This window comes from Butyricicoccus faecihominis, assembly GCF_014648015.1.
GTDB classification, from domain to species: Bacteria; Bacillota; Clostridia; order Oscillospirales; family Butyricicoccaceae; genus Agathobaculum; species Agathobaculum butyriciproducens.
On the sequence record NZ_BMQH01000011.1, the window covers coordinates 1 to 56,263 of the forward strand.

General features: G+C 54.5%; 61 protein-coding genes and 1 tRNA gene (1 of these 62 cut by a window edge). 28 read left to right on the forward strand and 34 right to left on the reverse strand.

The annotated features are described in order from the left end of the window. Positions 1-449: 449 nt before the first annotated feature. Positions 450-1,364, forward strand: coding sequence for a homoserine O-acetyltransferase MetA (gene metA, locus IEY11_RS11170; protein ID WP_188886560.1), 915 nt, complete (start codon positions 450-452; stop codon positions 1,362-1,364). A 77-nt stretch (positions 1,365-1,441) separates the two neighbouring features. Here the strand turns inward: metA and IEY11_RS11175 are convergent, their stop codons facing one another. The 5 genes from IEY11_RS11175 to IEY11_RS11195 form a co-directional block, all read right to left on the reverse strand. Beyond that, positions 1,442-2,098, reverse strand: a complete 657-nt coding sequence (locus IEY11_RS11175; protein ID WP_188886561.1) for a redox-sensing transcriptional repressor Rex — start codon at positions 2,096-2,098, stop codon at positions 1,442-1,444. A gap of 39 nt (positions 2,099-2,137) precedes the next feature. Then, the gene (locus tag IEY11_RS11180) at positions 2,138-3,295 is read right to left on the reverse strand and encodes an isocitrate/isopropylmalate family dehydrogenase (RefSeq protein WP_188886562.1); all 1,158 of its coding nucleotides are present in this window, start codon (positions 3,293-3,295) and stop codon (positions 2,138-2,140) included. A gap of 106 nt (positions 3,296-3,401) precedes the next feature. Continuing rightward, complete coding sequence (locus IEY11_RS11185; RefSeq protein WP_188886563.1) at positions 3,402-5,324, reverse strand: aconitate hydratase; 1,923 nt, start codon at positions 5,322-5,324, stop codon at positions 3,402-3,404. Positions 5,325-5,644: 320 nt separating this feature from the next. Continuing rightward, on the reverse strand, positions 5,645-6,490 hold the full coding sequence (locus IEY11_RS11190; RefSeq protein WP_110436071.1) for a type III pantothenate kinase: 846 nt from the start codon (positions 6,488-6,490) through the stop codon (positions 5,645-5,647). Between the two features lie 26 nt (positions 6,491-6,516). After that, the gene (locus IEY11_RS11195; RefSeq protein ID WP_188886564.1) at positions 6,517-7,023 is read right to left on the reverse strand and encodes a metallophosphoesterase family protein; all 507 of its coding nucleotides are present in this window, start codon (positions 7,021-7,023) and stop codon (positions 6,517-6,519) included. Between the two features lie 175 nt (positions 7,024-7,198). On the opposite strand from IEY11_RS11195, the gene IEY11_RS11200 reads away from it, so the two are divergent. The 3 genes from IEY11_RS11200 to IEY11_RS11210 are packed head-to-tail and all read left to right on the forward strand — an operon-like array spanning position 7,199 to position 8,096. After that, positions 7,199-7,465, forward strand: coding sequence for a hypothetical protein (locus IEY11_RS11200; protein ID WP_188886565.1), 267 nt, complete (start codon positions 7,199-7,201; stop codon positions 7,463-7,465). Between the two features lie 12 nt (positions 7,466-7,477). Next, entirely contained in the window at positions 7,478-7,843 is a 366-nt protein-coding gene (locus tag IEY11_RS11205; RefSeq protein WP_188886566.1) for a hypothetical protein, read from the forward strand. A gap of 13 nt (positions 7,844-7,856) precedes the next feature. Continuing rightward, positions 7,857-8,096, forward strand: a complete 240-nt coding sequence (locus tag IEY11_RS11210; protein ID WP_188886567.1) for a hypothetical protein — start codon at positions 7,857-7,859, stop codon at positions 8,094-8,096. Positions 8,097-8,352: 256 nt separating this feature from the next. On the opposite strand, the gene IEY11_RS11215 is transcribed toward IEY11_RS11210, so the two are convergent. Beyond that, positions 8,353-8,850, reverse strand: coding sequence for a GreA/GreB family elongation factor (locus IEY11_RS11215; RefSeq protein WP_117488359.1), 498 nt, complete (start codon positions 8,848-8,850; stop codon positions 8,353-8,355). A gap of 306 nt (positions 8,851-9,156) precedes the next feature. On the opposite strand from IEY11_RS11215, the gene IEY11_RS11220 reads away from it, so the two are divergent. The 3 genes from IEY11_RS11220 to IEY11_RS11225 all read left to right on the forward strand — a co-directional run bounded on the left by IEY11_RS11220 (position 9,157) and on the right by IEY11_RS11225 (position 11,582). Continuing rightward, positions 9,157-10,800, forward strand: coding sequence for a SulP family inorganic anion transporter (locus tag IEY11_RS11220; RefSeq protein ID WP_118729695.1), 1,644 nt, complete (start codon positions 9,157-9,159; stop codon positions 10,798-10,800). 200 nt (positions 10,801-11,000) lie between these two features. Beyond that, entirely contained in the window at positions 11,001-11,123 is a 123-nt protein-coding gene (locus IEY11_RS15080; protein WP_279220784.1) for a hypothetical protein, read from the forward strand. A 385-nt stretch (positions 11,124-11,508) separates the two neighbouring features. After that, a tRNA-Gly gene (locus IEY11_RS11225) sits at positions 11,509-11,582 on the forward strand. Between the two features lie 154 nt (positions 11,583-11,736). Here the strand turns inward: IEY11_RS11225 and IEY11_RS11230 are convergent. Continuing rightward, a complete protein-coding gene (locus tag IEY11_RS11230; RefSeq protein ID WP_118480997.1) occupies positions 11,737-12,369 on the reverse strand; it encodes an inorganic diphosphatase in 633 nt (210 codons plus the stop codon). Positions 12,370-12,561: 192 nt separating this feature from the next. Between IEY11_RS11230 and ppk1 the strand changes: the two genes are divergently transcribed. Further along, complete coding sequence (ppk1, locus tag IEY11_RS11235; RefSeq protein WP_188886568.1) at positions 12,562-14,691, forward strand: polyphosphate kinase 1; 2,130 nt, start codon at positions 12,562-12,564, stop codon at positions 14,689-14,691. A gap of 306 nt (positions 14,692-14,997) precedes the next feature. Here the strand turns inward: ppk1 and IEY11_RS11240 are convergent, their stop codons facing one another. Continuing rightward, entirely contained in the window at positions 14,998-15,519 is a 522-nt protein-coding gene (locus tag IEY11_RS11240; protein WP_188886569.1) for a CarD family transcriptional regulator, read from the reverse strand. Between the two features lie 471 nt (positions 15,520-15,990). Beyond that, complete coding sequence (locus IEY11_RS11250; RefSeq protein ID WP_188886571.1) at positions 15,991-16,998, reverse strand: ABC transporter substrate-binding protein; 1,008 nt, start codon at positions 16,996-16,998, stop codon at positions 15,991-15,993. A gap of 309 nt (positions 16,999-17,307) precedes the next feature. Here IEY11_RS11250 and IEY11_RS11255 point away from each other — a divergent pair, with 309 nt between their 5' ends. Next, complete coding sequence (locus IEY11_RS11255; protein ID WP_110436061.1) at positions 17,308-17,703, forward strand: CBS domain-containing protein; 396 nt, start codon at positions 17,308-17,310, stop codon at positions 17,701-17,703. 1 nt (position 17,704) lies between these two features. On the opposite strand, the gene IEY11_RS11260 is transcribed toward IEY11_RS11255, so the two are convergent. From IEY11_RS11260 to pyk, 3 genes are all read right to left on the reverse strand, one after another. Next, a complete protein-coding gene (locus tag IEY11_RS11260) occupies positions 17,705-18,952 on the reverse strand; it encodes a M16 family metallopeptidase (RefSeq protein ID WP_188886572.1) in 1,248 nt (415 codons plus the stop codon). 123 nt (positions 18,953-19,075) lie between these two features. After that, positions 19,076-20,254 carry an LCP family protein gene (locus tag IEY11_RS11265; protein ID WP_188886573.1) on the reverse strand — a complete coding sequence of 393 codons (1,179 nt, stop codon included), beginning with the start codon at positions 20,252-20,254 and terminating at the stop codon, positions 19,076-19,078. Positions 20,255-20,258: 4 nt separating this feature from the next. Next, positions 20,259-21,710: a pyruvate kinase gene (gene pyk / locus IEY11_RS11270; RefSeq protein WP_118729690.1), complete on the reverse strand. Its 1,452-nt coding sequence runs from the start codon at positions 21,708-21,710 to the stop codon at positions 20,259-20,261. Between the two features lie 283 nt (positions 21,711-21,993). Between pyk and IEY11_RS11275 the strand changes: the two genes are divergently transcribed. From IEY11_RS11275 to IEY11_RS11290, 4 genes are all read left to right on the forward strand, one after another. After that, positions 21,994-22,914: a nucleotidyltransferase family protein gene (locus tag IEY11_RS11275; RefSeq protein WP_188886574.1), complete on the forward strand. Its 921-nt coding sequence runs from the start codon at positions 21,994-21,996 to the stop codon at positions 22,912-22,914. A gap of 15 nt (positions 22,915-22,929) precedes the next feature. Next, on the forward strand, positions 22,930-23,439 hold the full coding sequence (locus tag IEY11_RS11280; RefSeq protein WP_117488347.1) for a hypothetical protein: 510 nt from the start codon (positions 22,930-22,932) through the stop codon (positions 23,437-23,439). Between the two features lie 137 nt (positions 23,440-23,576). After that, positions 23,577-23,813 carry a preprotein translocase subunit SecG gene (gene secG / locus IEY11_RS11285; protein ID WP_110436055.1) on the forward strand — a complete coding sequence of 79 codons (237 nt, stop codon included), beginning with the start codon at positions 23,577-23,579 and terminating at the stop codon, positions 23,811-23,813. A gap of 1 nt (position 23,814) precedes the next feature. Further along, entirely contained in the window at positions 23,815-24,036 is a 222-nt protein-coding gene (locus IEY11_RS11290; RefSeq protein WP_118286113.1) for a hypothetical protein, read from the forward strand. Positions 24,037-24,133: 97 nt separating this feature from the next. On the opposite strand, the gene IEY11_RS15250 is transcribed toward IEY11_RS11290, so the two are convergent. The 5 genes from IEY11_RS15250 to IEY11_RS11315 all read right to left on the reverse strand — a co-directional run bounded on the left by IEY11_RS15250 (position 24,134) and on the right by IEY11_RS11315 (position 27,291). Then, on the reverse strand, positions 24,134-24,973 hold the full coding sequence (locus tag IEY11_RS15250; RefSeq protein ID WP_188886575.1) for a GIY-YIG nuclease family protein: 840 nt from the start codon (positions 24,971-24,973) through the stop codon (positions 24,134-24,136). Continuing rightward, complete coding sequence (locus tag IEY11_RS11300; RefSeq protein WP_188886576.1) at positions 24,970-25,386, reverse strand: flavodoxin; 417 nt, start codon at positions 25,384-25,386, stop codon at positions 24,970-24,972. Before IEY11_RS11300 ends, IEY11_RS15250 begins: the two co-directional genes overlap by 4 nt. Positions 25,387-25,399: 13 nt before the next feature. After that, a complete protein-coding gene (pth, locus tag IEY11_RS11305) occupies positions 25,400-26,038 on the reverse strand; it encodes an aminoacyl-tRNA hydrolase (RefSeq protein ID WP_188886577.1) in 639 nt (212 codons plus the stop codon). 23 nt (positions 26,039-26,061) lie between these two features. Further along, positions 26,062-26,550: a deoxycytidylate deaminase gene (locus IEY11_RS11310; RefSeq protein WP_118729684.1), complete on the reverse strand. Its 489-nt coding sequence runs from the start codon at positions 26,548-26,550 to the stop codon at positions 26,062-26,064. An 84-nt stretch (positions 26,551-26,634) separates the two neighbouring features. Further along, entirely contained in the window at positions 26,635-27,291 is a 657-nt protein-coding gene (locus IEY11_RS11315) for an ABC transporter ATP-binding protein (protein WP_199677291.1), read from the reverse strand. A gap of 158 nt (positions 27,292-27,449) precedes the next feature. On the opposite strand from IEY11_RS11315, the gene IEY11_RS11320 reads away from it, so the two are divergent. After that, entirely contained in the window at positions 27,450-28,073 is a 624-nt protein-coding gene (locus IEY11_RS11320; RefSeq protein WP_188886578.1) for a cysteine peptidase family C39 domain-containing protein, read from the forward strand. A gap of 265 nt (positions 28,074-28,338) precedes the next feature. Here the strand turns inward: IEY11_RS11320 and IEY11_RS11325 are convergent, their stop codons facing one another. The 6 genes from IEY11_RS11325 to IEY11_RS11355 form a co-directional block, all read right to left on the reverse strand. Further along, complete coding sequence (locus IEY11_RS11325) at positions 28,339-28,518, reverse strand: hypothetical protein (protein WP_118761777.1); 180 nt, start codon at positions 28,516-28,518, stop codon at positions 28,339-28,341. 16 nt (positions 28,519-28,534) lie between these two features. Then, positions 28,535-29,077: a stage V sporulation T C-terminal domain-containing protein gene (locus IEY11_RS11330; protein ID WP_118761776.1), complete on the reverse strand. Its 543-nt coding sequence runs from the start codon at positions 29,075-29,077 to the stop codon at positions 28,535-28,537. 113 nt (positions 29,078-29,190) lie between these two features. Further along, complete coding sequence (locus IEY11_RS11335) at positions 29,191-29,511, reverse strand: hypothetical protein (RefSeq protein ID WP_188886579.1); 321 nt, start codon at positions 29,509-29,511, stop codon at positions 29,191-29,193. Positions 29,512-29,999: 488 nt separating this feature from the next. Beyond that, complete coding sequence (locus IEY11_RS11345; RefSeq protein WP_188886581.1) at positions 30,000-30,836, reverse strand: DegV family protein; 837 nt, start codon at positions 30,834-30,836, stop codon at positions 30,000-30,002. Positions 30,837-31,068: 232 nt separating this feature from the next. Next, the gene (locus tag IEY11_RS11350) at positions 31,069-31,839 is read right to left on the reverse strand and encodes a TraX family protein (RefSeq protein WP_188886582.1); all 771 of its coding nucleotides are present in this window, start codon (positions 31,837-31,839) and stop codon (positions 31,069-31,071) included. A 428-nt stretch (positions 31,840-32,267) separates the two neighbouring features. Further along, positions 32,268-32,513 (reverse strand): hypothetical protein, encoded by a 246-nt coding sequence (locus tag IEY11_RS11355; protein ID WP_188886583.1) that lies wholly within the window; start codon positions 32,511-32,513, stop codon positions 32,268-32,270. A gap of 944 nt (positions 32,514-33,457) precedes the next feature. On the opposite strand from IEY11_RS11355, the gene IEY11_RS11360 reads away from it, so the two are divergent. The 10 genes from IEY11_RS11360 (at position 33,458) to IEY11_RS11405 (ending at position 41,590) form a co-directional block, all read left to right on the forward strand. Continuing rightward, entirely contained in the window at positions 33,458-33,886 is a 429-nt protein-coding gene (locus IEY11_RS11360) for a DEAD/DEAH box helicase (RefSeq protein WP_188886584.1), read from the forward strand. Beyond that, entirely contained in the window at positions 33,865-34,623 is a 759-nt protein-coding gene (locus tag IEY11_RS11365) for a helicase-related protein (RefSeq protein WP_330600809.1), read from the forward strand. Before IEY11_RS11360 ends, IEY11_RS11365 begins: the two co-directional genes overlap by 22 nt. Before the next feature lie 293 nt (positions 34,624-34,916). Next, positions 34,917-35,678 carry a hypothetical protein gene (locus IEY11_RS11370; RefSeq protein WP_147358094.1) on the forward strand — a complete coding sequence of 254 codons (762 nt, stop codon included), beginning with the start codon at positions 34,917-34,919 and terminating at the stop codon, positions 35,676-35,678. A gap of 160 nt (positions 35,679-35,838) precedes the next feature. Continuing rightward, on the forward strand, positions 35,839-36,408 hold the full coding sequence (locus IEY11_RS11375) for a hypothetical protein (RefSeq protein ID WP_118729672.1): 570 nt from the start codon (positions 35,839-35,841) through the stop codon (positions 36,406-36,408). A 154-nt stretch (positions 36,409-36,562) separates the two neighbouring features. Beyond that, positions 36,563-37,477, forward strand: coding sequence for a LysR family transcriptional regulator (locus IEY11_RS11380; protein WP_188886586.1), 915 nt, complete (start codon positions 36,563-36,565; stop codon positions 37,475-37,477). Between the two features lie 284 nt (positions 37,478-37,761). Continuing rightward, complete coding sequence (locus tag IEY11_RS11385) at positions 37,762-38,928, forward strand: hypothetical protein (protein WP_188886587.1); 1,167 nt, start codon at positions 37,762-37,764, stop codon at positions 38,926-38,928. A gap of 46 nt (positions 38,929-38,974) precedes the next feature. Continuing rightward, positions 38,975-40,162 (forward strand): M20/M25/M40 family metallo-hydrolase, encoded by a 1,188-nt coding sequence (locus tag IEY11_RS11390; protein WP_188886588.1) that lies wholly within the window; start codon positions 38,975-38,977, stop codon positions 40,160-40,162. Positions 40,163-40,197: 35 nt separating this feature from the next. Further along, on the forward strand, positions 40,198-40,842 hold the full coding sequence (locus tag IEY11_RS11395; protein WP_118480957.1) for a nucleoside recognition domain-containing protein: 645 nt from the start codon (positions 40,198-40,200) through the stop codon (positions 40,840-40,842). Between the two features lie 13 nt (positions 40,843-40,855). After that, positions 40,856-41,374, forward strand: coding sequence for a nucleoside recognition domain-containing protein (locus IEY11_RS11400; RefSeq protein WP_118361021.1), 519 nt, complete (start codon positions 40,856-40,858; stop codon positions 41,372-41,374). A gap of 15 nt (positions 41,375-41,389) precedes the next feature. Then, complete coding sequence (locus IEY11_RS11405) at positions 41,390-41,590, forward strand: hypothetical protein (RefSeq protein ID WP_188886589.1); 201 nt, start codon at positions 41,390-41,392, stop codon at positions 41,588-41,590. Positions 41,591-41,843: 253 nt separating this feature from the next. On the opposite strand, the gene codB is transcribed toward IEY11_RS11405, so the two are convergent. From codB to IEY11_RS11420, 3 genes are all read right to left on the reverse strand, one after another. Then, positions 41,844-43,079: a cytosine permease gene (gene codB / locus IEY11_RS11410; protein ID WP_117489785.1), complete on the reverse strand. Its 1,236-nt coding sequence runs from the start codon at positions 43,077-43,079 to the stop codon at positions 41,844-41,846. 25 nt (positions 43,080-43,104) lie between these two features. Then, positions 43,105-44,202, reverse strand: a complete 1,098-nt coding sequence (locus IEY11_RS11415; protein WP_227109084.1) for a hypothetical protein — start codon at positions 44,200-44,202, stop codon at positions 43,105-43,107. A gap of 220 nt (positions 44,203-44,422) precedes the next feature. After that, positions 44,423-45,430, reverse strand: a complete 1,008-nt coding sequence (locus tag IEY11_RS11420) for an ATPase P (RefSeq protein ID WP_194461871.1) — start codon at positions 45,428-45,430, stop codon at positions 44,423-44,425. A gap of 396 nt (positions 45,431-45,826) precedes the next feature. On the opposite strand from IEY11_RS11420, the gene IEY11_RS11425 reads away from it, so the two are divergent. The 4 genes from IEY11_RS11425 to IEY11_RS11440 all read left to right on the forward strand — a co-directional run bounded on the left by IEY11_RS11425 (position 45,827) and on the right by IEY11_RS11440 (position 49,493). Then, entirely contained in the window at positions 45,827-46,774 is a 948-nt protein-coding gene (locus IEY11_RS11425) for an ABC transporter permease (protein ID WP_117489781.1), read from the forward strand. After that, positions 46,768-47,547, forward strand: a complete 780-nt coding sequence (locus IEY11_RS11430; protein WP_188886591.1) for an ABC transporter ATP-binding protein — start codon at positions 46,768-46,770, stop codon at positions 47,545-47,547. Before IEY11_RS11425 ends, IEY11_RS11430 begins: the two co-directional genes overlap by 7 nt. 71 nt (positions 47,548-47,618) lie before the next feature. After that, positions 47,619-48,806, forward strand: a complete 1,188-nt coding sequence (locus tag IEY11_RS11435; RefSeq protein ID WP_188886592.1) for an ABC transporter substrate-binding protein — start codon at positions 47,619-47,621, stop codon at positions 48,804-48,806. Positions 48,807-48,833: 27 nt separating this feature from the next. Further along, positions 48,834-49,493, forward strand: coding sequence for a DUF1847 domain-containing protein (locus tag IEY11_RS11440; RefSeq protein WP_118285918.1), 660 nt, complete (start codon positions 48,834-48,836; stop codon positions 49,491-49,493). A 181-nt stretch (positions 49,494-49,674) separates the two neighbouring features. Here the strand turns inward: IEY11_RS11440 and IEY11_RS11445 are convergent, their stop codons facing one another. From IEY11_RS11445 to folD, 8 genes are all read right to left on the reverse strand, one after another. Beyond that, positions 49,675-50,580 (reverse strand): DMT family transporter, encoded by a 906-nt coding sequence (locus tag IEY11_RS11445; protein ID WP_118361037.1) that lies wholly within the window; start codon positions 50,578-50,580, stop codon positions 49,675-49,677. Positions 50,581-50,761: 181 nt separating this feature from the next. Beyond that, a complete protein-coding gene (gene obgE, locus IEY11_RS11450; protein ID WP_188886593.1) occupies positions 50,762-52,036 on the reverse strand; it encodes a GTPase ObgE in 1,275 nt (424 codons plus the stop codon). A 347-nt stretch (positions 52,037-52,383) separates the two neighbouring features. Next, positions 52,384-52,662 (reverse strand): 50S ribosomal protein L27, encoded by a 279-nt coding sequence (gene rpmA / locus IEY11_RS11455; RefSeq protein WP_110436006.1) that lies wholly within the window; start codon positions 52,660-52,662, stop codon positions 52,384-52,386. Then, entirely contained in the window at positions 52,649-52,984 is a 336-nt protein-coding gene (locus tag IEY11_RS11460) for a ribosomal-processing cysteine protease Prp (RefSeq protein ID WP_110436005.1), read from the reverse strand. Before IEY11_RS11460 ends, rpmA begins: the two co-directional genes overlap by 14 nt. A gap of 4 nt (positions 52,985-52,988) precedes the next feature. Further along, positions 52,989-53,300, reverse strand: a complete 312-nt coding sequence (rplU, locus tag IEY11_RS11465; protein ID WP_117489775.1) for a 50S ribosomal protein L21 — start codon at positions 53,298-53,300, stop codon at positions 52,989-52,991. A 161-nt stretch (positions 53,301-53,461) separates the two neighbouring features. After that, entirely contained in the window at positions 53,462-54,352 is an 891-nt protein-coding gene (locus IEY11_RS11470) for a hypothetical protein (protein ID WP_188886594.1), read from the reverse strand. A 28-nt stretch (positions 54,353-54,380) separates the two neighbouring features. Next, positions 54,381-55,058 (reverse strand): ribose-5-phosphate isomerase RpiA, encoded by a 678-nt coding sequence (gene rpiA, locus IEY11_RS11475; protein WP_110436003.1) that lies wholly within the window; start codon positions 55,056-55,058, stop codon positions 54,381-54,383. Between the two features lie 442 nt (positions 55,059-55,500). Beyond that, positions 55,501-56,263, reverse strand: the 3' portion of a protein-coding gene (gene folD, locus IEY11_RS11480) for a bifunctional methylenetetrahydrofolate dehydrogenase/methenyltetrahydrofolate cyclohydrolase FolD (protein ID WP_188886595.1). Its footprint extends 92 nt past the window's final position; the window shows 763 of its 855 coding nt (coding positions 93-855); its start codon lies beyond the right edge, outside the window; the stop codon is at positions 55,501-55,503.

The following is a 56,263-nucleotide window of genomic DNA, read 5'->3' on the forward strand; positions in this document are numbered from 1 at the left end:
GAACAAAAGTTTAAGCACATCGTTGTTTAATTTACAAGGTACAATCTGCTGTTTTCAAAGAGTTTTCACAACTTTTCGTTGTTCTTAACCGCTCATCAACAGCTTATTTAGTATATCAAAACCAGAAGCATTTGTCAAGAACTTTTTTCGATTTATTTTTCAATCAATCTTCGTTCATCGACTCGATTCTATTTTGACCGCTGTCGAAACAGCCTATTCAGGATACCAAACTTTTCACCATTTGTCAAGAACTTTTTTCAAATCCTTTTTTCGTATGCTGAACCGCTGTTTGAAAACAGCTTATTCAGGATACCATTATTCCCCCTGTTTTGTCAACAGTTATTTTTCATTTTTCTGCATTTTATGCAAACCCTTGAGATACTGCCGTAAATCTGCTATACTGAATATATTATATATAAAGATTTGTAAAGAAAAAAGGAGGTGTCGGCTTGCCTATCAAGATAGCCGACAGTCTGCCGGCACGCGCCGTATTGGAGAGCGAAAACATTTTCGTTATGACCGAACACCGTGCCGCGACACAGGACATTCGTCCTCTTCGCATCGGTTTACTCAACCTGATGCCATTGAAAATCATTACTGAAACCCAGATCCTGCGCTGTTTATCCAACACGCCGATCCAGATCGAGGTCGATCTGATCCAGACCGAAACGTACCATTCCAAAAATACGCCGGAGGATCATCTTCTCACCTTCTACAAGACGTTCGACGATATCCGCGACCAGAAATATGACGGTTTTATCATCACCGGTGCGCCGGTAGAGACCATGTCGTTTGAGGAAGTCGAATACTGGAAGGAACTGACCGAGATCATGGACTGGACTAAAACGCACGTTCATTCCACGCTGCACATCTGCTGGGGGGCGCAGGCCGGTCTGTATTATCACTACGGTATTCCGAAGTACATGCTGCCCGAAAAAATGTCCGGTATTTTCAAGCACCATGTTCTGCTGCCGAAGGAGCCGCTGCTGCGCGGCTTTGATGATATCTTCTGCGCACCGCACTCGCGCCACACCGAGGTGCGTGCCGCCGACATCCGCAAAAACGATCGTCTGACCATTCTCGCAGAGTCGCACGAAGCCGGTGTGCACATCGTAGAGGCAATGAACGGCCGTCAGATCTTTGTGCTGGGCCACGGCGAGTACGACGCCGACACGCTCAAAAAGGAGTATGAGCGTGATCTGGCTAAAGGCATGAACCCGGAGGTGCCGCGCCATTACTTCCGCAACGATGATCCCAATGAGGACGTACTGGTGACCTGGAAGGCACATGCCAACCTGTTTTACACCAACTGGGTCAACTATTATGTGTACCAGACAACACCGTATTATCTGGACAAAATGTAATACCAAAGCCGCTCATCCATTGGATAGCGGCTTTTTTCGCACAAAAAAGGGAGTATCAAAAGATACTCCCTTTCGTTTTACAGGTTCTGCGCTCTTTCCTCGTCTGCTGCGCCGACCAGATGGCACAGTGTCATCAGGCTGTCCGACAGATGCACGTTTTCGACCGGAACGCCCAGTCCCTCCAAATGAAGGTCCTCGCCGGTGAAATTCCACAGACCGCGGATACCGCGCTCTACCAGACCGTGTGCGATACGCGGAGCATCTCCGCGCGGAATGGTGAGCACCGCCACATCCGGCTTGTTGCGCTCAATAAACTCCGCAAGCGTATCCGCGCTGCGTACCTCATGGCCGCCAAAGCGCTGACCGATGAGCTGCGGATTTGCGTCAAACGCACACAGCAGCTCAAAGCCGCTGGCAGAAAAGTTAAAGTTATTAAGCAGTGCACGACCGAGGTTGCCGGCACCCAGCAGAATCGCCGTGCGGCCGGTCCGCAGACCCATGATCGCACCCAGCTCCTCCTGCAGTTTGTCGATATTATAGCCGTAGCCCTGCTGACCAAAGCCGCCGAAGCAGTTAAAGTCCTGACGAATCTGCGAAGCGGTCAGTCCCATGCGCTCTGCCAGTGCTTTGGAGGAGATACGCTGCTCCCCTTCAGCCTTCAGCTCACAAATATTCCGATAATAGCGAGGCAATCGCTGAATTACCGCTTTGGAAACCTCTTGCTTGTGTTCCACAGACCCTCTCCCTCTCTCAAATTCTATTTCTCGTGTAAATTACAGCTTAGCGATGGTATCCAGCACATAATCGGTAAATTCCTGTGCGGTTGCACCGGTATCACGACCGGTAACAACAACCTTGTGCTCCTCTACCATGCAGATATCAAGTGCGCGGTCGAGCTTCTTCGCCAGTTCGATTTCACCGATGTGCTCAAGCAGCATAACAGCTGCACGCAGTACGGAGGACGGATCCGCGTACTTTGCGCGGCCTTCCTGTACCATACGCGGCGCAGAGCCATGAATTGCCTCGAACATCGCATAGCGCTTGCCGATATTGGCAGAGCCTGCCGTGCCAACACCGCCCTGGATCTCAGCGGCCTCGTCGGTGATGATGTCGCCGTACAGGTTCGGCAGTACAACGACCTTAAAGTCGCGGCGGCGCTTGTCGTCGAGCAGCTTTGCTGTCATGATGTCGATGTACCAGTCATCAAACTGTACTTCCGGATACTCCTTGGCTACCTTCTGGCAGGTATCGAGGAACTTGCCGTCGGTGGTCTTGATGATATTCGCCTTGGTGACGCAGGAAACGCGGTTCTTGCCGGTCTTGCGTGCATAGTCGAAGGCCAGACGAGCGATACGCTCGCAGCCCTGCGAGGTAGCTACGGTAAAGTCGATGAACAGATCGTCGTCGATCTGCACGCCCTGCGAACCGACAGCGTAGCCGCCCTCGGTGTTCTCGCGGTAGAACGTCCAGTCGATACCCAGCTCCGGCACCTTTACCGGGCGCACGTTGGCAAACAGGTCGAGACCCTTGCGCATTGCAACGTTTGCGGACTCTACGTTCGGCCACGGATCGCCCTTGCGCGGGGTCGTGGTGGGGCCCTTCAGGATAACGTGGCACTTCTTCAGCTCTTCCATAACGTCGGGCGGGATAGCGCAGCCGAGCTCGGCACGGCGCTCGATGGTCAGACCATCGATCACGCGGAACTCTACCTTACCGGCCCTTACCTTGTCCGCCAGCAGAACCTCCAGCGCGTGCTGGGCCATGCCGGTGATCATCGGGCCGATGCCGTCGCCGCCGCACACGCCGATGATCAGCTTGTCCAGCTTGGAGTAATCAATAAAATCGTCCTGCGCCTTCATATCCATGATACGCTTGCGCTGGCTCTCTACAACTGCCTCAAATTTATCCAGAACAGACTGGTCGATAGACATGGTTTTGTCCTCCTACACCATTGATATTATTTTAACAAAAGAAAATATGGCTGTCAAGTCCGACCAGAGAACCCGCTTGGCTCTCCGGTCGGCATAACGTCTTGACTCACTTGCTCTGCTGACGTGCGTACAGCAGCGTGCCGCCTGCAAGCAGTGCGTGACGCTGGCGCTCGGAAACCTCACAGTCGGCCTTGAAGGTCTTGCCGCCGCAAACAACGGTGACCTGCTCGCCGTTCTTCACTTCCTCGAGCACGTTCGGCAGAGAGATTTCATCCAGCAGATTGACTGCATCGTAGTCCGCCGGATCGGCAAAGGTCAGCGGGATGATGCCGGAGTTGACCAGATTTGCCTTGTGAATTCGTGCGAAGGACTTGCACAGTACAGCCTTTACGCCCAGATACAGCGGAACGAGCGCCGCGTGCTCACGGGACGAGCCCTGACCGTAGTTTGCGCCGCCGACAATTACGCCGCCGCCCTGCTCCTTGCAGCGGGACGGGAACTCCGGATCGACGTTGATGAAGCAGTAGTTGGAGTAGTACGGCACGTTCGAGCGGTACGGCAGCAGCTTTGCGCCGGCCGGCAGGATGTGGTCGGTGGTGATGTTGTCCTCGGTCTTGAGAACGACCTTGCCGGTGTAGGATGCCTCGAGCGCCTTGCCCAGCGGGAACGGCTTGATGTTCGGGCCGCGAACGACCTCAACCTCAGCTGGATTCTCGGCCGGCTTTACGATCATGTTGTCGTTGATGGTGAAATGCTCGGGCATTTCGATCTCCGGCATCTCACCAAGGGTGCGCGGATCGGTCAGCACACCGGTCAGTGCAGACGCTGCTGCAACCTCCGGAGATACGAGGAAGATCTGTGCATCCTGGGTGCCGGAACGGCCCTCAAAGTTGCGGTTGAAGGTACGCAGCGATACGCCGCCAGACTCCGGCGACTGGCCCATGCCGATGCAGGGACCGCAGGCGCATTCAAGGATACGCGCACCGGCCGAAATGATATCCGCCAGAGCGCCGTTCTGCGCCAGCATATTGAATACCTGCTTGGAACCGGGGCTGATAGTCAGAGAAACCTCCGGGCTTACGGTCTTGCCCTTGAGGATGGAGGCAACCTTCATCATGTCGTAGTAAGAGGAGTTGGTGCACGAACCGATGCAGCACTGGTTTACCTTGATCTCGCCGATCTCGGATACCTTCTTGACGTTATCCGGCATGTGCGGCATAGCAGCCAGCGGCTCAAGCGCGGACAGGTCTACGGTGTACTCCTCGTCGTACTCTGCGTCCGGGTCGGAGGACAGCGGTACCCATACGTCGCCGCGGCCCTGTGCCTCGAGGAACTTCTTGGTTGCCTCGTCGGACGGGAAGATCGAGGTGGTAGCGCCCAGCTCAGCGCCCATGTTGGTGATGGTGGCACGCTCCGGTACGGACAGGGTCTTTACGCCCTCGCCTGCGTACTCTACGATCTTGCCGACACCGCCCTTGACGGTCATCTGGCGCAGTACGTCCAGAATAACGTCCTTCGCAGATACCCACGGAGACAGCTTGCCGGTCAGATTGACGCGGACCATCTTCGGCATCGGAATGTAGTATGCCCCGCCGCCCATTGCAACTGCAACGTCCAGACCGCCGGCACCGAACGCCAGCATGCCGATGCCGCCGCCGGTCGGCGTATGGCTGTCCGAACCGATCAGAGTCTTGCCCGGTGCGCCGAAGCGCTCCAGATGTACCTGATGGCAGATGCCGTTGCCTGCCTTCGAGTAGTAGATACCGTGCTTCTTAGCGACAGAACCGATATATTTGTGGTCGTCCGCATTCTCGAAGCCGGACTGCAGGGTATTGTGGTCAATGTAAGCGACCGAACGCTCGGTCTTGACCTGATCGACGCCCATCGCCTCAAACTGGAGATAAGCCATCGTGCCGGTGGCATCCTGCGTCAGCGTCTGGTCGATCTTGAGACCGATTTCCTGACCCAGTACCATTTCGCCGTCTACCAAGTGCGCTTTCAAAATCTTCTGCGCGATTGTCATACCCATGTGTGTTTCCTTCGCTCCTTTATGTCCCGACGCGAAAGACTTTCGCTTTCGCGCCCCATTCTCGTCAGAATGGGTGGTTGCGGCTTCCACAGCCTTCTCCACGGTGTAACCCACACCGTGCCCAAAAACAAAAATAGAAGTGGTGTTCGCATACACGAAACCACTTCTATTTTACAACATTCTATCGGTTTTGCAAAGCACTTTTCACCGCAGTGATTTGAAAAAGTTCAAGCCTTTTTCTGCGTTTTTTCAGCAGAATTACTGTTTTCGGCAGAAAGTCACTTGTGTTTGCTGAAAAAGCGGTTCCACGGCAGCTTAACTTATTTGTTCTCCTGCCATGCACCTTCCTCAGTCACTTCGATGACGCTGTTATTCATATCCAGCTTGCGGTTTTCAAACGCCTCGCGGTTGTTCTCGTAGATGAGACGCAAGCCCTCGAGCGTCAGGTTCGGGTCCACATCGTCGATGAGGTCGCAGTATTCCGCCATCATGCGGCCCATGCCGCCGGTAGCGACTACTCTTGCCTTGCCGCCCAGTTCCTTCTGGATATCCGTGATGATGCCGGTCAGCGCGCCGACATAGCCGCGCACCGCACCGGACTGCATGGACTGCACAGTGGTCTTGCCGATGGCATTCTCCGGCCGCTCAATGTCCACGCGCGGCAGCTTGGATGCCTTGAGGAACAGCGCCTCCATCGCCACCTTCAGACCCGGGAAAATCGCGCCGCCCTGATACGCGCCGTTCTCGTCGATGGCATCAAAGGTGGTCGCCGTGCCGATATCCACGATGATGAGCGGCTTGCCGTACTTGCGAACCGCAGAAACCGCGTTGACCAGGCGGTCCGCGCCGACCTCGCGCGGGTTGGCATAGCAGTTTTCAATGCCGATATCCGCATCGCGGCCTGCAATGACCGGCTGCACAAACAGATACTTGCGGATGGCGTTGATGAGCGTGTACATCACCGGCGGCACGACCGACGCGATAACGACCGCCGTCGTATCCGCACAGGCGATATCGTGGAAGTGATAATACTGCGCGATCAGCATACCCAGCTCATCCGAGGTGCGCTCAGAATTGGTGGAAATGCGGAACGAGCCGCGCAGCTTGTCTCCGTCATATAAACCGAACACCATGTTGGTGTTGCCTACGTCGATTGCTAAAAGCATAATGTTCTCCTAATTTTCTATTTCTCTTACAGACTCTCTTTTCGCAGCAGACTGCCGTCCTCATCGACCAGCTCGAGCAGCGTAGCCCGTCCGTTCTCGATGGTCAGCCGTGCATAGCTGGCCGGACCGCCGCGCGGCAGACTGATACTGCCCGGATTGCATACCCACACGCCGTTCTCCCGCTCGAGCATCATGCGGTGCGTATGCCCGAAAAAGGCAAGCGCGCAGTGCTCCTCGTAAGCCCGCTGGGACACAATGCCGCTCGACAGCATGCCGACACGCTCACGGTGGCCGTGCGTGATATAAATCCGCACGCCGCCCGGTGTCACAACCGCATTCAGCGGCACTTCGGGATCAAAATCGTTGTTGCCCCGCACACGGCAGATCGGCATAGCCGGGAACACACGCTCGATCTCCCGGGCATCCTCGGCGTGATCGCCTAAGTGAATGACCGCCTCCGGTTCTTCCCTGTCTACCGCAAAGGCCATTGCCATGTTATAGCCGTGGGAATCTGCAAATATCAGCACTTTCATGTTGTTCCCTCTCTCTGCACCGCCGCACATATAGCTGTATTTTACACCGAGTATCCCGCGATGTAAAGTAATTTTCTTGCGATCAGCCACAATTTATTTCCCGGTGCACACACTTCTCCTCCCGGCGGCATATACTGTCATGAAACAACTTCTTATGAGAGAGGACGGGACGCGAATGAATCAGAACGAACTGCTCCGCAGACTTGCGGCACAGGCCGGTGGAGATGCAGCACTCGAACGGCTTTCCGGTGCGCTCGGCACCGCAGACGGCAGGCGTGCGGTCGAGCAGCTGTCCGCACAGCATGCCGATGAGCTGGAACAGGCCGCAAAAGCCGCTCAAAGAGGTGACATGCGCAGCGCAGCACAGGCAGCGCAAAAACTCATGCAGACACCCGAGGGTGCGCGGCTTGCCGCTCAGCTGCGGCACATTTTCGGCAAATAAGGAGGCTTTTGCATGGAAAACGATATGCTTTCCTCGCTGCTGAGCGACCCGGAAGCACTGCAGAACGCGATGAAAACCGTGTCCGACCTGCTCGGCGGTCAGCCGTCCGCACAGGCAGAGCCGCAGAGCACCTACGACCCTGCTTCCGAGATGATGCAGAAAGCGCTTCCGGTCATCGGCGCGATCGCGCAGAGCGGACAGAATGCCGTAAAACCGGAAAAACGCGCACTGCTCGGTGCGCTCAAGCCGTTCGTTGCCGAGGAGGTCTCCGGCCAGTTCGACCGTGCCCTCCGTCTGGTCAGCATGGCTCGGATGGCGCGCGCGGCACTCGGACAGGTGAACCTCTCTGCAGACGATACCGCGCCGCGAGCCTTATAGGAGGTGCTGACCCATGTATAACCGCTATCTTGCCGCCGCAGAGCAGACCGCACCGGAAACAAACGAATCGCCGCAGAGCAGCACCTTTTCCGGTCTCGGACGCACGCTGAATGCGCGTCTGCAGGGTGTCCGGCTGGACATGGATACTATGATCGCCCTGCTCATCGTGTGGTTCCTGCTGATGGACGATGACGGCGTGGTGGATTGGGAACAGTTTCTGCTCACCGCCGCCCTGCTCCTGTTTGGGCTGTGAGTACATGAAAAAACTGCCGCACGGTTGATGTGCAGCAGTTTTTTATTGCATTCGCGTGCTATAATTGAGAATGAGCGCTATCCTTGCGCAGCTCTGTCCGCGCTGCCGCGATTTCTTGCAATACGGCAAGTATTGCAAGAAACCGCGCCTCAGCAGTACGCAGAATTTATTCGCAAACCGCTCTTGTTCCATTATGCGGTATTGCCTTAATCCGCGCCTTCGGTGCGCACATTCATTTTCCATTCTCCATTTTCAATTACAAAATAGGTCCCGACCCATCATCCTTCTCCTTGGTGATGGACTTGATCACAACAGTATAGCTGTCGCCCTCTTCGGTGGTGACATCCACCCGGTCACCGACCTTTTTGCCGAGCACCGCCTTGCCAAGCGGTGCCTTGCAGCTGATTCTGCCGTTCAGCGGATCACACCGCACGGTCGTTACCACCTGAATGGTATCCGTGTCATCATCGTCCTCAAACAGCAGCTCCACCTTATCGAACAGACCGACCTCATCCGCGCCCGCCTTATCCTCAATCACATGCGCGGATTTAATCATGCGCTCCAGATAGCGGATGCGGCTGCGGTTGCGGTTCTGCGCCTGCTTGGCGGCTTTGTATTCAAAATTTTCACTCAGGTCACCGAACGCACGTGTGCGCTTGACCTCCTCGATCAGCTCGGGCATCAGCTCCAGCTTGCGGTGGTCCAGCTCCTTCTGCATCATTTCAATGTCCTGTGCGGTCAGATCGTCATGCATAGCTTTTCATTTCCTTTCATGCTTCCATGCTCATGCCTTAGATTATATGCTGTTTGGCGGAATTTTGCAACGCCTGTCCTCCCGTCAAATTTCCGCATGGTTAAATTTGCGTGATAACCGCGCAGAATGTTCAACAATTTGCACAATTTTCTATTTTCCGCCATTTTTATTTGCTGTATCGTTTTCCATATGATATACTGTTGCTATACGCCTGTACACCACAAAGCAGGGTGCTGACGTTTTCCGTTGGCCGCCCTGCTTTTTTGCTGTGTACGGGAGAATCACAAAAAGGGGAATGAAAACATCATGGGAACTGCATTTTTGCGGCAGCTTCAGCAGGAATTCAAGGGCTACAACGGGCAAAAGCTGGCCAAGGACCTGATGGCTGGTCTGACCGTTGCGGCAGTGGCGCTGCCTCTGGCACTGGCGTTCGGTGTATCGGCCGGTGCAACAGCGGCCTGCGGCCTGGTTACGGCGATTGTTGCCGGTCTTATCATTTCGGCGCTGACCGGCGGCTATTATCAGATTTCCGGTCCGACCGGTGCTATGGCAGCCATTCTCGGCTCGCTGATCGCGACCTACGGCATGCAGGGCATGTTCGTGGCAACCTTTCTCGCCGGTGCGCTGCTCATCCTTGCGGCGGTGCTGCACCTCGGCAACCTGACCGCCTTCGTACCCGCGCCGGTTATCACCGGTTTTACCTCGGGTATTGCGGTCATTATCGCGATGGGTCAGATCGACAACTTCTTCGGCACGCACTCGGAAGGGGCCAGTGCGATTGCGAAGATCATCTCGTATAAGGATCTCGGCTTTCATCCGGATATTGCTACCACGCTGATCGCGCTTTTTGTCGTTCTGCTGATGGTGTTCTTCCCGAAAAAGTGGAACGCGGTCGTACCGGCTTCGCTCATCGGCATTATCATCGCAACTGCGGCAACGATGATTCTGAAGCTCGATATCGCAACCGTCGGCGAGATTCCGAAAACGCTCATGCTGCCGGATCGTCTGTCTCCGGCACAGATTGACTGGAACACGGTTCCTGCTCTGCTGGCGCCGGCATTCTCCATCGCGGTGCTGAACATGCTCGAAAGCCTGCTGTGCGGTGCGTCTGCCGGCCGCGCGACCGGCGTCAAGCTCAACAACGATCAGGAGCTGTTCGCACAGGGCGTCGGCAACATGGTGCTGCCGATGTTCGGCGGCATTCCGGCAACTGCCGCTCTGGCGCGTACCTCGGTAGCAGTTCGCTCGGGTGCGCAGACCCGTCTGACCGGTATCTTCCATGCGGTCGGTCTGCTGATCATGATGTTTCTGCTCGCGCCGGTCATTCAGAATGTGCCGCTGGCCGGTCTGGCAGGCGTGCTGATGGTCACAGCATGGCGCATGAACGAATGGCACGCCATCAAGTACATGTTCAGCCACCGTTTCAAGGGTGCCATGGCGAAATTTATCGTCACCATGATCTGCACCATCGTATTCGACCTGACGGTTGCGATCGTAGTCGGTGTCGGTCTCGGTCTGATCCTGATGGTTGCCCGTCTGTCCAAGCTGCAGATCAACTACGAGCGTGTTGACATGTCCCGCATCAAGAGCAACGACGAGGCGCTGAACGAGCGTTACCGCAACGCAATGGTCGCTTACATCACCGGTCCGCTGATCTTCGCCAACATCGACACCATCGAGCAGCTGACCGAGCGTGTCGGCACCTGTGATACGCTGCTGCTGTCCATGCGCGGCGTGCCGTATATTGATATTTCGGCGGCACAGGCGCTGATGGATATTCTTCGTTCGCTGCACGAAAACGGCGTGGATATCGTACTGTGTGGCCTGCCGAGCAGTGCCATGAATATGATGCACCGCTCCGGTATTTATGATATGGTCGGTGAACAGGGCTTCTACTGGAGCGTAGAGCGTGCTCTGCTGGACCTTCGTCCGTATACCGGCAAAAAGTAACAATGCACAAGGCGTATGTTTGAGACATGCGCCTTTTCTCTTGTGGATATTATACAAATTCTTTTCATGGTTTTAATGCAATATAACGAAATTGCGTATTGCGTTTTTTCTGAAATGCGCTATAATAATATCGTAATCAGAAAGAACAGAAAAAATGTTAGCAGCACCGTCAGAAGACGGATTAAAGGAGGCTGATTATCATGACTAAGAAAAATTACATCCGCACGCTCGGTATGATCGCTGAATCCATGTTTATGCAGAACCCCAGCTACTCCTGGAGAGGCAGCATGGCTTGCCGCGATTTCTCCAAGACCCGCAAGTAAGATAAACAATAGAAAGACCGCTGTATGATTGTACAGCGGTCTGAGGCTGTCGAAAAACTAACGTTTTCCGAGCAGCCTCTCGATCGAAACCACGCTTTCGATCGAATTTCGAAGAAAAACCGCGCCTTGCAGGCACATTTTTTCTTCCCTTGTATAAATTCCGAGGTACACGCCCCCGGAATTTATGAATTTGCTCCGCAAATTCTATTTTATGCGTGCTGCCGCACAAAGCACAAGAGTTGAAATGCTGCTTTTTCGACAGACTGAGACCGCTGTATGATTGTACAGCGGTCTTTTTTCCGGTTTGGGCGGTGAAAACACCACGGATTCCCCGTCCGGGCACTTGACAAAAGCCCGTCAGACCTTTACAATAATACTGTTGTCTGCAGGGTTAGTTCATCGGTAGAACGGTCGCTTCCCAAGCCACAGAGGCGGGTTCGATTCCCGTACCCTGCTCCAAAAAACACAGCCATCCAAATGGATGGCTGTGTTTTTTTCATATAACGGGTGCCGAATCAAACGCACGGTTTCGCCCGAAGAGCAAGAGAAGCTCCTCGGAGAGACCCGTGTCACGCCGCTCGTTGATGCGAAAGCTGTCCTCGGCTCTATGTACTTAGCCTTTGCGGATATCCTTAATAAGCTTTTCCTTCTCCTTGGCTTCCTTCTTTTCTTCCTTGAGACGCTTTTTCTCCGACTCGTATTCCTTGCTCGGACACTTGCCGCAGTAATGAACCTCATATCGCTCGATACAGTCCTTGATCACCTTGACTGCCACCGAACGCGTCAGCGCGTCCGACGTTGCGGTGTACTTGTGCTCCAGACTCTTGTAAATCTCGAAGAAATGCGCGATCTCGTTGCCGTGATGCGGCGGCAGCTGGTCGATATCATGATAATAGTTCCAGTTCGGGTCCTCGAACGGAATGGCGATGATCTTATCGTCGATCTCGTCATCATCAATCATGCGGATCACGCCGATCGGATAGCAGTCCACCTCGACCATCGGGTCAAGCGTTTCACTGCACAGCACGAGCACATCCAGCGGATCGCCGTCGCCCGCATAAGTGCGCGGAATAAAGCCGTAATTGGCCGGATAATGTGTTGAAGTATACAGAATACGATCCAGCCGCAGCAGACCGGTCTGCTTGTCCAGCTCATACTTTTTCTTGCTGCCTGCCGGAATTTCAATGACTGCCGTAAAGCTCTCCGGCGTTACGCGACTCGGATCAATGTCATGCCAGATGTTGATCATATCTGATTTTCTCCCTCTTTCTTCTTATTTTATATCCACAGTATAACAGACCTTTTCATTTCCCGCAAGACCTGCGGAGGAAAGAAACTTTTTATGCATTTTACATGAAACACATTGTTCCTTTACAAAAGCGCAGTATAATAGTAACGATAGAATGACGGCGTATGCCACCGCGAAGGGGGATATGATATGACACAGAAGATTTGGGAGCAGGGCTACACCCAGAACCGTGAGCTTTCGTGGCTGCAGTTCAACGCCCGCGTGCTCGCCGAGGCGGAGGATGAGAACGTGCCTCTGCTCGAGCGCTTCAAATTCCTTGCAATCTTTACCAGTAATCTGGATGAGTTCTTCATGATCCGTGTCGGCAGCCTGTGTGACATGGCCGCCGTGGACAAGGAGCATACCGACAGCAAATCCGGTCTGACCGCCAAAGAGCAGCTGCATCTGATCTACAAGGCGGTGGAGCCGCTCTATGCACGTCGTGACGCGGCGTTCTCCGATGTGGACAGCAAACTGAGTGCGATTGGTCTGCGCCGACTGACAATGGATTCGCTTGCTCCGGACGAACAGAAATACATCAAGCGGTATTTCAAGGATATCATTGCGCCGGTTCTCTCGCCGCAGATTGTGGACTCGCACCATCCGTTCCCGCACCTTGAGGGCAAGGTGCTGCATATTGCCGCGCTGCTCAGCCACAAAAAGACCGAACGGCTCGGTCTGCTGCCCGTGCCCGCATCGCTGCCGCCGGTTGTGTTCCTGCCGGAGACACCGTCGCGCTATATTCTCACCGAGGATATTCTGCTCGCCTACGCTGACCATGTGTTCGAGATGTACGATGTACTTGAAAAGACCGTGCTCTGCGTTACCCGCAATGCGGATATTCAGGTGGACGATGAAACCTTCGGCGTAGAAGGCGGAGATTTTCGCAAAAAGATGGAAAAGCTGCTGCGGCAGCGCCGCCGCATGGCTGTCGTGCGCGTGGAGATCAACCGTCCCATCAGCGACCATTTCAAAGAGCACTTCCGCAGCCGCTTTGAGGTCAGCGATGCACAGATTTTCCTGTCGCGCACAGCACCGCTCAAGCTTGGGTATGCGTTCTCGCTCGGCGAACACCTGCCGGAAAAAAAGCGTGCGTTTCTCAGCGACGCGCCCTTCACGCCGCAGCAGCCGGCCATGCTGTCTGCCGGTCAGAGTCTGCTCAAGGCCGCTCTGCAGCGGGATATTCTGCTGTCCTATCCGTATGAGAGCATGGAGCCGTTCCTGCAGATGATTCGTGAGGCGGCAAACGACCCGGCTGTACTGGCGATCCGCATCACGATTTACCGGCTGGCAAGCAAGGCAAAGCTGGTCGAATACCTGTGTGCTGCCGCCGAAAACGGCAAGGACGTTACCGCACTCATCGAGCTGCGCGCGCGCTTTGACGAGCAGAACAACATCGACTGGTCCGAACGCATGGAAGAAGCCGGCTGCAAGATCATTTACGGCTTCGAGGATTACAAGGTGCACTCCAAGATCTGCCTGATCACCCGCAGAGAACGCGGAGCCGTCCGCCATATTACGCAGGTCGGCACCGGCAACTACAACGAGAAAACCGCCAAGCAGTACACGGACGTGTCGCTCATCACGGCGGATGAACGCATCGGTCAGGACGCAGGCGCGTTCTTCAACAACATGGCGCTCGGCAACCTGTCCGGACGCTACAGCCGCCTGTTCGTCGCGCCGACCAGCCTGAAAAACAACATTCTGGCGCTGATGGACGAGCAGATTGCCAAAGGCAAGGACGGCTACATCCTGCTCAAGTTCAATTCGCTGACCGATATCGATGTAATCGCCAAGCTGCGGGAGGCATCCTGCGCAGGCGTCACAGTCGAGATGATCGTGCGCGGCATCTGCTGCCTGCTGCCCGGTGTGCCGGGCCACACCGAGAACATCACAGTGACGAGCATTGTCGGACGTTTTCTTGAGCATTCCCGCATTTATGTGTTCGGCCGCGGTGATGAGGAAAAAATGTATATCTCCTCCGCCGATCTGATGACGCGCAACACTGAACGCCGTGTTGAAATTGCCTGTCCGATCGACGATCCTGCCGTCCGTACCCGCCTGCATGATATTCTCTATGCCATGCAGCACGATACTGTCAAGGCGCGTGTTCTGCAGCCGGATGGCACCTACTGCAAAAAGCCTGCCGTGCAGGACCCCATCTGCGCACAGGATCTGCTTATGCAGCAGGCCATTGAGAACGCCCGCAAGCAGGCCGCACAGCCTGCGCCGCATCCGGGTTTCCTCAAGAAGATCCGAAAATGGTTCTCCGGTTCCTAAGGCAACACCGCACAATTAAAGCGGCGGCTCCTTGTGCAGGCTCCGATCGCACTGCCGCGGTGCTTTGCGGAAATTTTGTGCCCTGACTTTGGCTTCGGTTCCTTGCGCGAGTTCCGTCCGCGCTGCCGAAGTTTCACGGTAATACATCAAGTATTACCGCAAAACTGTGCCTCGTCAGTACGCAAAATTTACTCGCAAATCACTCTTGTTCAATTATGCGGTATTGCCCTAAACAAATGGACTGTCGAAAACTTCGTTTTCCTGACAGACTGAAAAAGAGAGGCTTCAAAGCCTCTCTTTTTCTATTTATTCTGCAGTTTTCTTTGCCGTCTTTTTTTCCAGCTTGCCAATCCTCTGATTGATATACGCCGGAACTTCCTTGAGCGGAATACCGAGTGCAACCGAAAGCTCGTTGTTAAGCAGTTCCTCGGCACGTTTGCGGTAGCGCTGATCGACCTGACTGACACGGCGTCCGTGCCGGCGCGACTTGGCGTAAACCGTCTTGATCAGCTGCACAAGCTCCTCGCAGTCGTGGCTCTGCAGCGCCGCCTGATAATGCTCATTCGCCATGCGGACGCTGTGGCAGACAAAGTGGTCCTCTTCGATGTCAGGAATAGAGTTGATGAGTTCCTCTGCTTTTTCGCGGGAGATCACCGGACGGGTAAACACCGGCGAATCCGTCGGAATATAGATGGTCTCCGTGCCCGTTACCGGTACCAGCGTATAGTACAGCTTATCCTCCTCGGTCTCGAACGGCGGCTTGCCGATTGACTCTACCCGGCACACACTGTTGGTTCCGTACACAATGAACTCTCCTGCCTGATACATCAAGATGCCTCCTCACACATCGCGTTTCATTCTGTTTCCGTCATCCACTTTTTCTGATATCATTATAGCACATTTCCCTGCAAATTGTAAGTTTTATTTGCTCTTTTCCTCATTTTTCGGCAATTTGACGTATATTTTCGCTGTAAAACCGCACGTCCGTGCGCAAAATTTCTCCTGCAGATGAAAAAAGCACCGTACATAAAGTACGGTGCTGAGACTGTCGAAAAACTTCGTTTTTCCGACAATCTGTGTTTTGACTTTGCAAAACACGGACGTCCGAAAGTTCCCATGCGGAAACTTTCTCCCTCTGAAAGTATGAAAACCGAGGTACACGCCCCCGGTTTTCATGCATTTGCGCCGCAAATGCTATTTCATGCGCGCTGCCGCGCGGCAGCGGCAGCAGCGCTAAAACGGACTTTATTGTCAAACCGAAACACCGTACATAAAGTACGGTGCTTTGGTTTTCAGCTTTTAGCCTTCGATTGCCGTGTAATCATCCGGAACGGTGATGCCCAGCTTCTCGCAGTTAGTCTTGTTGTACATCTTCGTGAAGTTCGGTGCAGGCTGTACTTCCATATCACCCGGGTTTGCGCCGTTGGCGAGGATCTCGTAAGCCATCTCACCGGTAGCCTGACCCAGTTCGTAGTAGTCGATCGACAGAGTAGCTACGCCGCAGCCGTTGCAGATGCCCTGCTCGCCTGCGATAACCGGAACCTTTGCCGGGATAACAACGTTTGCAATTGCCTCGGTGCAGGAAGCAGCGGTGTTATCGGTCGGGATATACATAACATCACTTGCCGCAGCAGCCTTCTGCGTTACGGAAGCAACGTCGTTGGAGTCGGTGAACGCATACTCGGTGCAGGTGTAACCCAGCTTCTCAAGCAGCGGCTTGATGGTGTCGATCTGGTACTTGGAGTTCGGCTCAGCGGAGCAGTACAGCAGACCTACGTTCTTGGCATCCGGGAACAGCTCCTTGAGCATGTCGGCCTGACCGTCGAGCGGTGCAAGGTCGGTGGTGCCGGAGATGTTGGTGCCGGTCTTGCCGGTCCAGTCGGATACGCCGAGTGCGGTGCCGTAGTCGGTTACCGAAGTGCCGAGGATCGGAATATCAGAGGTGCCGGCCTGTGCTGCCTGCAGTGCTGCGGTAGCGTTCGCCATGATCAGGTCAACGCCTTCGGAAACAAAGCCGTTTACAATCGTGGTGCAGTTTGCGGACTCGCCGGAAGCATTCTGCGAATCAAATTCAACAGAACCGCCGTCAGCCTCAACCAGCTCCTTCAGCTTATCCTGAAAACCCTGCGTAGCCGCATCCAGTGCCTCATGCTGAACCAGCTGAACGATGCCTACCTTGTAGCTGCCTGCACCGGAATCACCGGAGGCTGCATTGCTGTCATCGCTGCCGGAGCTGCTGCCGCCGCAGGCAGTCATCGTGAGTGCCATGGCGCCGGCCATCAGCGCTGCGAGTAATCTCTTCTTCATGGAAAACCCTTCTTTGTTCAAATTTTACTTTTCACAGAACTTTTGTACTTCTGTTGCTTCATCATTTTAGCAGTTAAAAGAGTGCAAGTCAAGTATACCGTTTGAATTTCTTACGATAAGAATTATCTATCCGTCATTTTTTACAATATCAACTTTGCAATTTGTTAACAATCTGTAAGGATTGTTAAATTCCAGTTGACCCTCGCTCCTGTCTATCGTACAATAGAGGTAACAAAAGCAGCACCGGTGAATCCGCTTCACGGTGCTGCTCTGCTACGATTTATATTACAATTTTTAAGGAGCGATACTATGAATATTTCGTTCTTCCTGAAACCCAAGGTAGAGGTTTCCTACTTAACCGAAAGCTGCCCGGTGCAGAAGGCCATTGACGACATGCTCCACAGCGGCTTCACAGCGATTCCTGTGGTAGATGCCAAGGGCAAATACGCCGGAACGATCACCGAAGGTGATTTTCTGCGGCTGGTGCTGCATTACCCGAAGGAAACCCTCGAACAGCTGACCGTCGGTCAGGTTGAGCTGCGGGTACACCACCGCTCGGTAAGCATTGATGCACGCATGGAGGATATGGTCGATCTGGTCACAGCGCAGAATTTTGTACCTGTAGTGGACGGACGCGGTATCTTCTGCGGTATTGTCACCCGTCGGGATGTGATCACCTACCTCTGCAAGCAAGTGCAGAGCTGATTCAACGAAGCAGTTCGCGGTATGTATCCTCGCTGTCCGGCTGTCCGACAACGGCCAGAGAAGCCTTCGAGCGGTCGAACACACGGCGGGCAAGGTTCAGGATATCATCTGCGGTCACGCAGTCGTAGGAATCGAGCACTTCCTCGATCTTGGATACCTCGCCGCGCAGCAGTTCACTGCGGCCGATGGTCATCATGCGGTTTCCTGTATTCTCCAGTCCCATCAGCAGCGTGGTCTTGGCCTGCTCACGGCAGCGCGACAGTTCGTCCGGCTCCGGTCCGTTCTGACAGAATTCATCGAGTTCACGCAGAATGAGATCGAGCGCCTTGCGCTCGGTTTCCTGTCCCAGACCGGTGTAGATGGACAGCAGACCGGTATCCAGATGCGGTGTGGTAAACGTGTATACCGAGTAGCACAGACCGTTCTGCTCGCGCACGCTCTGGAACAGGCGGGACGACATGCCGCCGCCGAGAATGGAGCTGAGCAGGTTCATTGCAAAGCGGTCCTCGCTGACAAGCGATACGCCCGGGAAGGACAGGCACAGGTGGTTCTGCTCGATCTCCTTGTCCCTCAGGAACAGGCTCGGCTGGTAGGCTGCCGGTGTGATAACGTTTTTGCCATCGCCCTGCATCTCGGAGAACAGCTCCTCGATAAAGTCGAGATCCTCATCGGTAAAATGACCGGAAACCGCAACAACTGTATCCTGCGGACGGTAATATTCGCGCATATACTTGTGCAGTGTTTCCGAGGTCATCGGCTCGAGCGTTTCCGCCGTGCCGAGAATCGGGCGGCCAAGTGCCGAGCCGTCGTAGCAGCTCTCGAACAGCTTGTCGATGGCAACATCCTCCGGAGAGTCCTCGTACATGTCGATCTCCTCGAGAACGACACCGCGCTCCAGCTCCAGATCCTCCTGTGCAAAGCGGGAATGCAGGAACATATCCGCCAGCAGAGCCACCGCGTTTTTCAGCCGGCTGTCCAGAACCTTCATATAGTAGCATGTGCATTCCTTATCTGTGAATGCATTCGCCTGCCCGCCTAATGCATCGATTGCGATTGCAATATGGCGGGCAGAGCGTTTTTCCGTGCCCTTGAAGATCATGTGCTCGATGAAATGCGATACGCCGCCGAGCTCTGCGGGTTCGTATCGGCTGCCGTTGCCGACCCAGATGCCGACCGACACCGTGCGCATGTTGTCGATCCGTTCGGTAATCAAGCGCACACCGTTCGGGAGAATTCGTTTTACATACATAGGTTTTTACCTGCTTTCTGTTTGTACTCTTTCTCTCTATTTCTTATAGCAGTTATCGCCATATAAGAACAGGGGACATGATCGTCGTCATGTCCCCTGCTTCGTTCTCTAACGATCACAAGTTTAATAATACACCTTATTCCCGTTTTCGTCCAGACTGTATCGGTCACCATCGCAATCATAATAGTCACCGGTGTCGGAATCGTACCAGCCGCCTTCCTCCACAAAGGATTCCGGGTCCACCGCAGTGGTATTCGACTTGGTATCCGTGCTCTTGGACGAATCGGTCGTATCCGTATCGGACTTGCTGTCCGTGCCTGTATCATCGTCGGTCGTGCCGCTGCTGATATCCGCGTCATCATAGATGTATGCATGGATATGGTCGGCTGCAACGTCCAGATCGTAGGTGATATACTCGCCGGAATTACCGGAATAACTCCACTCGCCATCCACCGGAACACGGGTGTGCTCAAGTGTCGGAATGCCGTTCTTGACCGCGCCGACGATCAGCGACGCCATATCAGTCGGCGAAAGCGAGGTCGTGACATACGGAACCAGCTTGCGCATGCTGCCGATCAGCTCGGTGGCGCTTGCACTCTGCAGCTTGGTGAAGATGGCGTTCAGCACAACGCTCTGACGCTCCACGCGCGCCCAGTCATCGCCGGTATCGCCCTTGCGGATACGGCCATAGCACAGCGCCTGCACGCCGTCCAGCGTCTGCAGGCCGGTCTTCTCCACGCCGGAGAACTCCTTGCCCCGCTCTGCGCCGTAGTCCTTGATGACACGGTTGAGCTCCTTCAGCTCGTTATCGTTCTGCACGTCAATGTCCACGCCGCCGATCGCGTCTACGATCTGCACCAGCTGCTCGAAGTCTACGGCAACGTAATCCTTGATATCCGTGCCGAAATTCTCGTTGATGGTGCGGATGGCAAGACTCGGACCGCCGCGGAAATACGCCGCATTCAGCTTGTCCTCACCGTAGCCGTCGATATCTACCAGAGAATCGCGCATCAGGCTGATGAGCTTGATCTTGCCGCGCGTGTTGTCCACGGTGACGATCATCATGCAGTCCGAATGACTCTGCTTGTCGCCCTCGCGGGTATCCAGACCGAACAATGCAATATTCGTAATATTTTCGTCCGCTGTGACGCTCGCCGCCAGATCTTCATCGGACAGCGAGGAGTCATAGGTATAGCCGAACATCGTGCGGTAGCCGTACAATCCGATGCAGAACAGGATCGCCAGCGCCACAACAGCGGCCATCGTGCGGAACAATGCACGCTGCAAGCGTTTGAAAGACATAGTGTTAGTCCTCGAAAGACTTCTCGGTCAGTTCGTGTACACGCAGGGTATTGGTGTAGTAAACCTCGCCTACCGGCATACCTGCGGTGATGGTGATAACGTCGCCAACGCGCAGATCGAGCGCAGTTACCGCTGCCTTCTCGGACAGATGGTACAGCTCAGTGCCGGACTGCGGGCGCTTTTCAACCAGAATCGGCTTTACGCCCCAGGACATGGTCAGGCGGTTAAAGGTCTTTTCACTCGGGGTAGCGGCGATGATCGGCGCGCCCGGACGGTAGGTGGATACAGCGCGAGCGGTAGAACCGGACTCGGTGAACGCTACAATGCCCTTAACGCCCAGATCAGCGGAGGTAGAGCAGGTTGCGTGCGAGATTGCCAGCGTCTTCGTGTCGCCGTCTACGTCCATGTTCTGGAACTCAAGACGGGTTACACGGCGGCGGTCGTAGTGGATGGTCTTCTCTGCGTTCTCTGCGATGCGGCTCATGGTGCGAACGGTCTCTACCGGATACTTGCCGACAGAGGTCTCACCGGACAGCATGATAGCGGAGGTGCCGTCGTAAACAGCGTTTGCAACGTCGGAAACCTCTGCACGGGTCGGGCGCGGGTTCTTAGCCATGGACTCGAGCATCTGGGTAGCGGTTACAACGCGCTTGCCACGGGAAATGCAGGTCTTGATGATGGACTTCTGGATCTCCGGCAGCTCCTCAAACGGAACCTCAACGCCAAGGTCGCCGCGGGCTACCATGATGCCGTTTGCCTCATCGAGAATCTCCTGTACGTTGTTTACGCCTTCCATGTTCTCGATCTTGCAGATGATCTCAACATCTTCCTTGCCGTGTGCCTTGAGGATCTCCTTGATGTCGCGGACGTCCTGTGCGGAACGGGTGAAGGAAGCAGCGATAAAGTCGATGTCCTGAGACAGACCGAACTCAATATCCTCACGGTCCTTATCGGAAACGAACTTCATGTTCAGCTTGATGCCCGGTACGTTGATGGACTTGCGGTTGGAGAGCGGGCCACCGTTGAGCGCCTTGCACACAATGTCGGTGCCGTTCTTGATCTCCTCGACCTCGAATGCAACCAGACCGTCGTCGATCAGGATGCGGGTGCCCGGCTGAACGTCGTTCGGCAGGCCTTCGTAGGTGATGGAAACGATGGTGTTGTCACCCTCGATATCGCGGGTGGTCAGCGTAAACTCCTGACCCTCAACAATCTCGATCTTGCCGTCCTTATAGGTCTTGGTACGGATCTCCGGACCCTTGGTATCCAGCATGATGCCGACCGGCATGCCAAGCTCCTTGCGGGCTGCCTTAACGGCGTCCATGCGAGCCTTGTGCTCCTCGTGAGAGCCGTGGCTGAAGTTCATACGGGCAACATTCATGCCTGCCTTGATCATCTCGGGCAGTACAGCATCAGTTGCGGGACCAAGCGTGCAGATAATCTTCGTTTTGCGCATCGAAACATATTCCTCTCTATAACAATATGGTTTTAATAATAAAATTCTCTATACGTATACGTTTTTTATTTTAGCAGTTTTCCCGACACTTTGCAATCATCACCCGAACCCCATTTGGATTTTCATGCTTTTCGACAAAAAAGCAGACCCGCGCCGCAAACATCTTGTGTTTTATGATACGCTCTTGTATAATAAAGGAGTATTCCCGTTTGAGAGTATGAAAAACATGAATGAAATGCTTTATTTGTATAAATAGATAAGGTTCTTTAGGAGGATATAGACTATGGCAAATCCGGTTTTGGTGATCATGGCGGCAGGTATGGGCTCGCGCTACGGCGGACTCAAGCAGATCGACCCGATCGGTCCGAACGGACAGATTCTGCTCGATTATTCCATCTACGATGCACACCGTGCAGGCTTTGACCGCGTGGTATTCATCATCCGTCCCGAGCTGCACGAGGCATTTGAGGACGCCATCGGCAAAAAGGCGCGCCGCTTCATGCAGGTGGACTACGCTTATCAAACGCTCGACAATCTGCCGGACGGTCTGACCGCACCGGAGGGCCGTGAGAAGCCGCTCGGCACCGCGCATGCAGTGTGGTGTGCAAAGGAGCTGACCGCCGGCTGCCCGATCGCCGTTATCAACGCGGACGACTTCTACGGCGCAGATGCATTCCGCAAAATGTATGATTACCTCGCTTCCGCACAGGATGACGACAAATTCCGTTACTGCATGGTCGGCTATCAGGTCGAGAACACGCTCACCGAAAACGGCACAGTCTCCCGCGGCGTATGCACTGCAGACGAAAACGGTCTGCTGGCACATATCATCGAGCGCACCGCCATTCACCGCGATGCGGACGGCATCATCCGCTACGATGCGGACGGCGATGCACCCGCCGGTGAGATTGCGCCCGGCACGCCGGTGTCGCTCAATCTCTGGGGATTCACCCCTTCCTTCCTGCCCTCGCTTGATGACGGCCTTCGTGAGTTTTTCGCAGGCAAGCTGCCGGACAATCCGATGAAGGCGGAGTATTATCTGCCGTTCGCGGTGGACGCGCTCATCAAGGACGGAAAGGCGACCGCAAAGGTACTCACCACGGATTCCCGCTGGTACGGCGTCACCTACCGCGAGGACAAGCCGACCATCTGCGCTGCCGTTGCAGCTATGACGAAAAACGGCGATTACCCCGCTGATCTGTAAAAAGCGAGGTTGTTTATGGATTTTTCTACTGAATTTGTTGCCTTGCGCGACAAGCTGCTGAACAGGCAGGATCCGCATTTCCGTTCCCAGCAGAACGTGCAGGTTTCCGGCCGAATGGCGGCGCTGCTAAGCGTTTTCAACTCCCGCACGCCCCGCAAAATCCTCGGTCTGATGCCGACCGGCGGCACGAGCCACGCACACGAATATCGTCTGCTGTTCGCCGTGCCCTCGCTCGATGAGCAGACGCTTGACGACTGGTGGAAGTACGCGCAGCAGGTCAGCGCCGAGCTGGTAAAGCCGGACGAAAACCACGATTTTTCGCTGCTTTCGGTCATTCTTGCCGCCGGCGAGACTGACAAATCCGTGCTCAAAAAGCTGAAAAAGCTGTCCGACGAGCGCAAATACCAGAGCGGCAAGCACGGCTGGTCGTCCATCCGTCTGGCGGTCGTGGATCTTGATACGCACAAGGTGCACACCAACCGCATGGGCGATTCGCTGAAAAACATTCTCCAGCCGCTTGTCTGAGACAAATTCCCGGATGAAAATACGGAAAACCTCTTGAAAAAGTACATTTAATATGATATAGTATCATGTACGCATATTGCGCGCATAGTCTCGTTATGCGCGATAAGAAAAATGAAAAGCAGTGGAGGAAATTACCTATGACTACCGCACAAATCGCTCTCTCGGTCATCATGATCGTTGCAAGCCTGTTCCTGATCGTTGTTGTTCTGCTCCAGCATGGTGCACAGCAGGGTCTGGGCGCTGTATCCGGCTCCGCAGACACCTTCTACGGCTCCGGCAAGGCAAGCGCATCCGACCGTATCTTTGCTCGTCTGACCTCGATTGTCGGCGTTGTTTTCGTCATCATTGCAATCGTCCTGAACCTCATCCACTAAGATGCAGACGGTTCAGCGACTGCTCCTGCTGCTGTTTGCCGCGTTCGCCGCGCTGACAGTCCTGCAGCAGATCCGATACGGCATGATCTGCGGACGCAGTGAGCAGGAGGACAAACAGGATGATCCCAAGGCCAAGGCGTGCCGTCAGCAAAGCACGATCTACGCGATCGCAGCCGCGGTCAGCCTGATCGTCAATATCATCATCGGCGCACTCAGCAAGTAAAGCAAAAGCTGTCCTTTCGGACAGCTTTTTGTTTTGAAAAATGTCAAGTAAATCGGGCAGCCGTCTTCCCTTGTCAAGTGGAAGGCGGCTGTTCTTTTCAGTCAAAAAGTGCTTCGATACGCGGTTTCGCGCCCTGCCACTCCTCAGTGTGCAGACAGCAAAGGGATTCGTTCGGCATCTCCATCGTGCGTCCGTCCGGTGTCAGACCGGTGAGTGATGCGCCCTGCTCCTGTGCGGCGGCAAAGTCCGCCAGCGGCACGAACAGCATCTCCGCGACCTCCGGGCCGGGCCGGAACAGCGGAATGCTGTCGATACGCGCCAGAAATGTATACGCCAGCTCATCATCAAAGCCGACTTCGCCGCGCGAGTAGCGCTGACGATAACTGCCGCCGTCGATCAGGTCGGCTGCTGTCAGCTGCAGTCCGCTCTCCTCCCGCGCTTCGCGCAGAACAGCGGTCTGCGGCGTTTCGCCCGGGTCGATATGTCCGGTCGAGGTCAGATCAAAGCCGCCCGGAAATAAAGGCCGGTCAAACTGCCGCTGCTGCAGCCAGATGCCGCACACGCCATCCCGCTTACCGACCACCCACAGGTGGCACACATGGTGGAACAGCCCCTGCGCATGCACGACGGCCCGCGGGCGTTCTCCGCAGGCACGTCCATCTGCATCGTAAACAGTGAGCAGTTCTCCGCCGTTCTGGCTGTCAATCAGCGCCTGCTTCTGCGGCCGCGTGAGCCTTTTAATTGCTGCTTCGCGCTGCATGGCCTCGCTCTGCGTGTCGAACATTTCGCTGTACGCCAGCGTCACCGGACCGCGTCCGCGCGTATATTTCGCACCTTTTCCGCTGTTGTGCGCCGCCAGCCGAGCCGTGAGGTCGTTCGTCCAGCCGCAGTACAGCGTATCATCCGCACAGCGGAGCACATAGGTATATCCGCTCATCGGCTTGCCCTGATATCGCGCTGCGCAAGGATCGTACAGCCGCGCTTTTTGATTTGCAGACGCACCTTCGCCTTGCTCTTTTCACTATTGCCGCTGCCGGAAACCAGTATTACTTCGACCTCCGTACCGGGCGGCAGCAGCTCGACCGCGCTGTTAAACGGCGGCGCGGGATAACCCGCCCAGACCGGCGCCATCAGCACCACTCTGTCATAGCCGACAAACAGCGGCATACCGTCCAGCGCGACCGCCTTCTGCTTGACGGCCTCCGGGCAGCCGCGCACAAACGCGGTGAACCGGTTGTACGGCGTTTTCGGCGTAAGCTCAATCAAATCGGCGTTCCGCGCCTTGGCTTCCGCGCGGGCGTATGACCGTGTTGTGCCGCCGAGCGAGTAATATGCTACTGCGGTTTTCATCAAAACCAACTCCTTAGATGCGTTTTCCGTTGAATTTCTGCGCGGCAGCGGCACAGTCCTCCGCGATGATGCAGGCAGCCGCGTTCACCGCGTCCTCGCACGCCTTGTCGATAGCCTTCTGCTCCTCCGCCGGGAACTTGCCGAGCACCCACGCCGCCAGATCGTAATCCGGACGCGGCTTTTTGCCGACGCCGATCTTCACGCGCGGGAAGTCCTCGCTGTTCAGATGATAGATAATGTTTTTCAGGCCGTTCTGTCCGCCTGCCGAGCCTTTTGCGCGCACGCGCAGCGTGCCCACATCGAGCGACACATCGTCCGACAGCACGATAATGTGCTCCGGCGGGATTTTGTAGAACGAAGCCGTATCGCGCACCGCTTCACCCGACAGGTTCATGAACGTCTGCGGCTTGAGGAACAGCACGCGCTTGCCGCCGAGCATACCCTCACCCGCCAGTGCCTTGAACTTCATGCGGTCGATCTTCTGTCCGCTGCGGGCGCAGTAACCCTCAAGTGCACGGAAGCCCGCATTGTGACGGGTATTGTCGTACTTCGTACCCGGGTTGCCCAGTCCGACCACGATCCACTCGATCGGCTGGGATGCCTTTGCGGCTTTTTCTTCATCCAACTTCTTAAAAATATCGAATATTGACATATTTTTCTCTCTCCGATGTCTGTTTAGTATGCCATGCTGCTGCCGAGCGTGTCGTCATTCTCCACCCAGTCGTGCACATTCACGGTGTCATATGTATCTGTGTCACGGCGGATAATCACCTTCTCAATGCCCGCATTGATGATGAGGCGCTTGCACATCGTGCAGGAGTTTGCGTCCGACATGATCTTTCCGGTGGACATATCGCGGCCGACCAGGTACAGCGTCGCGCCGATCATCTGGTCACGCGGAGCGGCAATAATGGCGTTCATCTCCGCATGCACCGAGCGGCAGAATTCGTATCTTTCGCCGCGCGGAATGCCCATCTTCTGACGAATGCAGGTGCCGATGTCGATGCAGTTGGCACGACCTCTCGGCGCACCGTTGTAGCCGGTGGATACGATGACGTCGTTCTTAACGATGACCGCGCCGAAGTTGCGGCGCAGACAGGTTCCGCGCTCAAGCGCAACCTGCGCCATGTCGAGGTAGTAGTTTGTTTTGTCCCGACGGTCCATTTTTGTTTCCTCCTTCTATATAGGAAAACCTGTTAGGTTTGATTGCGTTATTTTCATGCACTGATTATCCGGTGCCGGATAATCTCACCCGAAAAGGCACCCGTTTTCAAGATGCATCCGCCTTGCGGCGCACTGCGCTGCCCGCTCATCGTGTGTGATGAGCACCAGCGTATGCCCCGACCGATGCAATCGGTCAAACAGCTCCAGCACGCTGTCCGCCGCAGCAGGATCCAGTCCTGCGGTCGGCTCATCCGCCAGAATCACGCACGGTTCTGTCACGACCGCCCGTGCGATTGCCACCCGCTGCTGCTGTCCGCCGGAAAGCTGGTGCGGCCGGTGATTCGCCCGATCAGACAGGCCAACGTGCTCCAGAACCGCCAGTGCGCGTTTGCTCCGCTCATCCCGCGGAATGCCCTGCAGCGCCAGCGGCAGCGCAACATTTTCCAGCGCTGTCATGCCCGTCAGCAGCCGGAACTGCTGAAACACAAAGCCGATCTTCTCACTGCGCAGACGCGCCCGCTGTTTGGCCGGCAAATGTGCGACTGCTGCTCCGTCGAGCAGATATTCGCCGTCAGTCAGGCTGTCCAGCAGACCCAGAATATGCATGAGTGTGCTTTTGCCCGATCCGGATGCGCCGGTCACCGAAATGTAGTCACCGTCCTGCACGGTCAGATCGACTGAGTTCAGCGCACAAATGCCGTTCTTAGCATATATTTTACTCGCATGAATCAGTTTTAGCAATGCCGATTCACTCCTTCCCACCCTATCTTTGGCGGGAAGTATACTTATCATACCATGAATATGCGCTTTCCGCAAATTTGTATTGACATTGATCGGCATTGACCTTACTATTATATAGTAATCCGGTAGGAATACGCCACACGAAAGAAGGTTCCCCTATGAAAAATCCGCTGCGCTACCAGCTTTCCGAATATGACTGCGGTCCAACCTCCATGCTCAATGCGCTCGCATTCCTGTTTGAGCGTGAGGATATCCCGCCGGAGGCTGTCCGCAACATCATGCTGTACTGTCTGGACTGCTACGGCTCGGACGGCGTAAGCGGCAAAAGCGGTACCTCCTGTGCGGCGATGATGTTCCTCAGCAACTGGCTGAACGGCTTTGGCAAGATTGGCCGCCTGCACATCTCCACGCAGTATCTGTCTGGTCCGGCGGTGAATTTCGGGCAGAACAGCCGTCTGCGCGACGCACTCCGCTGCGGCGGCGCTGCCGTGGTACGCCTGCACTTCGATGGAGAGCACTATGTGACGCTCACCGGCATTGATGAGAATGACATGGTGCGCGTGTTCGACCCGTATTATCTTGATCAGCCGCTCGATACGGACGGCGTGCAGATGGTGTACGACCACCCGTGCGAATACAACCGACTCGCGCCTCGCCCCTGCTTCGAGCGTGAGACCCACGAGGTTTACGCGCTTGGCGAGATTGACACCCGCGAAGCCATTCTCCTGTTTAATGACCAGACGCGCCTGACGGCAGAGAATACCATCGAATATATGATTTAACGCCAAACAGCGGAACGATTTGTATCGTTCCGCCGTTTCAGTCTATAAAAAGTTATATCCCTGCCATTTCAAATAATCCGCGCGACAGCGCGCGTTAAATAGCATTTGCTTGCAAATGCCAAAAAAGTCAGGGCGTGTACCTGACTTTTTTGACTTCTATAGGGAGAAAGTTACCGTATGGGAACTTTCGGACAACTTTGGAACGGCCCACGACCCGTTCTCGCTTGTCGGCGAAGCTGCAGTTTCATGACAGCCTCCGCCGTTTTCATCTCTGCTGCTCCTCGCAGTATTTCTCCGTGTAGGCCGTTGCTTTGGGATCGCCTTTCGGCTCGCGTGTCTGCTCCCACGGCGGCAGCTCGGCCACTGCTGCCGAGTCAATATGCGCCGCATCGTCGTACTGTGGGAAGGCCTTTGGCTCACGCTCTTTGTGATCGTGCCTGTGCATATAGAGAACGCTCCTTTCACACTGCAATACGTTTGGACAAAAACTGTGCCGCTGACTGACACAGCTTGAGCAGCACTTCATCCGCCTTTTCGTCCTCTTTTTCGCTGACAAATGCGACACAGCCGCTGACATCGCCGTCTGTGATGATTGGCGCCGCCGCAACCACCGCGCAGCCGTCCTGAGAGGAGATAAGCACCTCCGGCTGCTCGTCCACACCGCGTTCGTAACATTCGCGGCGTTCCATCAGCTGCTCCAGCTCGGATGAAATACTCCGCTCCAGAATATCCTTTTTCGCACCGCCTGCTGCCGCAATCACCGCATCCCTGTCGCAGATGGCACAGCTCATGCCTGCTGTACGCGCCATAGCCTCCGCCAGCTCGGCGGATACCGCGCCCATCTCTCCCATCGGTGAGTATTTCTTGAAAATCACTTCGCCGTCGCGGTCGGTATAGATTTCTAACGGGTCACCCTCTCGAATCCTAAGCGTTCTTCTGATCTCCTTCGGAATAACAACGCGGCCGAGATCGTCGATCCGGCGCACGATTCCGGTTGCTTTCATAGCAATTCCGCCTCCCATTTTCGGTATTTCTGCTGCGATAGTGGTAGTATTTACTGAAACCGTGCAATTCATGTAGAAAAACCGTATGCACAATGTGTTCCTATTCATGAAAATTATGGTTTGCAGATCTGTTTCTTTCGCGTTAGCAGCTGCTCTGCACAGCGGACGCACGGCTGATATGTAATCTTCCAAATACCGCCTTCCCAATCCGCAACCCCCTTTGTCGTCCACTGTTTTTTCTGCCAGTCCTCGAAATATATTTGCAGCGAAACATGGGTCGTTCCATCTGTCGGCAAATAAACATAGCGATAGCCCTCGCATACAGACATCGGCGGCAAAACCTCTTTTCCCAATGGGTACTCTCTGCCGTCAAAGAGATACCGTTCCAGATAAATCACATTGCCGCCCACATTTCGGATATAAATTGCAGGCACACTTTGATCCGGCTATATACCGTCGGCACTTTTCAGCGTAATCGGCTGCGTCAGCAAATACAGCTCCACCTTGTTCTGCGCCTCTGCCTGCCATTTGCTGAGTTCGTACTGCTTTCTACCGATTTGCATACTGGAAATCAATGCAAGAACAGATACAATAAACGAAAAGAAATGGATGGAGTTAATACATAATGATGGAAAATGATGTGCTGACGATGAGAATATGCAAAAGCATAATAGGAAGCAACTGTTTTTTTGCGCATTATCAAATCCGTGCCGTCCAAGAAGGCCGAGTCGCTCAAGGCATGGCTGGCCATGGTGGGCCGTGAGAGGATCTGGATGCGCTGCTGCAGGATCTGTTCGCTGAGCTGGCTCCGGAGTTCCTTGCGGCGTGCAGTGCGGCGGATATGCAGGTGCTGTGAGCGGAAAACAATCAACCGAACAGAAAAAGGGCGAAACCATGCGGTTTCGCCCTTTGTTTGTTGAAATCAGTAGCTGACAATCAATCCGCCGCGCTCGGCGTAGTAGCTGCAGAGCCCGCGGGTCGGCAGGATCTCGATGCTGGTATTTTCCCAGATATCCAGAATGCTGTTTTTCAGCGTCTGAGCCAGTGCGAGATTATCACAATGGCTGATCGCGACATTTCCGCCGATGAATCCGTGCTCCTTCATGGTGCTGACCAGCGTCTGTACGACCTTTTTCGCACCGCGCGCCTTGCTTTCAAAGGCGATCTTCCCCTCGTCGCTGCCGCTGCCGATGCCCCAGATGCCGAGAGCTTTGGCGAGCATACCCGTCAGACGGTGGATGCGTCCGTTCTTGATCAGGTTGTCAAACGAGGAGAGCGCAAAGAGGATTTTGGTTTTCTGTAGAAAACCTCTGGCGTGCGCCGCAATATCGTCAAAGGAAAGGCCCTGACGGATCAGGCGCTCGATCTCCTTTACGCAAAGCAGAACCTCCGGTCCGGTGGATAAGGAGTCCAGAATGACGATCTTTTTATCCGGGTTTTTCTCCAGCGCCATATCTCTTGCCGCAAGAGCGCTGTTCATGCTGCCGGACAGCTGCGAGGAAATGGTGATCGCGATCGCGCAGTCCACCTGTTCAAACTGTGCCAGCCATGCGTCCGGCGTGGGGCAGGAGGTGTGGCCGGCCGAGTGTTCCTGCTCCATGGCGTAGAGCATTTCCATCGTATCCAGATGCTCGTCATCGACAAAATCCCGCTCCCCGATGCGGATGGTAAACGGCACACTGGTCAGCCGAATCCTTCCGTCCGGACTGGTGGAAGGGAGCAGATCACAGCTTGAATCCGTAATAATGTTCCAGTTCATATGGTTTTTCCTTTCTCTCTTACCGAAAATTTTCAGTGTTATCGTGGGGAAAGTGCTCTCTCTTGCAGTCGGTCGATCTGCACCGCACACAGCAGCCGGCCTGTCCTGCACACTTTCCTTCATAAAACAGAAATAGAAAATGCGCGGTCTTGATGTTTTACTTATTATATAACAGAACGCGCATTTGATAAATAACAAGTTTTACAGATGCTTACAAATACTGGTATAGCCGTCAGCGGGTCAGATATTGCAGGATCAGCACAAGGATCAGCATATGTACGGGATAAAAGGCATAGCAGGCATACTGGAACGGCTTGCTGTGATAGCCCTGCCGTCCTCGGTACAGCCAGATGGGGAGGAGCGCCAGAAGTGCAAGCCCCTGCTGACAGATTTCAAATTCCATGCCGAATATATGGACGGGATACAGCAGACCGCCCAGCAGCTGCACATTGACCCAGTAGAGGGCGAGAAGCTGTCCTGCCAGACACCACCACTTCCGTCCGCGGAAGAAGTAGAAGATAAAGATCGTCAGCACGCCGGTGCCGTAGTAGTCCACCATGCTCAGGGTGCCCAGCACTGTGCCGATCAGCACAACAAGCAGGGCGGTGAGCAGGTACAGCCATGTTTTTTGTTTTTTGCGCACGGTTTCCATCAGATGAATGCCCAGAAGACCGAGCAGCAGCGTCCAGATCACGTTCTGGTGCACCGGATAGAACCAGGTTCCGCCGTACATCAGGTCGAACGGTACTTCGGAGAGCATGGCAAACAGCGCAAGTCGCAGGGCGTATTTCCAGAAGCTGTGGGTGTGAAAATATCCTTCCACCGCCATGAATGCGAAGATGGGGAAGGCTAGCCGTCCGGCACACGTCAGCCAGTCCTGCGCGGGCAGGAGGGTCGCCCAGAGATGATCCATCAGCATCAGCACCATGGCGAGAATGTGAAGTGCCGCGGCGCTGAGGGAAAAACGGCCGGAGGCGGGAGTGGACAGGTTGTTGGTTGACATACGGGTGCTCCTTTATCTAAGGCAACACCGCACAATTAAAGCTGCGGCGCTTTGCCGAAATTTTTCACCCTGATTGCGTTGCGATTTCTTGCAATACGAAAGTATTGCTGCAAAACCGCGCCTTATCAGAGCACAAAATTTGCTCGCAAATCGCTCTTGTCTAATTATACGGTATTGCCCTAAATCGTTCGGTAATCGCGAGGGGTGACACAGGAATGTGCTCTGCATTTATTATATACAGAAGAGCGGACAGCCGCAATGCCGCAGCGATAAACTTTTTGTGAATATCCGCGAGGCGGACACGGCGCACAGGCGAAAAACGCCCTGCCGACCGGTGCGGGCAGGGCGGGAAAAGCCGGAAATACAGATTCCCGGCACAGCATTGCAGCCATGCCGGGAACGGTTGAGGGATCATGAAGATCAGCAAGTTACAGCTCGCCGCGCGCTTCGCGCTCTGCAAGTTCTTTCATGATAGCGGGGTACTTTTTGTCGAGCTGATACAGTATGCCGACGATCAGAACGATGGTTTCGGAAAGATACAGCGTGCTGTACATCCACGAGTCGTTATGGAACACATACTTGCAGTAGTACGGCAGAATCGTGCCGACAACAGCCTGATTGGTGCTCTGGAACATCCAGAGCAGCAGGACAGCGATTGCGGCCCAGATGCTCATTACCTTGGCCCAGGCAGACTGATTGTTGCCAAACGTTGCACGCTACGTCACCGCCGCCGTAAGCCAGGCGTGTCAGAATATTGATTTTTTCGTTTGCGGAAACAGGTCGTGTAGGCAGAACCGCCTCTGCCTGCATGGTTGGATTGGTTTTCACGAAACATTCTCTCCTTCTCTGGTTTCGCTTCCAATTTACAGCCGCCCCAATAAAATACACCTGATCAATGCTGCGTTTTCCGGCCTGCTGCAAGCGGATAGGATTGTTTAGCGTGCAGCCTGCCTGCTTCACAGAGATCGTGCTTCGAAATTCACATCCTTGCAAGGCGCTGACCGCATTTGTTATCATAGCACGGATTGACAATGGTGGAAAGAAATTCCTGTATACTATATATAAAAAACTAATTACATTTTGTGCGATAGGTAAAATGAGTAGTTAATGATGCACAATTTATAATAAAAGAAATGTGCGTAATAATCAAAAAATCAATGCAAACTGAGAACCGACGGACGCCGTTGCACGCAGTGCACGCTTCGCTCTGTATTTTTCGACCGACCCATGTGAATCGCAGCGACGGACCGATGGAGGAGGGCTATGCGCGGGCGCTTCTGCCCGCGCTGCAGAAGGCGATGTATTCGACTTCGTTCGGACACCGTACCGCACGTTGAAGTGCCCAAAAAGTTAGACAAATAGTTTGAACAAAAATTGCAAGCGTCGTTGCAGATGGCACTGACAGCGTCAGAGCAGTTCGGTATCAGCATGCTGGAGCTGGGTAAGAGGATGGAATGAAAAAAATACATAGTACAATGTCTTTTGCTATTATTATATATCATGTTTTTCCTGTGAAATTATAATTCTACTTCAATCTCAACAATGGAATAAAGGCAGTTCAGACGAAATTTCAAAATTTCAGTTTTGAATGAAAATTCTATGTTTTGGAGTGAAGATTATGACGAACAAACAGGAAAAGATGATATGCAATACCTTTGGCATTTCGAAACTCAAGCCGTTTCAGAAGAAGGTAATCAAAGACTTATCCGATGGTACAGATGTACTTGGTTTAGCACGAACCTCCGAGGGCAAGTCAATCTGCTTTCTCTCAATGATTACCCTGCACCCAAATGGTCTGCTGATTGGTATTCTCCCGACGGTTGCACTCATGCGCGATCTGGTGCAGCGTTGCGAGGACAATAAAATCCGAGCGGGCTGCCTGTATAGCGAAAACAGGGAGAATACCAATACAATCGAACAGCTGACACATCGTAAACTCCAGGCGCTCTTTGTTGCGCCGGAACGACTGAGTGATCCTCGTGTCTCTGGAAGGCAATTCAGAAGAATAGCGTACATACGGTTGTTGTGGACGAGGTACACTGTCTGACGGAATGGGGCAATGAATTTCGTCCCATGTACCGCAATATCGGTAAATTCATCAAGGATTTACCCAATTCTCCCGTCGTTGCTGCTTTCAGCGCAACTGTTATGCCGGATGATATTCCATATATCGTGAAAAGTCTGCATATGAAAAATCCTGTTGTACATATCGGCAAGCTCAAACGTTCTAATCTGTCCCTCAAGAAAGCATTTGTGAAAAATGATGCTGTTCGTTATGCGAAAGTCAGAAAAGCGGTTCAGAAATACGGCAGTAAAGGGAAAATTGTTATCTACTGCACCCGCGTCTGCGATGTGGAAGATATGCGTGACTTTCTGATTGAGGATTGCGATATTTCGGCTTCTGCTATTGCCCTCTGCCACAGCAGGCTGTCTAACCGAGCCGAGCAGGAAGCGCGCTTTCGTTCCGGTGAGGCACATATTATGATTGCAACTTCTACGTTCGGAATGGGCGTGAATGTCCCGGATATTCGCCTGATTATTGTCTCTCAACTGCCGTTCAGCGTCGCGTCATTCTACCAAATGGCAGGACGGGCCGGGCGCGACGGCAAACGCGCAAAGGCACTGCTGCTCTGGAATGACGCCGATTTTCAGATGAACCTTGACATTATTTCTGACACGGATGACCATGCAGTTGAAGCCGCCAATGAACTGTATGCGATCTGTGAATCATCGGACGATCTGCACGACGCAGTCATCGGCTGCTTTGCGAAGGAGGGTGAATAATCATGGACTCTCGCTATGGTATCCACACGATCGAATTATTTCACAGGGTGTCTAAGAAGGACTTCAACAAGGTGTTTCATAGTCTGAAAAGTATGAATTCTGGCAATTTTTATCCAGACACGACATATCATTCTGAGAAAGGTCTGACGAAGTATATCTGCACCTCTTACTGCGGCCAGGGCATAGTGCTTTATCTATACCAGCAGGTGCGTAGCAAGAACAAAACAAAGAAAAATCTTGCATCTTTTATTCATTTTCGGCTCAATCCTCATACTTTACTGCACGGAGAGTATGTGCCAAAGAAAGTATTCCAGGCGGAAGAAAAACAGCTCAACTCGCTCGACAAGGAAATGACCAAGCTGCTGCGTGAAATCGGTCTGGACTGCGAGTTCGAACAGCTGACGCTCTCTCGCATCAACTGCTGTCTGGACTTCTTCCCCGAGTCACAGAAATGGGTCGATGAGGCGCTGCGCGTCATTCGACGTAGCCCGTACATGAAGCAGTACAAGCTGTGTACATTCGGCAAAGGATTCCCTAATCATAAGGAAAAGAACGCGCATTCGTGGCGTATTTGCTGCAAGACGACCACATTGACGGTCTATGACAAGACATTTCAGCTGATGGAGGAGGACTTGCTGGAGCAGTATGACGCGCCGATGCTTCGGTTCGAGGTGTCCCGCTCGGGAGCGAAGTTCAAGCGCGGCCTGTCCGATGAAGTCAAGGGCAGCAACAAGGAAATCCTGAAAACCGTGATGAATGAGTCGGAGAAAACCATTCACTCATATATGAAAAAGCTGCACGCAAATCTGCCGTTTGTGCGATATTCCGACTGCATCGCACGGATTGAAACCGTCAAACACTCCGCTACGAGGAAGAATATGCGACTGCTGGTCGAAAAGCTGTCCGATTGCAAAAGTTATGCACAGGCTGTGAAAAACAGCGGGCTGTCCGAGAATAAGCTCCGAACCGTAAGGAAGCAATTCGAAAAACTGGGTGTGCAGCCGGTGACGATGCGCGATACGGCAGGAATTGATGAATTGAGATTTATGCGGTAAATATCACCCCATGCCTTGTTATTCAGCTTGGCATGGGGTTGTTTTTTCAAGGAGCCATTGCAGCTTTTGCGGTGAGATAACCAACATATGTATAAGATAGCATGAATTGCGGTGAAATGCGTTTTCACTATCTAAATTCATATCAAGGAGCTGATTTTCAATGAAATATATCGACTATCACAAAATGAAAGAGTTTTATACCATTGCTGAGGTCTGTCATTTATTCGAGATGGACAAGAAAGAATTGCGGTACTACTCTGAAAAGTACGGTATTTTCCCGCAGGAAGACCAGTATGGCAACCACGGCTTCCGAAAGGTCCTGGTTCGCAAGCTGTACAACTACATCTACAAGGAGCAGAAAAATAGCAAATTCTCTTCCGCTCCGTACTGTTCATTTTACGTTCCCCCTCGTGAGATGTATATGCTGCTACCGAATTTAGTTATATTTTTATGCTATTTGCGTAAATGCCGAAATATATTTCTGTATGGTATGGAATGCACGAGGTTCATTACAGTCAATATCACACCTATATGCGTGCAAAATCGCCTCCCTCGCAAGCGGTTTCGATTACTTTTCATCATGCTTACGCGCAAACGCAAAGGCCGGAGAACCACCATTGCTGATGGTTCTCCGGCTGTATGGGGGGAAGAAAAGGTGTCAAATGCGGCCCATGATGTAGTCTCGCAGGAAGTGTGTGCGCGCGGCGCCGGGATCAAGACTGCTGTCTAACCTTTTATGACACATAGCTGCCGCTATCGCGCACGCCGAGAATATTCAAATGGTTTTCGTCCATTTTCGCGGTATTCCCTCCTCAAGATCATCTGACATTTTCCGCCCGAATATGCTATACTGAAGATACTACATGCAAAAGAGGAAAAGAGTTATGCAAATTCAGCAGCTTACCTACTTTGTCGCCATTGCGGAGCAGGGCAGTATCAACAAGGCCGCGGAGAAGTTGTTCGTCACGCAGCCCAATCTGAGCAAGGCCATCAGCAATCTGGAAAACGAGCTCAAGGTGCGTATTTTCAACCGCACGAACAAGGGTGTCGTGCTGACTGACGAGGGAAAAAAGCTCTACCAGTACGCGCGCACGATCATTAACCAGATGGAGCTCATTCAGGGCTTATCGGAGAAAGAGCACGCGCCGGTGCTGTCTATTGCCTCCTATCCAATCATCACAATGGGGCGTCTGATGGCGAAGTTCTACAACAATTACCACGATAACCGCGTGGCGCTCAAGCTGGTGGAAAACCGTCTGCAGCAGGTGATCGAGAGCGTGGAGCACGGCGAAGCAGAGATTGGCTTTGTGATGAGCAACAACGTGCAGGTGAAGGAGCTCAAGCACATGCTGAAGTTCAAAAACATTCAATTCCACGCGCTGGGCTCGGACACCTGGTACGCAAATCTCGGTCCGAACCATCCGCTGTATCATGCGTCTGAGGTGACGATGGAGCAGCTCCTGCCCCATCCGTTCGTCCGCCTTCCGGACGATTATTTCTCCAATCTGAGCTTTTATCTGGAGATCGACGGCGTGCGTCTCGAGCAGTTCAAGCGTGTTGTTTACGTCAACGACAGCGCGGCCATCCTGTCGCTGCTGCGCTCGACCGATGTGGTTCGCCTCGGCCCGAGACTGAGCGCGCCGGACTTTGCGGAGTACGGCATCCGCACCATTCCAATCCGAAACTGTCAAGTACAAATCAATGTAGGCTGGATTCAGCGCAGCCGAGAAATGCTGAGCACAGAAGCACAGGCATTTGTAAAGATGCTGGAGGAGCTTTACCCAAAAAATGAGAAATAAGACGTTTCGAGGGTTATAATAAGCTATTCCGTTTTGTTATGACCGGGTTATAACAAAAGCAGAATGGACAAAAAACTGCAGAATGGTATACCGAATAGTGTCAAAGCAAAGGCGCTGTGATTTAGTCACAGCGCCTATTCTTTTGTCTGTTTTTCATGAAAAGCGGGCGTGAAACTGTACATGAATACTATTCCGTTTCGGTTATAACGTCACTATAACTTTTATGATTTGGACAGGCATAACAAATTTATGATACGGTATAGACACAGAAAGGAATGAGGCTTATGACACCGATCAGCGCACTTGCGATTCTGTTCTGCATCTACGCAGTCAGCGATCTGATTGCGCAGAAGACCAAAGCAATATTCTCCACGGTGCTCAGCATTGCAATCCTGCTGCTTGCAGGCTTCTGGAGCGGTATCCTGCCGCGCACACTGATCGACGATGCGCAGATCACCGGGTTCGGCAACATCATCGCCGGTCTGCTCATCGTGTCGCTCGGCACGACGATCGACTTCGCGGAGCTGCGTCGGCAGTGGAAGGTAGTCGTCACCGCGCTGTTCGGCGTGTGCGGCGCAGTTGCAGCAATCGTACTGATTGGACGGCCGTTCATCGGCAGCGAAATGGCGATCGCCGGCGCACCGATCTTCGCAGGCGGCAGCGCGGCAACGCTCATCATGACGAGCACGCTCAAGGAGATGAACCTCACGACGGCAGCGACGTTCTGCATCGTGCTTTATGTGACACAGAAGTTCATCGGCGTACCGATTGCCTCTCTCCTGCTACGGCGCACAGCAAGGCTCATCCGCGATGACGCGGTGCTCGTAGAGCAGTACAGCACTTTGCAGGAGGAAAACGACGCGGCGCATCACGGTCCGCTGCATCTGCCAAAATGCTGCGAGCGTCCTTCGATGTACCTCGCCAAACTGGCAGTCGTTGCGGTCATCGCGTACTATGCATCCAAGCTGACCGGCGGTGCGGTTCACTACTTCGTCATGTGCCTGATCATGGGCGCGGTGTTCTTCGCACTGGGTTTCCTCGATAAAAACATCCTCGGAAAAACGCAGGCCTCCAGCCTGATCACGTTTTTCGTCACCATTCTGATCTTTTCCAATCTGGCGCAGACCACGCCGGAGCAGGTGCTGTCCGTTCTGCCTGCGCTGCTGACCGCAGCGGCCTGCGGCGTTTTCGGAACCATGGCGGCCGCGCTGCTGTGCGCTAAGCTGCTGCGCATCCCGATCAGCCTTGCGGCGGCCTACGGCATCAGCTGCACGTTCGGTTTCCCGACCACCATGCTCATTCCGCAGGAGGTCTCCGAGGCGTTCGGACGAAACGAGAAGGAAAAGAAAGCGATCTTGAATTTCCTGCTGCCGAAAATGCTGACGGCAGGCTTCGTCACCGTTACCATCGTGTCCGTGCTCATTGCAGGCGCGGCGGTAAAGATGCTGTGAACTAAGCCCCGGTACAACGGGCTTTCAATAGAGGAGGTATACGAAAATGGAGCAAATTTACACGCAGATCCGCCAGTACATCGACGAAAACAGACAACCGATGCTGAACCTTTGGCGCGATCTGGTGAACACGGAGAGCGGCACAACGCAGATCGACGGCGTGAACGCGGTTTGCAGCATCCTGCGCCGCGAGATGGAGAACGCCGGCATCCACACCCGTGTCCGCGCCATTCAGAACTCCGGTGACATGCTCATCGGCGAGTGGAACCCCGGCAGCTCTAAAGCGCCACTTCTGCTCATCGGCCACATGGACACCGTATTCAAGGAAGGCGCGGCGAAAGAAAATCCGTTCCGCGTAGATGAAAACGGCATGGCGCACGGCCCCGGCGTGCTGGATATGAAGGCCGGTCTGGTCATGGCACTGTACACGGTCAAGGCACTCGACAGCGTGGACTGGAAGGAGCGTCCGATCAAGTTCATCTTCGCAAGCGACGAGGAAAACCTGCATATGCGTTCGGACGCGAAGGAGATCTTCGCAGAGGAGGCAGCAGGCGCGCTCGCGGCGTTCAACTTCGAGACCGGCTACATGGACAACCGTTTCGTGGTCGGCCGCAAGGGCGGCGGCCCGGTCAGCATCAGGATTCACGGCAGAGCATCCCACTCGGGCATTGCGCCGGAGAAGGGCCGCTCGGCGGTGCTCGAGGCAGCGCACAAGATCGTTGAGATCGAGTCGCAGAACGACATCATGCGCGGCAGATTGATGAACTGCGGCATGGTGGACGGCGGCATCGGTGAGAACACCATCCCCGACTCTTGCGAGGTGCGCATCGGCATCCGTTTCCCGAATGCGGAGGTGCGAGACGAGATTTTCGAAATTCTGCATCGTGCAACCAATCACAACTCGGTGCCGGATACGACGGCAGAGCTCGATCTGAGCCGTGTTATGCAGTGTATGGATACGACCGACGGCGTTATGGCGCTGTTCCATCATTTGCAGCGCACCGCACATGACTGCGGCTTCGGTGAGATCGGCTGCTTCCAGGTCGGCGGTCTGTCGGACTCCGGCATTACGGTAGCGTGCGGCGTGCCGACGGTGTGCGGCATGGGCGTGCGCGGCGAGGGCAATCACACCCCGGACGAATATGCGGAAGTAGAATCGCTGTTTCAGCGCAGCGTGCTTGCGGCGTGCGCAGCGTATACGCTGAACGACGATTTTGCAAAGGCTGCCGAATAAGCGGCGGCGCAAAAGGGATAAGGAGGTATAAACTCATGGCAAACAAAGAGAAACAGGCAGAAAACAAGGAAAAGATCGGTATTGGCGCGTGGCTGGCACTGATTGTGCTCATTCTTGTGCTGTCCGGTGCATTCCGCACGGCGGAGGGTCCAATCAAGGTGCTTGACTTTACCAATCTGGCAGGCTCGTTTGGACAGATCGGTGACACAGGTGCGAACCTCATCGGCAAGGGCGGCACCGGCGCGAAGGACGGCTTCATGGCAGGCTTCAACCTGATCCCGGCGGTCATGTTCTTCTGCGGCCTGCTCGGTGTATTCGAGCAGCTCGGCGCATTCAAGGCATCGGACATCCTGTTCCGTCCTCTGCTTCGTCCGCTGCTCGGCATCCCAGGCAAGTGCGGCATCGCATTCATCTCGAGCTTTACCGGTTCGGACGTTGCGGCCGTCATGACCCGTGAGCTGTACGAGGACGGCGAGATCACGGATGACGAGCGCACGATCTTCGTAGCGTATCAGTACGCAGGCTCTGCGTGCATCAACAACACCATCACCGGCGGCGCGCCGCTCGTGGCGATCTGCCCGGTGGCACTCGGTCCGTGCATCGTCATCATGTTCGTCTGCAAGCTGATCGGCGCGAACATCGTCCGTCTGATTCTGCGTGCAAAGCGCGGTAAGGCATAAGGAGGTAACGGAAATGAGCAATCAGGCAACCAATACAGCGGCTGCGGCCGCACCCGCAAAGGCAAAGAAACCTTCAATCGTAGATACCTTCCTCAAGGGCTGCGCAAAGGGCTTCAAGGTCGGCATTGAAAATATCACCCCTGCGATGATTCTCGGCTATGTACTGGTGTACATTCTGAAGGAGACCGGTCTGATGGACATTCTCGGCACGGTCATGTCGCCGGTCATGGGACTGTTCGGTCTGCCGGGCGAGGCTTTCGCGGTTCTGATCTCGGCGTTCTTCGCCAAGGCCTCCGGCTGCGCGACCGCCGCTTCCATGTATGAGGCAGGCGCGCTGACGCTCGGTCAGGCGTCTATGATGCTCCCGGCATGTATCCTGATGGGTACGCTCATCGGACATTATGCGCGTATCGTGCTCGTAACCGACACCAACAAGAAGTGGCATCCGCTGCTCATCGCCGTCTGTCTGCTTGATGCGGCTATCAGCCTTGTCATCATGCGCGTCATTCTGGCGGCAATGGGCGTTCAGTAAAAGGAGGCCGAGCATATGCTTTCCAAGTTATCGCGTCGGCGCGGCCTTCAGCTCGAAGCGTTCGGCAGCGTGCTGATCTGCACGGTCATGCTGGCCGATCGGTTCCTGTTTACCTTGCAGGACGGCTTTGTCCTCACCACAGCCATCATTTCCGCCGTGCTGCTGACGATCGGCATCCGCGTGGTCAAGCGGCACGACGAGAAAAATCAGAACTGATCCTTCGGGCGTTCCTGATACCCCAACCGCCCGAATTCACACCTCTTTTTGAAAAGGCCTGCGCTGTCAGGCCTTTTCTGTTTCTCCCCCCATTTTGCACAGCAGCGATCTGGTCAGCTACACGATTTCAGACCGTCCGGTACTGAGACCATGCTGAACGAGGCATTTGCAAAAATAAAAAATCCCCGATTAAACCGCAAGGTCAGCAAGTTCGGCTGACCTTGGGTTAAACCGAGGATTTTTTTGATTCTGCTTACTTTTTCGCCTTGCTGCCGACCAGATAGCACACAGCGGCAACGATCATGCCGTTGATGGATGCGATACCCCACGGGACCAGATTTGCCACCACAGCGCCCAGCACAACGCCGAAAACTGCAAACCAGTTGACGTTTTCAGTCACTTCAACGTCCTTGTACTTTTCACGGTCCATGAAGAAGCTCATCACCAGAATGATGCCGACCGGCGGCAGCGTACAGTTGAGAATATTCAGCCAGCCGGTGAAATTCCAGTACAGCCAGACCGCAAGCACGGTGCCGATAATACCGGAAACCAGCACCATCGGCTTCTTTCTCTGGCCGAAAATGTTCGCCAGACCCAGACCCGCCGAGTACAGTGCATTATCGTTCGTGGTCCAGATGTTGAGACCGAGGACCAGAATCGCCAGATAGAACAGACCGAGGTTGATCATAACCTCAAAAATGTCATTGCCGCCGACGTAGACCGACGAAATACCGCCGAAGAAAAACATCAGCGAGTTGCCGATAAAGAACGCGATAACGGTCGTGATCGCACCAACCTTGCCGTTGCGGGCAAAGCGGGAGAAGTTCGGCGTTGCCGTGCCGCCGGAGACAAACGAGCCGATAACCAGACCGGCGCCGCCGACAACGGTCAGCGTACCGCTGGACTTGGCAAACTGATCAATCAGCGTACCGTTGCCCTGTTTGACCGCCATCACCATGGCAACCGTACCCAGGATTGCAACCAGCGGAACCGCAATATAGCTGATGAGCGTCAGCGATTTGATGCCGAAATACGCCGAGGCCGTCATGCACACACCCGCAATGATAACGAGCACCCATTCAGCCGCTGTGCTGCCGCCGAGCAGCTCATTTGCAACCGGAATGGCAAACATGGCGATACCGACGCCGAACCAGCCGATCTGCGTAAACGAGATCATCGCGCTCGGCAGGTACGAGCCTTTTGCACCGAAGGCTTTGCGTGCCAGCAGGTCAAGGCTCATGCCGGTTTCCGCGCCGACGTAGCCGAGCAGACCGGTGTACAGGCTCAGGATTAAGCCGCCGATGATCATGGAGATGATAAAGCCGCCGAAATCCAGTCCGTCTGCCAGCTCCTTGCCGACCCACATGCTGGCCGAGAAGAAGGTGAAGCCCAGCATGATCATGAACATGGTTACGATGCCGCGGCGCGCATAATGCGGCACGGCCGCTTCCGCAAAGTCGATATCTACCGGTGTGTTGTCATTTTTCATAGATTCTTATCCCCTTTTTGTGTTTTCAAAGAATGTACTTTTTGAGCGTCGTGGTGAACTCGTCAATGCGCTGATGCGCGATCTCCTCCAACGTTACGTCCTTCAGGCTCTCGACAAAGCCGCGCTCCTGCTGATACAGCCAGCGCGTCAGCTTTGCGTCCAGCTTTTCATAGTGGCAGTCCTTCAGCCAGTCCTCATAGGAAATCGGCAGCGCATGACCCAGTTTTTCCTCCAGCAGCGCCTGCTTGTCGATCTTGTCGGCACGCGCGAGAATGCCGTTCCAGAATTCCAGCACCTCTTCAATGTGCTCGTGGATTTCGTAACGGCGTGCACCTCCATCGTAGATCGTGCACTTCTCAAACAGCGGATTCTGCATGGAAAGCGTCTGACGGCGGAACTCCGGCGCCACAATGCCGCCCTTCCAGTAAAAGTCGATGAGCGCACGGTTGATGCCGGAAACGCCCTTGTCGCCTTCCTCGTAGCAGCTGAAAACGCCCTCGTAGTACACGGTGATGAAGCCCTCAAAGTCCGGCCAGTAGGTGCGGATTTCTTTAGTCAGCTTTTCGAGAATCTCAATGCCCTGGGTACCGCCGATGGTGAACAGCAGAATGTTGCGCAGCTTGGCGCCCTGCTTGCGGTAATAGTCGGTGACATAGCGCAGGCACTGCACAAGCGTCTCGCCCGAGGCGATGATATCGCCGATCATCAGCGTGCTGTTGGGCACCATGGTCAGCTTGCAGTATTTGATATCGAGCGACATCTCATCATTCTCGCCAAACACGCGCTCACTGGACATAAAGCTGATGTCATGCACACGGATATGCTCCTTGTAGCAGCTTTCCTCGAGCGGGTAGTTGAGTGCGCCGCGCAGAATGGACAGAATGTTCGCCGAAGTGATCTTTTTCTGCTCCTTGAGGTAGTACATCATCTGCGAGGTAGCTGTTACGAGTGACGCATACACCTCGTAGCCGACAACCTCCGGATGGTTCATCAGCTTGCGGGTCTCGGCCTCCGAGACGATGTAGTATTCATTGACAAAGCTGCCGCCCGCCAGACGGTAGCAGTCCACACCCTGATCGCTGAATTCCGGTACGATATGGACGTCATTCCAATTTTCGATCATATCTGTTTCCTCCCTAAAAAAAGGGACCGACTGCCGTTTTTGCGGGCAGAAGGTCCTTAGTTTTCATCGTTTTCCTATTTGATTCAACGGAACGCCGCATGTTCTTTTTTTACACAGCATATCCGTCCATCCCCTCTTTTTCGACTTCATTTTACTGAATTTATTATACGGGAGAAGCCATACCGTTGTCAACAGCTTTGCAAGCCTCAGGCTGGATTTCTTACTTATAATCCGCATTCAGAAACAGCGGCTTGATCGTAGAAATCTCGGCGTATTCCTCCTGCGAGACCTGCATATCCGCATTCATGGTCTGCAGATCGGCCTTGACGACCTCGAGCGCCTCCATGACGTTCAGCGCATGTCCTTCCGCAATGGCCTGCTGCATGCGGCGCAGCACGATCGGGTGCGCGTACCGTGCGGGCAGCGGAAATGCCGGAAACCGATCAATATAGTTCTGCATCTGTACCCGCGCCTGCTTATCCCCGCGCAGAACAGCCGCATTGTTGTTGCGTGCCGTCGGCAGCAGGCGCCATCCGCCAAACAGGAAAGCTGCCGCCAGCAGGCACAGCAGCAGGTATCCGCCGGAGAAACCGCGGCACACGAGCGACACCACGCCGTAAATCAGCGCCGCCGCCCCGAGCACCATGATCGCTGCAGCCGCCCAGCGGTATCCCGCGCTCCTGCTCTGGTAGTTGCGCCGCCGTTTGGCTGCACGACTGAGCCGCTTGTACAGCTCGGGTTTGCGCTCGAGGTACGCGATCGCATTCTCCAACTCCTCAATCTCCCGCTCGGCGCGTATGCTGAGCGGCGGCCGTCGGCGTTCTTCCGCCCTCCGGCGCTCGTACTCGACCTCGAGTTCAGCCTCCTCTTCCTCGCTGACGCACGGAATCTCCGGATGCATCTTGTGCAGCTCGCGCAGCAGCTCGTCAATCTGATCCTCGTACTTGAAACAGCACACCTGCTGCATGCCGCCGTCATACTCCACAAGCAGACAGGCTCTGCCTGCGAGCACACCTCGGACACCGCCGGTGCCTTCTTCTATAAACTTAAATGCCCGCGTAATGGCGGAAAACGGCACATAATAATGCCGGTCAATAAAATAACTGTTCAAATATAATGCCCGACGACCAACACCGCACGGACCGATCCGGCGGCAGTGCTGCTTATCGCGGACAAGCGAAGCGTCATCCAGCATGGTTCTGCTGAGCGGACGCGGTTTAAAAATCATATCCATCACCTGTAAATATTGTAGCACAAAAGCGCGGATTCAGCCACCCGATCCCATAAGAAATCCTGCTGCGGTGGTTCTTTATGCAAAGCGACAAATTCTCCCTTTCAGACAAATCGTTTTTGGCATACTATCCAAAATCACAGTATTCCTATTGACAATTAGGATATTCAAGTCTATACTTTCAATCACCAAAACCCGATAGGATTTATATGAATTGAAAGGAGAACCTGTCATGAGCCGAATGTACTGTATGAATCGCTGCTGTATGTGTATGCACCGCTGCTCGTGTATGCGTTCCCTTGTGACCTGGCGAATGTGCGAATAACGCGCATAAACCATCCTGGCGGAAGGCATACGTCTTCTGCCATTTTTTGTCGAAAGGAGTTCTCCCTTGTGAAGCATTTTGTCAAATCACTGCCAGTTCTCTCCATTCTGCTGGCGCTCGCCTGCGATACTCTGCTGCCGGATTCCGCGCAGCACCCTGCCGCAGAACATCCCTATTTTACATGGGCGCTGCTCATCGGACTGGCCGTGTATGTGATTGCCCTGCTGATATCGCTCGGCAACACCAAGGTACGCGATAAGCTGTCGTACAGCGCACTGTTCTATGCAGGAGCGGTTCTGGTGCTGAACATCCTCAACCTGCTGACCGCCAAGTTTGCGATTCTGCCGGTGCTGTACTTTCCCTCGCTCGACCGTGTGTTCGGCGTTCTCGTTGAGGACAGCGCGTTCCTCGCGACCTGCCTTGCATACTCCGCACGCCTGCTGTTCTTCGGCTGGCTCGGCGGTGCGGTTGTCGGCGTGCTGACCGGTATCGCCATCGGCTTCAACAAGACCTTCGCCTACTGGGTACAGCCGCTCGTCCGCGTGCTCGGCCCGATCCCGTCCACCGCGTGGATCCCGCTGGTGCTCATCGCTTTCCCGACTGCGGTTTCCGCCAGTGCCTTCCTGATTGCGCTGGCTGTGTGGTTCCCGACTACCGTGCTCACCAGCAGCGGCATCGCTTCCATCCCCAACTCGTACTTTGAGGTCTCCTCGACGCTCGGCGCGGGCAGCTTCTACCGCATTGCCAAGGTCGGCATTCCGGCGGCTATGCCGCATATGTTCCTCGGCCTGTTCAACGGCACCTGCTCGTCGTTCATCACGCTCGTCACCGCCGAAATGCTCGGTGCCAAGTACGGCATCGGCTGGTACATCAACTGGCAGAAGGAAATGATGGCATATGCCAACGTATATGCCGGGCTGATCATCATTGCAGTCACCTTCTTCATTCTCATCACGCTGCTGTTCAAATTCCGCGACCGCGTGCTCGCATGGCAGAAAGGAGTTATCAAATGGTAGGAAGTATTTCGATTTCGGGTGTATCCAAGCATTTTGTCAATCCCACCGGAGAGCGCATTACCGCTCTCGACAATGTTTCGCTCGATATTCCCGCCGGTTCGTTCGTTTCGCTGATCGGACCGTCCGGCTGCGGCAAGTCCACGCTGCTGCGTTTGATCTCCGGTCTGATTCCGATGGACGACGGCAGCCTGATGCTGGACGGCACACATATCAAGGCCCCCGGTGCAGACCGCGGCTTCATGTTTCAGGAGCACACGCTGTTCCCGTGGCTGTCGATTTATGATAACATCGCGTTCGGTCTGCGCGCCCGCGGCATCTACAAGCAGGAAAAGGACCGCGTAGACGAATTTATCGAGATGGTCGGCCTCAAGGGCTTCGAGCATTCGTATCCGCACCAGCTTTCCGGCGGCATGTGCCAGCGCGCCTCTCTCGCAAGAGCACTCGTCGGCAAGCCCAAGGTGCTCCTGCTCGATGAGCCGCTCGGTGCACTCGATGCCTTCACCCGCATGAACATGCAAGACGAGATCCTGCGCATCTGGAAGGAAACCGGCATGACCGCCATCATGGTAACGCATGATGTGGATGAGGCCGTGTATCTTTCGGATAAGGTGGTCGTTATGACACCCCGACCGGGACGCATCACCGGCACGCTGGATATCAAGTTGGCCCGCCAAAGAGCACGCAGCTCGGAGGATTTTCTTCACTACCGTGCAGAGATCCTTCGTCAGCTCCATTACGGCGGCACAATCAAAGAGCCCAACTACTACATTTAAGATCGCATTAAAGAACATACGTTCATTATTATTACTTTTATTATATATTTTCCTTGAAAGGACAGAAAACCATGACAAAGAACGGTATTTTATTTCGAGTGGCAAGCGGACTTCTCGCAGCTGCACTGACACTCTCGCTTACCGCCTGCGGCGGTTCGAGCAGCAATTCGGACGCTTCCGCGGCAGCAGATTCCGCCGATTCCGGCGCAACCCACCTGCGTCTGATCTACTCTCCTTCTCTCTGTGCCGCACCGATGTACATCGCGATCGAGAACGGCTACTTCGAGGACGAGGGTCTGGACATTGAGCAGGTAACGGTTGACGCGGCACACGTTTCCGAGGCCATCGGCGCGGATCAGGTTGATGTCGGCATGGGCCTGATCGGCAAAATGCTACAGCCGCTCGAGAACGGCCTGCCCATCAAGTTCACCACCGGCATCCACACCGGCTGCACCAAGCTGCTCGTACCCGGTAGCAGCAACATCAAGAGCATTGCCGACCTCAAGGGCAAGAAGATCGGCGTGCCGGGTCTGGCTGACGCGGCAACCGTCATTTCCAAGCGCTCGCTGAGCGCGGCAGGCATCGGCGTGACCGACCAGAACATGGAGGTTGAATTCTCGGTTTACTCCCGCAACGATCTGGCACAGGCACTGCAGAACGGTGCCGTTGACGCGATCGCACTCGGCGACCCGGCGGCTTCTATTGCAGAGGAGCAGTACGGTCTGACCGCTCTCATCGACACCGCAACCGATCCCAAGTACAAGGACGAGTACTGCTGCGCAGCATTCGTCACCAGCAAGCTGGCTGAGGAGAACCCGAAGGCTGCAGCAGCCTTCACCCGTGCCGTACAGAAGGCATCTCAGTGGGTACAGGAAAACCCGGACGAAACGGCAAAGATCATCACCGAAAAGGAGTATGTCTCCGGTGATGTGGACTTCTGCGCACAGATTCTCAAGACCTACAACTACAAGCCCTCCGTTCAGGGCGGCTATGACGCACTCAAGCAGAACGCCGAGGAGCTGACCCAGATTGGCGTGCTCAAGGAAGGCACCGATGCGACCAAGTTCGCAGACAATGCATATATCTTCTTCGATGATGTTCCGGATGCACCGGAGAGCGACGCTTCCACCGATACCGCCACTAAATCCACAAAGGCCTCCTCTGTCAGCTTCCAGCCGGCAGCAGCAGCCGAGGCTGAGGACGACTGCTGCAGCGGCAAAATCACCAAGCCCGCACAGGACACAAACGCAAAGGCATAACATTGTTTTTACAGGGAGGAAAGGATTATGTCGGAACTGAAATGCACACACAGCTGCTCGGACTGCAGCAGACTCGGCTGCCGTTCGGCCAGCGAGGAGCAGTACCCGCCGTTCTGCCTGACGACGAACGTAGATAAGGCACTGCTCGAGGAAACACTTGAAATCTACCGCAACGACCCGGAACAGGGTCTGATCGCCCGCACCTCCGCGTGCATTGAAGGCGAGTTTTACGGCCGCCTGACCCGTGTTGAGGAAACCATCGAGTTCATCAAGCGCATGGGCTACAAAAAGATCGGCATCGCGTCCTGCGTTGGTCTGATGCGGGAGGCCTCTATCTTCGCCCGTATTCTCAAGGCAAAGGGCATCGAATATTTCACGGTCGGCTGCAAGGTCGGTGCACAGGACAAGACCGAGATTGGCGTGCCGAACGAGAAAAAGCTCAACGGCGGCTGCGGACACGAGTCCATGTGCAACCCGATCATGCAGGCCAAGACGCTTGCCGCGCACGGCTGCGATTTCAACATCGTGATCGGTCTGTGCGTCGGACATGATACCCTGTTCCTGCGCCACAGCAAGGTTCCGACAACGGTTATGATCGTCAAGGACCGGGTACTGCAGCACAATCCGGTGGCGGCACTGTACGGCGTACAGTCCATGTATTCGCGGTTTAAGGATTTGGGATTGTAAATTCAGCAAACCGGCTGCAATCCGGCACCGTCCGGACTGCATCCCTGCGTTTCTACCCTTTGGACTTCATCGTCATCTCTCTTTCGCTGTATTGAATGATTGCAAAAAACCTCCTGCCTTCTTTCTGAAGACAGGAGGATTTTTCAGCTTAACCTATAACATCGGGCAAAGCCAAGGCGTCTCATCTGGTTTTCTCTTTGCCGAGCGTTGAATACAGCACACCGAACACGATAAGCACCGCACCGGCAATAAAGCCGACCGTCATGTGCTCGTTCAGCAGCAGGACACCGAGCACCATCGAGGTGAGCGGCTGAATCGGGTAAAACAGAGAACAGGTGCTCGCCTCTGCACGGGAGAGACAGTAATTCCACAGCGAATGCGGAATGGTCGTGCAGAAAATCGCCACATAAAACAGCACAAGGATGTACTTCGCGTGCAGGAAGTCCATCTCCGGGTGGGTGATGATCTCGCGGAGCATCAGCGGCAGCGTGCCGATAGCGGCAACGTAAATACCGTAAGTCGTGACGGTCAGCGCATCATACTTCTGCGAGAATGAGCGCATGAACACGCTCAACGCACTCCACGTCAGCACCGAACCGAGTGAAAGCGCTATGCCGAGGATATGACCGCCGCCGGCGTCTCCGCCGACGATGCAGACCGCACCGGCAACCGCGCTGACAATGCAGACGACCTTCTTCATCGTCATGCGCTCATGCAGCAGCAGCACCGCAAAGAAGCAGATGGCGATCGGGTTCATGCAGTTGATGAGCGATGCCAGCGATGCTCCCGCCAGCTTGGTGCCGTACTGCTGCAGACCGATGGACAGCACATAGCCGCCCAGGCCGAACATGATAACGTATTTCCAGTCGCCGCCCTTGATCCTGCGCGGCTTGCCGTTCGGGTCGGGCTTACGCAGGCGCTGCAGGATGGTCATGGCGATGGCCGCGATGATGTAGCGCAGGCACAGCAGCGTGAACGGCTGAATCACATCGAGCAGTACCTTGCTCGCCGTGTACAGGCTGCCCCAGAAAATCGTGGTCAGCGCAAGCAACAGGCAGGTTGTTTTATCGTTCTTTTGTTGTTGCACAGTTTGTCAACTCCCCTTTTGTGCATTATGCTTTTATTATAGCACTACTTTGGCAGATTGAACATAAGACGATATGGTTTTTTTAGTGATATTGCATTATCTACTCCCGCACGTTCTCTTCACTCTGAATCAACCGCACGATATGAAAAAAAGAGGACCCAAAGGTCCTCTTTCACCCAGTTTAGTAAACGTACTCGAACTCGAACTCTCCGATCACGACCGGAGCGCCCTCCTCGATGCCCATTTCCTCCAGCTTGGCGTAAATGCCTGCAGACTGGAGCATACGATCCATATACTGGCGGGATTCGTAGTCGTCGATGTTGACCGAGCCCATAATCTTGTCCACCCATGCACCGGTGACAACATATGCGTCGCCGTCGCGCTCGATGGTCCAGTCGTTCTCGGTCGCGGCCTTCTCCTCGACCTCGACGAACTCCGGCTCATAGATGAATACCGGCGGCAGCTGCTGCAGCTCATGCCACGTCAGGTTCATCAGCTCCTTGACGCCCTGGTTGGTCGCCGCGGACAGCTCCGCAAACAGGAAGCCGCGCTCCTCTGCGTACTTGCGGATCTTCTCGACCGGCTCACGGTCATCGCCCAGCAGGTCGGTCTTGTTGGCAACAATGATCTGCGGACGCGCTGCCAGAAACTCGCTGTAGCCGGCAAGCTCGGCGTTGATCTTCTCAATGTCGTCGATCGGGTCGCGGCCCTCACTGCCTGCCGCGTCAACCAGATGCAGCAGCAGACGGCAGCGGTCAATGTGCCGCAGGAAGTCGTGGCCCAGACCGGCACCCTCGCTTGCGCCCTCGATAATACCCGGAATATCGGCCATGACGAAGTTCTGCTCCTCACCGACCGAAACCACGCCGAGGTTCGGCACCAGAGTCGTGAAGTGGTAGTTTGCAATCTTCGGACGCGCCGCAGAAACCATGCTCAGCAGCGTGGACTTGCCGACATTCGGGAAGCCGACCAAACCAACATCGGCCAGCAGCTTCAGCTCAAGGATAATGTCGCGCTCGACACCCGGCAGACCCGGCTTGGCAAAACGCGGCGCCTGACGCGTCGGCGTTGCAAAATGCGTGTTGCCCCAGCCGCCGTTGCCGCCCTTGGCCGCTACAAACGGCTCGCTGTCGGACATATCCTTCATTACCTGGCCGGTTTTCTGGTCACGGATGATCGTGCCGCGCGGTACGCGAATGATCAGATCCGCACCATCCTTGCCCTTGCAGCGCTTGCCGCCGCCCGGCTCACCGGGAGCCGCAACATACTTTTTCTTGTAACGGAAATCGAGCAGCGTGGACAGATTGTCGTCCACCTTGAGGATGACCGAGCCGCCGCGGCCGCCGTCGCCGCCGTCCGGACCGCCGGCCGCCACATACTTTTCGCGGTGAAAACCAACCTTGCCGTCACCGCCCTTGCCGGATACGATCTTGATTTTTGCAATATCAATAAACATGGTAGTCCTCCTTTCTTCTCAAAGGTGTAATATCTATCTAAAATCAACAAAATCCCAGACGAAGTCTGGGACAATAAAATACCAGTTTGCTTGCAAACTGCAACCACATGGCAGATTTTCCGGACGGAAAATCGAGCCATTGGCTCGCCGCAGCGAATTGCGCCTCCGGCGCAATCATTTAATTGCGGCACTCCGTGCCGCAACAAAACGTCCAGCTTTGCCGGATGTTTTGTTACCCCGACCCAGCCGCATTGTGCGGCGCCGTTGGGGTATCAAATTTCGGTTTCGCAAGGAACCGGAATTTGAATATAGGGGGCTTTTGAAGCCCCCTATACGCAACGCTATAATTACTGCGGGTAAACGGAAACCTGCTTGCGGTCCTTACCCAGACGCTCGAAGCGAACAACGCCCTCAACCTTTGCGAACAGGGTGTCGTCCTTACCGCGGCCAACATTCACACCCGGGTGGATCTTGGTGCCGCGCTGGCGAACCAGGATGTTGCCTGCCGGTACGGTCTGACCGTCTGCACGCTTTACACCCAGTCGCTTGGACTCGGAATCACGACCGTTCTTGGTCGAACCAACGCCCTTTTTATGAGCGAAAAACTGTAAGCTAATCTTCAGCATCTGCTTGCACCTCCATTACGTTCAAGAAATCAGAATAGTTTTGTTCCAGTTCGGAAAAATGCAGCTTCAGAGCACAAAGTGCATCCTGTCCGCGTTCTACATCGCCTTTCGGCAGCGTAAAGCGGATATGCGCTCCGTCATCCTCGATGAGAGTATCGACCGGAATATGCTGTACATCATACAGCAGCGCATGCGTCAGCATAACCGCACTGGAGATCGCTGCGCAAACGATGTCCTCCCCTTCCTCCGCATAGCCTGCGTGGCCGAGAATGTCCACCGCGAGGATTTTATCCTCCTGCAGCGAAAAAGTGACTTTGGTCACGGTCTTACGCCTTGATGGACGCGATGGTCACCTTGGTGTACGGCTGACGATGACCCTGACGACGGCGATAACCCTTCTTCGGCTTCATCTTGAAGATGTTGATCTTCTTGCCCTTGCCGGTCTTCTCAACCGTGCCGGTTACAACCGCGCCGGAAACGTACGGAGCGCCTACGGTGATGGAATCACCCTCGCCTACTACCAGAACCTCGTCAAAGGATACGGTAGCACCGTCCTCTACGCCGAGCTTCTCAACGTAGATTACGTCGCCCTCGGATACCTTGTACTGCTTGCCGCCAGTTTTCAGAATGGCATACATGTGTTTTCCCTCTCTTTCGTTGTAGAGTCACGCTTGGCACGGCGGTGCATCGTTTGATACACACTTACAAAAGCCTATGCACAATGCGGCTTTTAATAGCATATCACAAGAGGCACGAACTGTCAAGTCCATGCCTCTGATTTTTTTAATTTTTCCGCAGATTATGCGTTTGCATCCGCAGATGCGGAGGAAGCGCTGCTGTCAGACGAATTGTCGGACGCGCTGCTGTCGCTCGAACTGTCAGAGCTGCTATCCGAGCTGCTGCTATCGCTCGAACTGCTGCCGGAAGCCGCGGTATTGCTGCTGCTGTTGTTGAAGAACGAAGCAACAAAATCATAGAAGCCGGACGGAATCGTGCTCGTCGAGCCGGTTGCGCTGCGGTCGGTGCTGACAAAGCCGGTGTCGCCCTCTGCAAGACCGATCACGCGGTCGGTGAACAGCACATAGTACTGGCAGATCGGTGCATCGCCGGTGGAGGCGGCATAGCCGGAAGCGTCATCGCGGTACTCGCCCAGCTTGTCCTGCAGGTAGCCCTTCGGAACGCTGATGTAGCGAAGCTGCGAGCCGGTGCTCTGTACTACATAAACGCCGTCGTTCAGCATCGGGATCAGATCCACGATGCTGTTGGTCTCTGCGGTCTTAGCCGCAGGAAGCGTTGCGGTGATGCTGCTCTGCAGGGTCTGATTCTCCTGCGTCAGCGCACCAATCTGTGCGGACAGATTGTCCTTATCCTTATTCAGTGTTTCGATCTGCGAGTTCAGGTCCGCAATTTTACTGCCGCGGGACTTGAACAGTCCGCCGAAGATGATCGTCAGCAAAAGCAGTACCAGCACGGCAATGCAGAGCACCATGCGGTAGTTCAGCTTGACCGATGCTCTGCGCATCGGCTTGCCTTTGCCCATGCGCATGCCGGAACGCACCGGACGTGCCGACTGACGTCTGCCTGTGCGTGCGGGACGCTCACTGCGGTCCGAACCACTTTCGAACCGGCTGAAGTCCGGCTCAAAGCGGTCGAATCTGTCGAAGCGGTCGTTCTGATCGTTCTGATCCATCATTAATTCTCCTGCCTTTCAGCTGCGCTTACTTGGACGGATTTTCGATGACCTGAACCTCACCGTTGGAGTGGCCGACGATCATACGCTTGCACATGTTGAGGAACAGACCATGCTCCAGCACGCCGAGCATGCCGGTCAGCTTGGAGTAAACGTCCTGAATGTCAAAGCCTGCGCCGAGGTGCAGATCCGCGATGAAGTTGCCGTTATCGGTAACAAAGGTCTTGCCGTCGCGTACACGCAGAACCGGATTCCAGCCGTAAGCTGCCATGCGCTCCATCGCCTGCTTGGAGCCGTACTGTGCGATCTCAACCGGCAGATGGAAAGCGCCGATCTTGTCTACCAGCTTGGACTCGTCCATGATCCAGATAACTTCCTTCGCCATGGATGCAACGACCTTCTCGCGGTACAGCGCACCGCCGCCGCCCTTGATGGCGTTGAACTGCGGGTCGATCTCATCTACGCCGTCGATTGCCAGATCAACGTGATCCAGCTCGTCGATGGTCAGCAGCGGGATACCCAGCTCGCGCGCCTGCGCCTCGGTAGCCTTGGAGGTCGGGATCGCCTGAATCTTCAGGCCGTTCTTTACCATCTCGCCTACTGCATTTACCATGTGGTACGCAGTGGAACCGGTGCCCAGACCAACAACCATGCCGTCCTTTACATACTCTGCCGCCTTATCGCCGGCAAGCTTCTTCATATCCATTATATTCGTCCTCCCCTGACGTGATAAACCGTATGTTGCGGTTAACTCATTAGCTTTATTATAGAATGAATCCGGACAAAGGTCAATCTTTTCTAATTTACAAAATAAAAACAATCCCGCCGAAATCTGGTGGGATTGCAAAAGCAGTCGATTTCTGTTATACTTGTCGTTAAGAAAGGTGCTGCCGCGCCTGCGGTAGGCGGTTAAGTCTTGCCCCTGTAAAGGGGGTGGTTTTATGGAATATCTCGTAATACTTGTAGTGATACTCGTACTCATTGAGCGTATTTTAGGAACAAAAAAGAAGTAACCGCCGACACTCCTACATGTGCGATTACTTCTTTCCACAGTTTTAGGGGCTGACCGTCTACCGGCAGCACCTTTCGGTATCTTTAGTATACCCGCCCGCACCCGGATTGTCAACCCGGATACGGGCGGTTTTTGTTTACTGAATGCCGTGCCGGAGCTTTGCCGCCTTGAGCGTATTCTTCATCAGCATGGTGATGGTCATCGGACCGGCGCCGCCCGGAACCGGCGTCATGTAAGAGGCCTTTTCCATAACCTCCGGCGCCACATCGCCACAGACTTTGCCCTCGGCGTTGCGGTTGATGCCAACGTCAATCACCACTGCGCCCTCCTTGACCATATCCGGCGTAATAAAGCCTGCCTTGCCGACAGCGGCTACCAGAATATCCGCACGGCGGCACACCTCTGCAAGATCCTGCGTGCGACTGTGGCAGATGGTAACCGTACCGTGACGGTGCAGCAGCAGCATGCTCATCGGCTTGCCGACGATATTCGAGCGACCGACCACGACGCACTCCTTGCCCTTCGGGTCGATCTTGTACTCGTCGAGCAGCTCCATGACACCCGCGGGCGTGCACGGCACGAAATCAAAATTGCCAACCATGATCTTGCCGACATTGACCGGATGGAACGCGTCCACGTCCTTCTTCGGATCAATGGCGTCGATGACCGCCTGCTCGGAAATATGCTTCGGCACCGGCATCTGGCACAGGATGCCCGAAATTGCCGGGCTCTCGTTGAGCTGCGCGATCAGACCAAGCAGCTCCTCCTGTGTGGTCTCCTCGGGAAGCGCGTACTTCTCGCTGTAAAAGCCGCACTGCTCACACGCACGCTCCTTATTGCGGACGTAAATCTCGCTCGCCGGATCGTTGCCGACGATAATAACCGCCAGACCCGGCGTT

Coding starts and splice junctions, on each gene's coding strand:
- IEY11_RS11180 (WP_188886562.1), bottom strand. CDS start 3,295: ATGTCTATCGACCAGTCTGTTCTGGATAAATTTGAGGCAGTTGTAGAG.
- IEY11_RS11185 (WP_188886563.1), bottom strand. CDS start 5,324: ATGGGTATGACAATCGCGCAGAAGATTTTGAAAGCGCACTTGGTAGAC.
- IEY11_RS11190 (WP_110436071.1), bottom strand. CDS start 6,490: ATGCTTTTAGCAATCGACGTAGGCAACACCAACATGGTGTTCGGTTTA.
- IEY11_RS11195 (WP_188886564.1), bottom strand. CDS start 7,023: ATGAAAGTGCTGATATTTGCAGATTCCCACGGCTATAACATGGCAATG.
- IEY11_RS11200 (WP_188886565.1), top strand. CDS start 7,199: ATGAATCAGAACGAACTGCTCCGCAGACTTGCGGCACAGGCCGGTGGA.
- IEY11_RS11205 (WP_188886566.1), top strand. CDS start 7,478: ATGGAAAACGATATGCTTTCCTCGCTGCTGAGCGACCCGGAAGCACTG.
- IEY11_RS11210 (WP_188886567.1), top strand. CDS start 7,857: ATGTATAACCGCTATCTTGCCGCCGCAGAGCAGACCGCACCGGAAACA.
- IEY11_RS11215 (WP_117488359.1), bottom strand. CDS start 8,850: ATGCATGACGATCTGACCGCACAGGACATTGAAATGATGCAGAAGGAG.
- IEY11_RS11220 (WP_118729695.1), top strand. CDS start 9,157: ATGGGAACTGCATTTTTGCGGCAGCTTCAGCAGGAATTCAAGGGCTAC.
- IEY11_RS15080 (WP_279220784.1), top strand. CDS start 11,001: ATGACTAAGAAAAATTACATCCGCACGCTCGGTATGATCGCTGAATCC.
- ppk1 (WP_188886568.1), top strand. CDS start 12,562: ATGACACAGAAGATTTGGGAGCAGGGCTACACCCAGAACCGTGAGCTT.
- IEY11_RS11240 (WP_188886569.1), bottom strand. CDS start 15,519: ATGTATCAGGCAGGAGAGTTCATTGTGTACGGAACCAACAGTGTGTGC.
- IEY11_RS11250 (WP_188886571.1), bottom strand. CDS start 16,998: ATGAAGAAGAGATTACTCGCAGCGCTGATGGCCGGCGCCATGGCACTC.
- IEY11_RS11255 (WP_110436061.1), top strand. CDS start 17,308: ATGAATATTTCGTTCTTCCTGAAACCCAAGGTAGAGGTTTCCTACTTA.
- IEY11_RS11260 (WP_188886572.1), bottom strand. CDS start 18,952: ATGTATGTAAAACGAATTCTCCCGAACGGTGTGCGCTTGATTACCGAA.
- IEY11_RS11265 (WP_188886573.1), bottom strand. CDS start 20,254: ATGTCTTTCAAACGCTTGCAGCGTGCATTGTTCCGCACGATGGCCGCT.
- pyk (WP_118729690.1), bottom strand. CDS start 21,710: ATGCGCAAAACGAAGATTATCTGCACGCTTGGTCCCGCAACTGATGCT.
- IEY11_RS11275 (WP_188886574.1), top strand. CDS start 21,994: ATGGCAAATCCGGTTTTGGTGATCATGGCGGCAGGTATGGGCTCGCGC.
- IEY11_RS11280 (WP_117488347.1), top strand. CDS start 22,930: ATGGATTTTTCTACTGAATTTGTTGCCTTGCGCGACAAGCTGCTGAAC.
- secG (WP_110436055.1), top strand. CDS start 23,577: ATGACTACCGCACAAATCGCTCTCTCGGTCATCATGATCGTTGCAAGC.
- IEY11_RS11290 (WP_118286113.1), top strand. CDS start 23,815: ATGCAGACGGTTCAGCGACTGCTCCTGCTGCTGTTTGCCGCGTTCGCC.
- IEY11_RS15250 (WP_188886575.1), bottom strand. CDS start 24,973: ATGAGCGGATATACCTATGTGCTCCGCTGTGCGGATGATACGCTGTAC.
- IEY11_RS11300 (WP_188886576.1), bottom strand. CDS start 25,386: ATGAAAACCGCAGTAGCATATTACTCGCTCGGCGGCACAACACGGTCA.
- pth (WP_188886577.1), bottom strand. CDS start 26,038: ATGTCAATATTCGATATTTTTAAGAAGTTGGATGAAGAAAAAGCCGCA.
- IEY11_RS11310 (WP_118729684.1), bottom strand. CDS start 26,550: ATGGACCGTCGGGACAAAACAAACTACTACCTCGACATGGCGCAGGTT.
- IEY11_RS11320 (WP_188886578.1), top strand. CDS start 27,450: ATGAAAAATCCGCTGCGCTACCAGCTTTCCGAATATGACTGCGGTCCA.
- IEY11_RS11325 (WP_118761777.1), bottom strand. CDS start 28,518: ATGCACAGGCACGATCACAAAGAGCGTGAGCCAAAGGCCTTCCCACAG.
- IEY11_RS11330 (WP_118761776.1), bottom strand. CDS start 29,077: ATGAAAGCAACCGGAATCGTGCGCCGGATCGACGATCTCGGCCGCGTT.
- IEY11_RS11345 (WP_188886581.1), bottom strand. CDS start 30,836: ATGAACTGGAACATTATTACGGATTCAAGCTGTGATCTGCTCCCTTCC.
- IEY11_RS11350 (WP_188886582.1), bottom strand. CDS start 31,839: ATGTCAACCAACAACCTGTCCACTCCCGCCTCCGGCCGTTTTTCCCTC.
- IEY11_RS11355 (WP_188886583.1), bottom strand. CDS start 32,513: ATGAGCATCTGGGCCGCAATCGCTGTCCTGCTGCTCTGGATGTTCCAG.
- IEY11_RS11360 (WP_188886584.1), top strand. CDS start 33,458: ATGACGAACAAACAGGAAAAGATGATATGCAATACCTTTGGCATTTCG.
- IEY11_RS11375 (WP_118729672.1), top strand. CDS start 35,839: ATGAAATATATCGACTATCACAAAATGAAAGAGTTTTATACCATTGCT.
- IEY11_RS11380 (WP_188886586.1), top strand. CDS start 36,563: ATGCAAATTCAGCAGCTTACCTACTTTGTCGCCATTGCGGAGCAGGGC.
- IEY11_RS11385 (WP_188886587.1), top strand. CDS start 37,762: ATGACACCGATCAGCGCACTTGCGATTCTGTTCTGCATCTACGCAGTC.
- IEY11_RS11390 (WP_188886588.1), top strand. CDS start 38,975: ATGGAGCAAATTTACACGCAGATCCGCCAGTACATCGACGAAAACAGA.
- IEY11_RS11395 (WP_118480957.1), top strand. CDS start 40,198: ATGGCAAACAAAGAGAAACAGGCAGAAAACAAGGAAAAGATCGGTATT.
- IEY11_RS11400 (WP_118361021.1), top strand. CDS start 40,856: ATGAGCAATCAGGCAACCAATACAGCGGCTGCGGCCGCACCCGCAAAG.
- IEY11_RS11405 (WP_188886589.1), top strand. CDS start 41,390: ATGCTTTCCAAGTTATCGCGTCGGCGCGGCCTTCAGCTCGAAGCGTTC.
- codB (WP_117489785.1), bottom strand. CDS start 43,079: ATGAAAAATGACAACACACCGGTAGATATCGACTTTGCGGAAGCGGCC.
- IEY11_RS11415 (WP_227109084.1), bottom strand. CDS start 44,202: ATGATCGAAAATTGGAATGACGTCCATATCGTACCGGAATTCAGCGAT.
- IEY11_RS11420 (WP_194461871.1), bottom strand. CDS start 45,430: ATGATTTTTAAACCGCGTCCGCTCAGCAGAACCATGCTGGATGACGCT.
- IEY11_RS11430 (WP_188886591.1), top strand. CDS start 46,768: ATGGTAGGAAGTATTTCGATTTCGGGTGTATCCAAGCATTTTGTCAAT.
- IEY11_RS11435 (WP_188886592.1), top strand. CDS start 47,619: ATGACAAAGAACGGTATTTTATTTCGAGTGGCAAGCGGACTTCTCGCA.
- IEY11_RS11440 (WP_118285918.1), top strand. CDS start 48,834: ATGTCGGAACTGAAATGCACACACAGCTGCTCGGACTGCAGCAGACTC.
- obgE (WP_188886593.1), bottom strand. CDS start 52,036: ATGTTTATTGATATTGCAAAAATCAAGATCGTATCCGGCAAGGGCGGT.
- rpmA (WP_110436006.1), bottom strand. CDS start 52,662: ATGCTGAAGATTAGCTTACAGTTTTTCGCTCATAAAAAGGGCGTTGGT.
- rplU (WP_117489775.1), bottom strand. CDS start 53,300: ATGTATGCCATTCTGAAAACTGGCGGCAAGCAGTACAAGGTATCCGAG.
- IEY11_RS11470 (WP_188886594.1), bottom strand. CDS start 54,352: ATGGATCAGAACGATCAGAACGACCGCTTCGACAGATTCGACCGCTTT.
- rpiA (WP_110436003.1), bottom strand. CDS start 55,058: ATGGATATGAAGAAGCTTGCCGGCGATAAGGCGGCAGAGTATGTAAAG.